Origin of the sequence: Burkholderia sp. 28_3 (assembly GCF_003253915.1) — a bacterium.
GTDB lineage: Bacteria > Pseudomonadota > Gammaproteobacteria > Burkholderiales > Burkholderiaceae > Burkholderia > Burkholderia cenocepacia.
Genome location: NZ_QKZF01000032.1, coordinates 1 through 45116 on the forward strand (window position 1 = coordinate 1; position 45116 = coordinate 45116).

Annotated in this window: 40 protein-coding genes and 1 pseudogene; 30 read left to right on the forward strand and 11 right to left on the reverse strand. The window is 61.0% G+C overall.

The annotated features are described in order from the left end of the window. Window positions 1-102 precede the first annotated feature (102 nt). From DFS13_RS36020 to DFS13_RS36090, 15 genes are all read left to right on the forward strand, one after another. Window positions 103-546 carry an aminotransferase class III-fold pyridoxal phosphate-dependent enzyme gene (locus tag DFS13_RS36020; RefSeq protein WP_258400026.1) on the forward strand — a complete coding sequence of 148 codons (444 nt, stop codon included), beginning with the start codon at window positions 103-105 and terminating at the stop codon, window positions 544-546. A 595-nt stretch (window positions 547-1141) separates the two neighbouring features. Continuing rightward, entirely contained in the window at window positions 1142-2284 is a 1143-nt protein-coding gene (locus tag DFS13_RS36025) for a transporter substrate-binding domain-containing protein (RefSeq protein ID WP_012431158.1), read from the forward strand. Next, on the forward strand, window positions 2281-2883 hold the full coding sequence (locus tag DFS13_RS36030; protein WP_012431159.1) for an ANTAR domain-containing response regulator: 603 nt from the start codon (window positions 2281-2283) through the stop codon (window positions 2881-2883). The genes DFS13_RS36025 and DFS13_RS36030 overlap by 4 nt, the downstream gene beginning before the upstream one ends. Window positions 2884-3074: 191 nt before the next feature. Next, complete coding sequence (locus DFS13_RS36035; RefSeq protein WP_012431160.1) at window positions 3075-3905, forward strand: nitrilase family protein; 831 nt, start codon at window positions 3075-3077, stop codon at window positions 3903-3905. A 68-nt stretch (window positions 3906-3973) separates the two neighbouring features. After that, window positions 3974-5137: a substrate-binding protein gene (locus tag DFS13_RS36040; RefSeq protein WP_012431161.1), complete on the forward strand. Its 1164-nt coding sequence runs from the start codon at window positions 3974-3976 to the stop codon at window positions 5135-5137. Between the two features lie 83 nt (window positions 5138-5220). After that, window positions 5221-6054 carry a branched-chain amino acid ABC transporter permease gene (locus DFS13_RS36045; RefSeq protein ID WP_175932827.1) on the forward strand — a complete coding sequence of 278 codons (834 nt, stop codon included), beginning with the start codon at window positions 5221-5223 and terminating at the stop codon, window positions 6052-6054. Beyond that, entirely contained in the window at window positions 6047-7861 is a 1815-nt protein-coding gene (locus tag DFS13_RS36050) for an ATP-binding cassette domain-containing protein (protein WP_012431163.1), read from the forward strand. Before DFS13_RS36045 ends, DFS13_RS36050 begins: the two co-directional genes overlap by 8 nt. Then, window positions 7858-8559: an ABC transporter ATP-binding protein gene (locus DFS13_RS36055; protein ID WP_012431164.1), complete on the forward strand. Its 702-nt coding sequence runs from the start codon at window positions 7858-7860 to the stop codon at window positions 8557-8559. Before DFS13_RS36050 ends, DFS13_RS36055 begins: the two co-directional genes overlap by 4 nt. A gap of 37 nt (window positions 8560-8596) precedes the next feature. Continuing rightward, complete coding sequence (locus DFS13_RS36060; RefSeq protein WP_012431165.1) at window positions 8597-9283, forward strand: urease subunit beta; 687 nt, start codon at window positions 8597-8599, stop codon at window positions 9281-9283. Between the two features lie 2 nt (window positions 9284-9285). Then, window positions 9286-11001, forward strand: coding sequence for an urease subunit alpha (gene ureC / locus DFS13_RS36065; protein ID WP_012431166.1), 1716 nt, complete (start codon window positions 9286-9288; stop codon window positions 10999-11001). A 9-nt stretch (window positions 11002-11010) separates the two neighbouring features. After that, window positions 11011-11625 (forward strand): urease accessory protein UreG, encoded by a 615-nt coding sequence (gene ureG / locus DFS13_RS36070; RefSeq protein ID WP_012431167.1) that lies wholly within the window; start codon window positions 11011-11013, stop codon window positions 11623-11625. Between the two features lie 17 nt (window positions 11626-11642). After that, a complete protein-coding gene (locus tag DFS13_RS36075; protein ID WP_223274410.1) occupies window positions 11643-12437 on the forward strand; it encodes an urease accessory protein UreD in 795 nt (264 codons plus the stop codon). Between the two features lie 8 nt (window positions 12438-12445). Beyond that, window positions 12446-12967: an urease accessory protein UreE gene (locus DFS13_RS36080; RefSeq protein WP_012431169.1), complete on the forward strand. Its 522-nt coding sequence runs from the start codon at window positions 12446-12448 to the stop codon at window positions 12965-12967. After that, window positions 12945-13679: an urease accessory protein UreF gene (locus DFS13_RS36085; RefSeq protein ID WP_223274406.1), complete on the forward strand. Its 735-nt coding sequence runs from the start codon at window positions 12945-12947 to the stop codon at window positions 13677-13679. Before DFS13_RS36080 ends, DFS13_RS36085 begins: the two co-directional genes overlap by 23 nt. Before the next feature lie 20 nt (window positions 13680-13699). Further along, complete coding sequence (locus DFS13_RS36090; RefSeq protein WP_012431171.1) at window positions 13700-15265, forward strand: ABC transporter substrate-binding protein; 1566 nt, start codon at window positions 13700-13702, stop codon at window positions 15263-15265. 516 nt (window positions 15266-15781) lie between these two features. On the opposite strand, the gene DFS13_RS36095 is transcribed toward DFS13_RS36090, so the two are convergent. Next, window positions 15782-16813 carry a LacI family DNA-binding transcriptional regulator gene (locus DFS13_RS36095; protein ID WP_012431172.1) on the reverse strand — a complete coding sequence of 344 codons (1032 nt, stop codon included), beginning with the start codon at window positions 16811-16813 and terminating at the stop codon, window positions 15782-15784. Window positions 16814-17536: 723 nt separating this feature from the next. On the opposite strand from DFS13_RS36095, the gene DFS13_RS36100 reads away from it, so the two are divergent. Continuing rightward, window positions 17537-18214 (forward strand): DUF1028 domain-containing protein, encoded by a 678-nt coding sequence (locus DFS13_RS36100; protein WP_012431173.1) that lies wholly within the window; start codon window positions 17537-17539, stop codon window positions 18212-18214. Window positions 18215-18359: 145 nt separating this feature from the next. Beyond that, window positions 18360-19502: a branched-chain amino acid ABC transporter substrate-binding protein gene (locus DFS13_RS36105; protein ID WP_039350192.1), complete on the forward strand. Its 1143-nt coding sequence runs from the start codon at window positions 18360-18362 to the stop codon at window positions 19500-19502. Window positions 19503-19939: 437 nt separating this feature from the next. Here the strand turns inward: DFS13_RS36105 and DFS13_RS36110 are convergent, their stop codons facing one another. Continuing rightward, a complete protein-coding gene (locus DFS13_RS36110; protein WP_012431175.1) occupies window positions 19940-20905 on the reverse strand; it encodes a hypothetical protein in 966 nt (321 codons plus the stop codon). A 971-nt stretch (window positions 20906-21876) separates the two neighbouring features. On the opposite strand from DFS13_RS36110, the gene DFS13_RS36115 reads away from it, so the two are divergent. Next, window positions 21877-22425, forward strand: coding sequence for a DUF5943 domain-containing protein (locus tag DFS13_RS36115; protein ID WP_012431176.1), 549 nt, complete (start codon window positions 21877-21879; stop codon window positions 22423-22425). A gap of 48 nt (window positions 22426-22473) precedes the next feature. Beyond that, window positions 22474-23472: a dipeptidase gene (locus DFS13_RS36120; RefSeq protein ID WP_012431177.1), complete on the forward strand. Its 999-nt coding sequence runs from the start codon at window positions 22474-22476 to the stop codon at window positions 23470-23472. A gap of 16 nt (window positions 23473-23488) precedes the next feature. Here the strand turns inward: DFS13_RS36120 and DFS13_RS36125 are convergent, their stop codons facing one another. Next, on the reverse strand, window positions 23489-24148 hold the full coding sequence (locus tag DFS13_RS36125) for a TetR/AcrR family transcriptional regulator (RefSeq protein ID WP_012431178.1): 660 nt from the start codon (window positions 24146-24148) through the stop codon (window positions 23489-23491). 133 nt (window positions 24149-24281) lie between these two features. On the opposite strand from DFS13_RS36125, the gene DFS13_RS36130 reads away from it, so the two are divergent. Both DFS13_RS36130 and DFS13_RS36135 read left to right on the forward strand, forming a co-directional pair. Then, a complete protein-coding gene (locus DFS13_RS36130; RefSeq protein WP_012431179.1) occupies window positions 24282-25568 on the forward strand; it encodes an MFS transporter in 1287 nt (428 codons plus the stop codon). Window positions 25569-25841: 273 nt separating this feature from the next. After that, complete coding sequence (locus tag DFS13_RS36135; RefSeq protein ID WP_012431180.1) at window positions 25842-26528, forward strand: hypothetical protein; 687 nt, start codon at window positions 25842-25844, stop codon at window positions 26526-26528. A 1017-nt stretch (window positions 26529-27545) separates the two neighbouring features. On the opposite strand, the gene DFS13_RS40990 is transcribed toward DFS13_RS36135, so the two are convergent. Beyond that, window positions 27546-27671, reverse strand: coding sequence for a hypothetical protein (locus DFS13_RS40990; protein WP_257008823.1), 126 nt, complete (start codon window positions 27669-27671; stop codon window positions 27546-27548). A gap of 475 nt (window positions 27672-28146) precedes the next feature. Between DFS13_RS40990 and DFS13_RS36140 the strand changes: the two genes are divergently transcribed. From DFS13_RS36140 to DFS13_RS36160, 5 genes are all read left to right on the forward strand, one after another. After that, window positions 28147-29304: a porin gene (locus DFS13_RS36140; RefSeq protein WP_039350196.1), complete on the forward strand. Its 1158-nt coding sequence runs from the start codon at window positions 28147-28149 to the stop codon at window positions 29302-29304. A 248-nt stretch (window positions 29305-29552) separates the two neighbouring features. Beyond that, window positions 29553-30977, forward strand: a complete 1425-nt coding sequence (locus tag DFS13_RS36145; protein WP_012431182.1) for an NAD(P)/FAD-dependent oxidoreductase — start codon at window positions 29553-29555, stop codon at window positions 30975-30977. 110 nt (window positions 30978-31087) lie between these two features. Beyond that, window positions 31088-32122 carry an ABC transporter substrate-binding protein gene (locus tag DFS13_RS36150; RefSeq protein WP_021158350.1) on the forward strand — a complete coding sequence of 345 codons (1035 nt, stop codon included), beginning with the start codon at window positions 31088-31090 and terminating at the stop codon, window positions 32120-32122. Window positions 32123-32151: 29 nt separating this feature from the next. Further along, entirely contained in the window at window positions 32152-32955 is an 804-nt protein-coding gene (locus tag DFS13_RS36155; RefSeq protein WP_106355324.1) for an ATP-binding cassette domain-containing protein, read from the forward strand. Next, window positions 32952-33872: an ABC transporter permease gene (locus DFS13_RS36160; RefSeq protein WP_012431185.1), complete on the forward strand. Its 921-nt coding sequence runs from the start codon at window positions 32952-32954 to the stop codon at window positions 33870-33872. Before DFS13_RS36155 ends, DFS13_RS36160 begins: the two co-directional genes overlap by 4 nt. Window positions 33873-34006: 134 nt before the next feature. Here the strand turns inward: DFS13_RS36160 and DFS13_RS36165 are convergent, their stop codons facing one another. Both DFS13_RS36165 and DFS13_RS36170 read right to left on the reverse strand, forming a co-directional pair. Beyond that, window positions 34007-34600 (reverse strand): UbiX family flavin prenyltransferase, encoded by a 594-nt coding sequence (locus DFS13_RS36165; protein WP_012431186.1) that lies wholly within the window; start codon window positions 34598-34600, stop codon window positions 34007-34009. Continuing rightward, window positions 34597-35940, reverse strand: a complete 1344-nt coding sequence (locus DFS13_RS36170; protein WP_012431187.1) for a UbiD family decarboxylase — start codon at window positions 35938-35940, stop codon at window positions 34597-34599. The genes DFS13_RS36165 and DFS13_RS36170 overlap by 4 nt, the downstream gene beginning before the upstream one ends. Window positions 35941-36136: 196 nt before the next feature. On the opposite strand from DFS13_RS36170, the gene DFS13_RS36175 reads away from it, so the two are divergent. Both DFS13_RS36175 and DFS13_RS36180 read left to right on the forward strand, forming a co-directional pair. Continuing rightward, complete coding sequence (locus DFS13_RS36175) at window positions 36137-37291, forward strand: AraC family transcriptional regulator (RefSeq protein WP_012431188.1); 1155 nt, start codon at window positions 36137-36139, stop codon at window positions 37289-37291. Between the two features lie 172 nt (window positions 37292-37463). Beyond that, window positions 37464-38891, forward strand: a complete 1428-nt coding sequence (locus tag DFS13_RS36180; RefSeq protein WP_012431189.1) for an aldehyde dehydrogenase family protein — start codon at window positions 37464-37466, stop codon at window positions 38889-38891. Between the two features lie 510 nt (window positions 38892-39401). Here the strand turns inward: DFS13_RS36180 and DFS13_RS40485 are convergent. From DFS13_RS40485 to DFS13_RS36190, 3 genes are read right to left on the reverse strand one after another with little or no spacing between them, the layout of a single operon-like run. After that, window positions 39402-39689: a hypothetical protein gene (locus DFS13_RS40485; protein WP_012431190.1), complete on the reverse strand. Its 288-nt coding sequence runs from the start codon at window positions 39687-39689 to the stop codon at window positions 39402-39404. 17 nt (window positions 39690-39706) lie between these two features. Then, window positions 39707-40060, reverse strand: a complete 354-nt coding sequence (locus DFS13_RS40995) for a hypothetical protein (protein ID WP_041758163.1) — start codon at window positions 40058-40060, stop codon at window positions 39707-39709. Between the two features lie 27 nt (window positions 40061-40087). Then, on the reverse strand, window positions 40088-41182 hold the full coding sequence (locus DFS13_RS36190; protein ID WP_012431191.1) for a LacI family DNA-binding transcriptional regulator: 1095 nt from the start codon (window positions 41180-41182) through the stop codon (window positions 40088-40090). 152 nt (window positions 41183-41334) lie between these two features. Here DFS13_RS36190 and DFS13_RS36195 point away from each other — a divergent pair, with 152 nt between their 5' ends. Further along, window positions 41335-42624, forward strand: a complete 1290-nt coding sequence (locus DFS13_RS36195; RefSeq protein WP_012431192.1) for an ABC transporter substrate-binding protein — start codon at window positions 41335-41337, stop codon at window positions 42622-42624. Between the two features lie 101 nt (window positions 42625-42725). Here DFS13_RS36195 and DFS13_RS41000 read toward each other — a convergent pair. Continuing rightward, window positions 42726-42869: pseudogene (locus DFS13_RS41000) on the reverse strand (esterase); the annotation flags it as partial. A 596-nt stretch (window positions 42870-43465) separates the two neighbouring features. After that, complete coding sequence (locus DFS13_RS36205) at window positions 43466-44530, reverse strand: LysR family transcriptional regulator (protein ID WP_202945178.1); 1065 nt, start codon at window positions 44528-44530, stop codon at window positions 43466-43468. 149 nt (window positions 44531-44679) lie between these two features. Here DFS13_RS36205 and DFS13_RS36210 point away from each other — a divergent pair, with 149 nt between their 5' ends. Continuing rightward, window positions 44680-45039 (forward strand): heme-binding protein, encoded by a 360-nt coding sequence (locus DFS13_RS36210; RefSeq protein WP_212234609.1) that lies wholly within the window; start codon window positions 44680-44682, stop codon window positions 45037-45039. Window positions 45040-45116: the final 77 nt, after the last annotated feature.

A 45116-nucleotide genomic window follows, 5' to 3' on the forward strand; every position in this document is an offset into this window, starting at 1 on the left:
TTCATCGTCGTGGGTCCGTTCCGTGAGCTGTCTTCTAAACGTCCTCGGCTACGTCTGCGATGACCGCCGAGCCGAATAAATCAGCGTTTCCTTAGTGATGAGATTCCGTATTTCAACACTTTTGGTGGCAATCCGGTTTCCATGGCCGCGGCCCAGGCTGTGCTCAACGTCATTCGCGAGGAACGGCTTCAAGAGCACAGTCAACAGGTCGGCGCACGTCTGCTCGGCGAGTTTTCCCGTCTGGCCGAGCGCCACGAGTGCGTAGGGGACGTGAGGGGGGCGGGGTTGTTTATCGGTTTCGAACTGGTTACGGACCGGGAGAGTAAAACGCCGGACAAGGCTCGTGCGCTTGACGTCATCGAGAACCTGCGTGATCAACGCGTGCTTACCTCCGTGGCGGGCCCGCATGGAAATGTGCTCAAACTTCGGCCGCCGCTGGCCTTTCAGGCTCAGGATATCGACTGGGTTGTGAGCGCACTGGATCAGGCGCTCGTTGCTACGGAACGTAATGCATCATCCCGCGCGGTCAGGAGTCAGCTCAACTAACCCTGGCAGAGGCGGCTTCCTCGCAGTTGCCGGGTACGGCGATGCCGGAGCGGAGATTACTGCTTTGGCCCGATTGGGCAACGCCGGAAGGGTACCAAGCAAAGTTGCAGGCCGTAGGGGGCCGTCCGTGCCTCGATCACGGCTTGTATCCGGTGCGTGACTCAGGGCGCCGCATAATGGCTGCCGCGATTACGTGGCAGACCATCATCGAGCCCGTAAGCGACAGCGGATTTTTTGACGAATAGATCTGACGGTGGCATCGGCGCAGCGATAATTCTTGCCTGAGCTTCGCGGATTGCCTCCTGCCGGGGCAAGGTATCCTCGCGCAGTCGTTTCATCGAAGGCACAAGTGTCGTGAAGCCGATACTGCGAAGACAGCTCCTGCCGCCGTCCGACCTCAATGCTTCGGAGGACCACACGCACTATTGAGCAACGTCACGCTACTTCTGGCCGTCAGCAGTGCTGACGCGTGAGCCGGGGTCCAACCGACAGAGTTCCCAATTGCCGGGCCGCATGCTTTATTTTCGCCTATTTTTTTCCGCTACTCTTATCCGGAATCAGGTTATGAGAGAGTGTCGCGGCAGGCGGGCTGGTTATGAAAGACGAGTGGCGGATAGGCATCCTGTTTTCCCGTTCCGGCGTGGCCGAAGAGACCGAGTCGGAGTATTTTCGCGGCACTGTGCTTGCCATAGAGGAAATCAACGCGGCGGGTGGCGTGCTCGGTCGCCCTATCGTACCCGTGTGCTACGACCCAAGGTCCGATTCCGCCGAGTATCGGCGCTATGCCGACAAACTGCTGGTCGACGACGGCGTCAGCGTGATCTTCGGGTGTTTGTTATCGGCCAGTCGCAAAGCGATACTGGGAAGCCTGGAGCGCCGCAACGGGCTGCTCTGGTACCCGGCCAACTACGAAGGGTTCGAGTATTCGCCGAACGTCATCTACACCGGGGCTGCGCCGAATCAAAGCACGATGCAACTGGCGGGCTACATCATTTCGCATGTCGGGAAGGACATCACGCTCGTCGGGTCGGATTACGTCTTTCCGCGCGAGACCAACCGGCTATTGCGCTGTTTGATCGAAAGCGCCGGCGGCCGCATCGTCGACGAGACCTACGTGCCGATCGTTCCGGACGAGATCGTCCTGCGCCGCGTGGTCGACGGCATCAAGCGCGATCGGCCGGCGGCTGTCGTGTCGACCATCATCGGCTGCGGTACGCGCCCCTTCTATCGATTCTACCGGGACGCTGGCCTCGATCCGCGGGAGCTGCCGGTGGGAAGTCTTTCGCTGGCGGAAAACCAGGTCAGCAAAATCGGTCCGGAATATTGCTCGGGCCACATTACTTCCGCCACGTATTTTGCGAGCGTCGATACGTCCAGCAGTCGGCGATTTCAGGAAGGTTTTGCACGGCGCTTCGGCCGCGACTCGATGCCGAGCTACAACTCGGAAAGTGCCTACAACCAGATCTACCTGTTTTCGGCGGCCCTGGAGCGCGCGGGAGTGGATGATCCGCAAAAGCTCGCGGCGGCCGCCGCTGGTGTGGAATTCGATGCGCCGCAGGGACGTGTCATCGTCGATGCCGACAACAACCATACCTGGCTCAATTCTCGGATCGGCATTCTGAACGACAGGGGGCAGTTCGACCTCGTCTGGGAAGCGCTCCATCCAGTCAAACCCGATCCCTATCTGATCAGTCATTCATTCGACTACGGTGCGCAACACGCGAGGATGCCCGATTGAGCAACGAAGACATCATCCATCACCTGCGCAATATTCGCGTGCTGGTAGTTCATCCGCCCGACACGGACGGCAGGGACCTCACACATCAACTGAAGCGCATCGGATGTCAGGTCGAAGCGATCTGGCCGCCCGTGGCGGTGCTGCCGCCGGCCGAAGCGCTGTTCTTTTTGATCGGCGATCCGCCTGACATTTCCTGGCTGGCATCGGAGACCGAAGGGGCGCGCGTCGCGGTGCTCGATTCGGAAAATCCAACCCTGCTCAAGGCATTGCTCGACAGCAATACGCACGGCGTGCTGGTACGTCCGTTGCGCGCGGTCGGCATCCTGTCCGCGCTGGTGCTCGCGCTTTCCTTGCGCGCCTATGAGCAGCGCCTGATCGGCAAGGCGTCGAAGATCGAGGAAACGCTCAAGGCCCGACGCGAAATCGAGAAGGCCACTCGCATCATCATGAGCGTGCGCAACATGAGCGAGGCCGACGCTTATCAGTTCATTCGCAAGCAGGCGTCTGGCAAGCGGGTGTCTACCAGCGTGATCGCCAATTCGATCATCAGCGCGCAGGAAATGCTCGACGGACTCGATTTGCAGAAAGGTGAGTCCTGACGCATTCGTGCGCCGAAGTGTCGTTTGTCGGGTAATTTTTTTCAGGCTTGACGCTCAATTTTGTTCCGTGACTAATACGGGCAAGGCGTCTTCCACGTCCCGCGGCAGCGTTGCCGCTACCACGGCTACGAAAGCTCCCAGATTCCGTTACTCCACGGACTGGGAGCTTTTTGCTTTTTTCAAGGAAAAACGTGCAGATCGCTTGCGTGCAAATGGCGCCCCGGATCGGCGAAAAGGATCTCAACGTACGACGCGCCATCGACTTCGTGACACGAGCGGCGGACCTGGGCGCCGAGCTCGTTGTCTTGCCGGAACTGGCGAACACCGGTTACGTGTTCGACTCGCGCGCCGAAGCGGAAAGCCTGGCCGAGCCCGTGCCGGACGGCTCGACCACTGCGGCCTGGAGCGAGGTCGCGTCTGCGCTTGGCGTCTACATCGTCGCCGGCATCGCCGAAAAGGCGGATGGCGCGCTGTACAACAGCGCCGTGCTCCTCGGACCCGACGGCTATCTCGGCAGCTATCGAAAGACGCATCTGTGGGGCGACGAGAAGAAGCTGTTCGCCAGCGGCGATCGGCCCTCGCCGATCTACGACACGCCGCTGGGCCGGATCGCGATCGCGATCTGCTACGACCTCTGGTTTCCCGAACTGTTTCGCCTCTATGCGCTGGGCGGCGCGCAGATCGTATGCGTCCCGACCAACTGGGTACCGATGCCGAACCAGTCGGCCGATCGTCCGGCCATGGCGAATACGCTCGCGATGGCCGCCGCGCATACGAACGGCCTGGTAGTCGCCTGTGCGGATCGCGTCGGCGTCGAACGCGGACAGCCTTTCGAGGGGCAAAGCCTCGTCGTGGACCAGAGTGGCTGGCCCGTGGGCGACGTAGCGAGCCGCTCGCTCGAGGAAATCGTTAGCGCCTCCATCACGCTCGACGCACGCACGAGCGTCGGCACGCACAACGACGTGCTGGCGGATCGGCGCGCGGATATCTACGGCCGCATCCCGGCATTCGACGGGCACTGAGCGCAGGCGTCGACAGGGTTCTTTGAAAGGCAACCGGTGAGCAAAAAACAAACTCCAGGAGAAATACTATGCATGACGTAAAGAAAACAGTCGGTTTCGTCGCCGGCATGGCGCTGTGCCTGAGCGTGCCCGTCGCATACGCAGCCAACGACATCGTGGTCGGCGTAGCAGTGGGGCTGAGTGGTGCGAACAGCGTGGTTGCGCCTTCGGTGGTGCAGGCGGCCGATCTGGCCGTGGATCAGATCAATGCCGCCGGCGGCGTGCTCGGTCGCAAGCTGCGGCTCGAGATCGTGGATGACAGCTCGAGCGCCGCCGGCGCGCAGAAAGCCTATGACGTGCTGGTATTCCAGAAAAAGGTCGACGCGATCGTCAGCATGGAGACCAGCGCGGCCCGCAACGCGGCGCTGCCCATCGTCACGCGCGGCAGGATACCGTTTATCTACACCTCGTTCTACGAGGGACGCTCGTGCAACAAGTACATGTATATCAATGCATGGGTGCCCGAGCAGCAGGTTGCGCCGATGGTCGATTACTTCACCAGGCAAAAGGATGCCAAGACCTTCTTTCTGATCGGCAGCGACTATGCTTTCGGGCGCGGCATGCTGGCGTTCACGCGCAAGTACATCGAGAAAACCGGCGGCAAGGTCGTCGGTGAGGAATACAACCCGATCGACGCGACCGACTGGACCGCCATCGTCAGCAAGATTCGCGCGGTCCACCCCGACGCGTTGATGATCTCGACGGCTGGCGGCGTGCCGAACGTCACCCTGACCAAGCAGTTGCGCACCGGCGGCATCAAGGCTCTGTACGGCAATCTCAGCATCGACGAGGGCACGGCCAGGAGCATGGGCGCGGATGCGGTCGGCACCTATGTGGCCGGCTCGTATTACACCAGCCTGCAGACACCCGCCAATCAGAAATTCATGGCCGCAATGAAGGCCAGGTTCGGCGACAAGCTGGAAACGCCGAACGACCTCTCGGTGCCGGAATACGATGCGGTGCTCGCATACGCCGAGGCCGTCGCCAAGGCCGGTTCGACCGCGACCGACAAGGTGATTCCGGCGCTCGCGTCGGTCACGGTGGATGGGCCGCGCGGCGCCATCACCATGGACAAGGAGCGTCACGCGGCACTTTCCATGTACCTGGGGCAGGTAATGCCCGACGGCAGTGTCAAGGTCATCTCCGAGTTCAAGAACGAGGATCCGGGCGAGCAGTGCCCGAACCTCAAATGATGCCTGGATCGATCAGCGCACACGCCAAGCCCCGGCCGCAAGGCGGTCGCGGGGCGTCTTTCTCGTAAAAGGTCGCGTATATGATTGCGCTCGTTCTCGATGTCCTGACAACGGCATCGATTCTGTTCGTTGTAGCCAGCGGATTGCTGCTCGTGTTCGGCGTAATGAAGATCATCAATTTCGCGCACGGCGCGGTCATCACGCTGGGCGGCTACGCCGCGCTGGCATGTACCGGGTTGGGCATGAACCCCTGGCTGGGCTTGCCGCTGGGCGCGCTGGTCGGTGGCGTCGCGGGCGTCGTGGTCGAGTCTCTGGCCGTGCGACCGCTCTACGCACGGCCGCTGGATGCGATCCTCGCCACCTGGGGGCTCGGCATCGTCATCAGCCAGGTCGTGACCTTGTGCTTCGGCCGCGGTGTGCACTTTGCCCGTTCGCCCTTGACGGGGACGGTGAACGTGCTGGGAACGGAGTACTCGCTCTATCGGCTCAGCCTCGTACTGGTCGCTCTGGCACTCGGCGGCCTGCTGACGTTGCTGCTGCAGGGCACGCGCCTCGGTCTCGAGACACGCTCCGTGATCATGAACGAGGATCTGGCCCGCGGGCTCGGCATCAATAGCGGCCTGGTGCGGTTCGTGACCTTTTCGCTCGGCTCGGCGCTGGCCGGTATAGCGGGGATGGTGATCGCACCGCTGTCGAGCATCGATCCGAACATGGGTGTGCCCTGGCAGGTCAACGCGTTCATGCTGGTGATGGTGTCCGGCTATTCGCTGCTGACGCTGGCCGTTTCCTGTCTGGTCCTTGGAGCCGCGCAGGTGCTGATCAGCGTCTATATCGATCCCATACTCGGCGGATTGACCATCACGGTGCTGGCTGCCGTGATTCTGCGCATCCGTCCGGAAGGATTTGCCCGTGTCTGAGACTCTCGCGCAGGTTCGCCGCACCTTGCGGCCGGTGGCGATCATCGTGCTGGTGGGCGCGTTGCTCGTTGGATTCGGGCCCGTCGTGCTCGATTCCTATTCGGTCAACGTTCTGACCCGCTCCCTGCTGTATGCGGCGGTCGCCCTGACGGTCGATCTGCTGTGGGGGTATATGGGGATTCTGACCTTCGGGCAGTCCGCATTTTTCGCCATCGGCGCCTATACCTCGGGATTGATATTTACCCACATCGGTTTCAGCCCGTGGCTGGCGCTCGCGGCGCTTGTTCTGGGCGTGCTGGCGGCCATGGCGGTCGCCGCGCTGGTCGGCTGGCTGGCGTTCTGGCACGGTGCGACGAATCTCTATGCCTCGGTCATTACGCTGGTGCTTTGCATCGTCTGTACCCAGGTGATTTTTTCGGGTGGAAATTTCACCGGATCGAGCAGCGGCCTGACCGGTTTCGACAGCTTCGATCTGTCCATGCAGGCATGGTTCTGGATCGCCGGTGGCTTTCTGATCGTAGTGACGGCTGGCGCGTGGCTGCTGGTTCACAGCGACGCAGGACGGATCCTGATCGCCATTCGCGAAAACGAACAGCGTTGCGAATACCTCGGGCTGAACACTGCGCTGCTCAAGACCACCGCATTTCTTGGCTGCTCCGCCGTCGGTGCCGTTGCGGGCTATCTGTACGCCAATTATTCGATGCTGGTCTCGCCGGAACTGGCCGGTTTCGTATTCGGCACCGAGCTCGTGATCTGGACCGCGTTGGGCGGCAGGGCAACGCTGCTCGGTCCGATTTTCGGCACGATGCTGGTCGACTACGAAAGCGCGCAGCTCAGCGGTGATTTTCCTTATGTATGGAAACTTCTCATCGGCAGCATTTTCGTCATTGTCATCATCGCTTTTCCGCGCGGGCTGCTGCCCATCGTGCCAGCGGCGCTGCGCCGCTTGTTCGGGCGCGTGCGCCCCACGCAGGCGGCGCGTCGTGCGTTCGTGCCCGAGCTGGCGCTCGCCAGCGGGACGGCGCATCGGCAGGATGCCGGGGACGGCGTGCCGCCTGCGCTCCAGGTCGTCGACGTGCACAAGAATTTCGGTAGCCTCGCGGTATTGAGCGGCATAGACTTCGCCGCTCGTGCCGGAGAAATCGTCAGTCTGGTCGGGCCTAACGGCGCCGGCAAGACCACGCTCATGCGCTGCATCGCGGACGGCATGGAGCGCAGCTCAGGCGATGTCGTGGTCAACGGCCGCAGCATCGGCAAGTCGCCGCCAGCGCGCTGCGTCGCCATGGGCGTCGGGCGCAAATTCCAGATGGCCAACGTGTTCGACACCCTGACGGTGGCCGAATGCCTCGGCATCGCCCGGTTCGTCCATGATCGCCCCTCGCTGTGGCGGCGTAGAACGGCGCTGCAATTGCCCGAGGCCGCGTTTCACGTGGTCCAGGCCACCGGGTTGGCCGAGCGGCTGGGCGAGGAAGCTCGCCTGCTGTCCCACGGCCTGAAGCAGGCACTCGAGCTGGCCATGGTATTGGCGCTCGAACCACGCGTGGTCCTGCTGGACGAACCGACGGCGGGGCTCACCAAGACCGAACGCACGCAGATTGGCCGCATACTCGTGGACATCGTGCGCGAACAGGGTATCTGCGTCCTGCTGGTTGAACACGATCTGAACTTCGTTCGGGAAATCAGTTCGCGCGTCATCGTCCTGCATCAGGGAAAAATCCTGCTCGACGGATCGGTCGACGAAGTCGTCTCGTCCGAATTGGTGAGCAGCGTCTATACCGGCGGCGAGAATCTGGAGCATGCGGCATGAATCCCTTACTCCACGCAGTGAACCTGACCAGCGGCTACGGCGAATCGATGGTGGTCCGCAATCTGGCGCTTGACGTCGCCCCGGGAGAGATTGTGGCGGTGCTGGGCAAGAACGGCATGGGCAAGACCACGCTGCTGCGCACCGTGATGGGATTTCTGGGGAAAAAAACCGGTTCGGTGGCGCTTGACGGCAAGGACATCACCGTCATGCCGCCCCATCGGATCGCGCGCCTCGGCATCGGCTACGTCGCACAGGAAAAAGCCTTGTTCCAGGACCTGACGGTGCGGGAGAACCTCCGGTTGGCGACGCGCAATCGGCCACTGGCGGAGGTGATCGAAACGGCCGCGGCGGCATTTCCGTTTCTGGCGCAGCGACTCGGTCAGCGTGCCGGCACGCTCAGTGGCGGCGAGCAGAAGATGCTGCTGATGGCGCGCGCCCTGGCGACCCGCGCCAGGCTTGTGCTGGTCGACGAGATCACGGAGGGGTTGCAGCCGGCCATGGTGCAACGCATAGGCGAAGTCATCCGTCTGCAGCGCGAGCGATACGGCACCAGCTTTCTGCTGATCGAACAGCATCTCGGCTTCGCGCTGAAACTCGCTGATCGATATGTGGTCGTGCAAGGCGGCGAGATCGTGCTGTGCGGCAACAGGGGCGAGGCCGACACGAACGGCCGGATTGCCCAGTATCTCGGCGTCTAGGATTCGACGTCTCCATCGGTGTGAACGGAGTCAATGCATGCGCCTGTTTCCGCGTGAAGTCGATCGTCTGTTGCTGCATCAGGCAGCGCAACTGGCCAGATCGCGCCGCAGCAGAGGATTATTGCTGACCGAACCGGAGGCCCGCGCCCTGATCGCGGATACGGTGTGCGAGGGCGCACGCGTAGGCGGGACGGTGGCCGATATGGTGGCGCTCGCCTCCACGCTGTTGACTGACGATGACGTGATGCCCGGGGTTACCGAGCGTGTGGAGGTAGTCATGGTCGAAGCGTTTTTCCCCGACGGGCAGAAATTGGTCTGCGTGCATGATCCCATCGGCCCGGGTAGCCAGGGGGAGCCGCAGGCACCGCCGCCGCGCTGGCGCCTGGAGCGGACACCCGTCGTCGTCAATCGGCATCGCCCTACCTTGCGCCTGCGCGTCGCAAGCTCGGCAGACCGGCCGATCCAGGTCGGCTCGCACTACCATTTTTTCGAAGTTAATCCGGCGCTCGCGTTTGACCGGCACGCCGCATACGGCTACCGCCTCGACATCCCGGCGGCCACGACGCTGCGTTTCGAGCCCGGTGATACACGTGACGTCGACCTGGTGGCCATCGGAGGCGCGCGAGCGGTGTACGGCCTGGCGGGACTCGTCAACGGCGCATTGGACGATCCCGCCGTGCGGCAAGTGGCGATGTCGAGGCTCGCGGCATTTTTGGAGGAGTAGGCATGGCCTGCAGCATCGAACGCTCACGATACGTGCAGCTTTACGGTCCGACCACGGGCGATTGCGTCCGCCTGGGCGACACCGGCCTGTGGGCGCGGGTCGAACGCGACTTCTGCGCGGGCGGCGACGAACTCGTGTTCGGCGCCGGCAAGACGCTGCGCGCCGGTACCGGCTGCGACGGCGAACGGACCGCGGCCGACGGGGTGCTGGATCTCGTCGTCACCAATGCACTCGTCATCGATGCGGTCGCCGGGATCGTCAAGGGCGATATCGGCATCAAGGACGGTCGTATCGTCGGCATCGGCAAGGCAGGCGATCCGAACATCATGGACGGAGTGACGCCCGGCCTGCGCGTGGGCGTGAACACTGACATCCGCGCGGCCGAGGGCCTGATCGTGACGGCGGGTGGCATCGACTGTCACGTGCACTTCATCGATCCCGGCCAGGTGGACGAGGCGCTGTGCGGCGGCATCACCACGTTGATGGGTGGCGGCCTCGGCCCTACCACCGTGCCGATCGCCTCGACCGGCACGCGCAATCTCGGCCTGATGCTGCAGGCCGCCGAAGCGTTCCCGCTCAACTTCGGGTTCATTGCAAAAGCAGCGTCGCATGCCATCGAACCGCTCGTCGAACAGTTGTCGTGCGGTGCCGCCGGCCTCAAGATCCACGAAGACTGGGGCGCCACGCCGGCCGCGATCGACGCTGCGCTCAAAGCCGCCGAGATCGGTGGTGGCCAGATCCAGTTGCATACGGACACGCTGAACGAATCGGGCTTCGTCGAGCACACGCTGAAAGCCATCGGCGATCGTTGCATCCACGCCTATCACGTCGAGGGCGCGGGCGGTGGCCACGCGCCCGACATCATCCGCATCTGCGGCAGGGCCAACGTGCTGCCTTCGTCCACCAATCCCACCAATCCGTTCACGATCAATACGTTCGACGAGCACTTCGACATGGCGATGACGAGCCATCATCTGAACCCGCGCTTGCCGGAAGACGTGGCCTTCGCCGAGAGCCGGATCCGGCGCGAAACGATCGGTGCGGAAGACGTGTTGCATGACCTCGGCGCGATCAGTGCGATCGGCTCGGACAGTCAGGGCATGGGGCGCATCGGAGAGACCGTCGCGCGCTGCTGGCAACTGGCCGAGCATATGCGCGTGCTGCGCGGCAGCCTGGCGGAGGACCGCGGGTCCGGCGCCGACAATTTTCGCATCCTGCGCTATATCGCCAAGTACACGATCAACCCGGCGCGCATGTTCGGCATCGACGGCGAAGTGGGCTCGGTCGAGGCTGGCAAGCTGGCGGATCTGGTGTTCTGGCGTCCCGACAGTTTCGGGGCAAAGCCGGAGCTGGTGATGAAGGCTGGCTTTCCGGTGTGGGCGCCGCTCGGCGAAGCCAATGCTTCGCTGATGACCTGTGAGCCATTGCGCTACCGACCCATGTGGGGCTGCTTCGGCCGCGCGCCGCAGGCGCTTGGCGTTCGCTTCGTGGCGCCACCGTCGATCGCCGCCGATGTGGGGCGCCGCCTGGACCTGAAGGCCAAGCTGGTGCCGGTCGCGGACACACGCGGGCTGACCAAGCGGGACATGATCCGCAACGACATGGTCGCACCGATCAACGTCGATCCGGAAACCTTCCGCGTCAGCGTCGACGGACAGATCATTGATAGCGCGCCCACCGAGCGCGTGGCACTCGGCATGTCGTACATGCTCAAGTAGGAGAACACCATGACTGCAGTACGTTTGGGGATCGGTGGTCCGGTAGGTAGCGGCAAGACGCGCCTGGTCGAGCGCCTGTTGCCGGTTTTCGCCGAGGAGGGCATTTCGGTGGCCGTCATCACCAACGACCTGGTCACGCGCGAAGACGCCGAACGCGTGAAGCGCTCGGGATTGATCGATCCCGAGCGGGTGCTGGGCGTCGAAAGCGGGGCTTGCCCGCATACGGCGATTCGAGAAGATCCGTCGGTGAACCTTGAGGCGGTCGAGTGGCTGGAGCGTCGTTTCCAGCCCGCCGTAATCGTCATCGAAAGCGGCGGAGACAATCTTGCCGCGACGTTTTCGAGCGAACTGGTGGACTGGTGGGCCTTTGTGATCGACGTAGCCGGCGGCGACGATATTCCGCGCAAGCGGGGCCTGGGCGTGCTGCGCGCCGATCTGCTCGTCGTCAACAAGGTCGATCTCGCACCGTATGTCGACGCCGAACTGGACCGCATCCGCGCCGACGTAGCCAGAGCCCGTCCCGACCGGCCCTCGTTGTTTACCGATTTGCGGCGCGGCGGCGGCGTGCGTGCCGTGTTCGACGAAATCGCCCGGGCCGCGTTGTTCGGATGTATCCGCGGATGACGGATGGCTGTTTGTCGATGCGCTTCGTCCGCGACAGGACAGGGCACACCCGGCTCGCAGAGCGGCGGCAGTGCTATCCGCTGACCACGACGGCGGTGCTGCCGTTGGATCACGGACCCGGCGCGCTGATTTACGTGCAGAACGCGGCCGGTTCGGTGTTCGGCGGCGATCACCTGAACCTGGAGATGCATCTGGAAGAGGGCGCCGCGCTATGCATGTCCACGCCTTCTGCGACACGGCTGCAGGGCGATGCCTTGTCGGTGCAGCACATGCAGGTGTCGGTCGGCCGCGATGCGTTCTTCGAGTCGATTCCGGACATGCTGATTTCTCACCCGGGCGCGGTTCATCGGCAGCAGACGCAGATCGATCTGGCCGACGGCGCTGGCGCGATCGTCGCGGAATCGCTTGCCCCCGGTCGGGTCGCGCGCGGCGAACGCCACGTCTACGGATCGATTTCCCTGCGGTTGCAGGCCAGTTTCGGCGGCACGGTCGTATTGCGCGACGGGTCCACGTTTCGACCGGAGGAAGCGGATCCGGCTCTTGAGGGAAGCCTTGGCAGGGAGGGCTACATGGGCAGTCTGTTTGCCCTGGCACAAACGGGGCGAGCGGAAGACCTGGCGGAGTGCATCGATGCCGCATTGGCGAAGCTACCGGGTGTTTACGGCGGCGCGTCCGTGCTGGCGTCCCGGCATGGCGCGGTGGCGCGGTTTCTGGCCGGCGAAGCGACGCTTTTGCGCCAGGCCACGCACTTGGCCTGGGACGCCGCGAGGCGATGCATGCGCGGGCTACCCGCGCCGATACTCAGAAAATAAGGATGCTTATGTTGCTCGTGAACCAGATACTCGGCCGCGCCGATGCGCCGCGATTCTCGCACCGGCAGCACGTCGCCGTCAGCATTTCCGCCCACGATGCAGGGCGGCGCCGGATGCGTCTGCATGCCGAGGACGGCACCGAGCTCGGTATTGACCTGCCGCGGCAGAACTGGCTTTTCCACGGTGCCGTGCTGTATGACGACGGCGCGCGCATCGTCGTCGTAGCGCGCCCTGCCGAGCCGGTCATGGTGATCGCGCTGCTCGATTTGACGCCGGAAGCGGCGTTTCGTATCGGGCATGCGTTGGGCAACCGTCACAGCCCGTCGGAACTGCGCGGCAACGAAATCGTCGTGCCGGTGACCGATACCCCGGAACTCGCGTCGCGGCCGGTGCTTGCGCTCGGACTACCCGATCTGGCGATCCGATTCGAGCACAGGCGGTTCGCCGCCGATGGGCCACCGATCTGTACGGGGGCGACACACGAGCATCCGCAGCACCACGTCGGCCATGCACATCGGCACCATGGCTGATACCGAGGCGGTCGATCCGGTGCGTGCGGGCGCGCTGCTGGCGTTGATGCAACTCGCCGACGCCGCGCTACCGATCGGGCGCCACGCGCATGCAATGGGACTTGAGGCGCTGCTGCGCGCCGGGCGCGTTACGGGCGCACCGGCACTGCGCCAGATGGTCGTCGCGGCGCTCATGCATGGCGCCGCACGTGGCGACGGCGCCGCAACCGCCATGGCGCACGACGCGGTGCGCGCCGGCGATCTGCAGGCGCTCGCGGCGACCGACGCACGGCTTGATCTGCTGAAACTGACGCAGCCGGCACAAGCCGCCTCGCGCCGTTGCGGCAGCCGGCTCGCCGCACTCGCGCCGTCGCTCGGCACCGACGCGGTACTGCTGCAATATGCCGCCGAGGTCTCCGCCCGGCGCACGCCCGGCCATCTGGCAGTCGTCTCGGGAGCACTATCGGCCGCGGTGGGCATCGGCCGGGACGAGGCCGTGCTGATCGAGATGCGCGGAGTGGCGACCATGATCCTGTCGGCTGCGGTGCGGCTCGACATCGTGCCGGCAGCGGCGGCGCAAGGGTTGTTGAGCGGGCTCGCGCCGGACGTCATCGCCGCGACAGAGATTGCGCTGAACACGCGGCCCGACGACATGGAATGCAGCGCGGCTGCAGGACTTGAGATCGCGGCGATGCACCACGCCCGCGGCGACGGCCGCCTGTTTGCCACTTGACGACGATTCGAGGAGACCAAATGAAGCATGACCGGATACTGCGGGTGGCGCTGGACTGGGCCGTGGACGGCATCGACCCGCCGCGCTCGTTCGGCGGGTGGAATACCGGGCGCGTAGTACAGCAGACTCATGAAAGCCTGGTCGAGGACGACTTCGATACGGAGCCCAGCCCGCCCGATGCGCCCACGCGCGTCGTGCCGCGTCTGGCCGAGCATGTCGAAGTGTCGCGTGAGGCGCGTCGTTTCGTGTTTCGCTTGCGCGACGGCGTGCGCTTTCACGACGGCGCGCCGCTCGATGCCGACGCCGTGGTGCTCAATTACGAGCGGATGGTGCGTCCCGACTCGCCGTATTATTCGCCCGTGGTGGCCGACTTCAATCGTGCCGGGGCTGCGGCGATCGAATGCGTGCGCGCACTCGACGCGAGGACGGTTGAGTTTCTGCTGTGCGAGCCGTTCCCGGAATTCCTGCGCTATATGACGCAGGAGGACGCGCCAGGGGCTCAGTCGCTGATCAGCCCGGCGGCGCTGCGCCGGTGGGGCGCCGACGGCTGCACCGATCGAGCACCCGGTACCGGGGCGTTCCGCTTCGAGCGCCGTTTCGAGACGGCAGGCGGATCCGCGGTGGCGCTGTCGCGCAACGACGCGTATTGGGGTGGGGCGCCTGCGCTTGCGGGCGTCCACTTCCTGCCGTTTCCCGACCTCGGCGACCGTGTCCGCGCGCTCGTCGAGGGCCGCGTGGATTTCGCCTACAGCCTGGAGGGCGCGGATCTCGAGGATCTGGCCGCGCGCGGGTTCAGCGTGCCGGCGTTTGCGCCGCCCTATCTGTGGTATCTGGTATTCAATCTGCGCGATCCGCATCTGTCCGACGTGCGGGTGCGGCGCGCCATCGCCTGCGCGATCGATCGCACGGCCCTGTGCGGAACGCTTTTTCCGGGCGCCGCGCTGCCTGCCAGCAGTGCGATTCCGCCGGGGGCGCCGGCGCATGTGGCGGACTTGCCGGATCGCTATGCGTACGATCCGCAGCGTGCCCGCGCGCTGCTGGCCGAAGCAGGCGTCGTGGATACGCTGTCCTTACGGGTGGTCGCGGCGCGCGCCGGCTCGGCGCAACTCGATCCTGGATCGATCTACGCATGCGTGGCCCGGGATCTGGCCAGGATCGGCATTCGTCTGGAGGTGACGCTCCATGAAGATTGGGTGGCCTACTGCAATCAGTGGCGTGAAGGTGCGCCCGACGGCATTGCTTTCAGCGAAATGAGCTGGGGGATGTCCTGCGACCTGTGGCTGGAGCAGGTGCTACATGGTGCGAACCTGTCGCCGTGCGGCTTTAATGCAGGCTACAACCGCGATGGCGTGCTCGATGCGCTGCTTGACCGCGCACGCACGACCGTCTCGACGGACGAACGGATCGCACTGTATCGGGCCGCCGATGCGCGCGTAATGGACACATTGCCGATCTTGCCGTTGTTTACTTCGCGACGCGGCATGGTCGCCTGGGCTCCTGCGGTGGAGGGAATGAAGCTGGTCAATCAATGCTGGCAGGATTTTCGGCGCGTCGCGCTGAAGTCGGGTAGACCGGGTACGGACTAAGGCAAGGCGATCCGACGTAGGCGTTGTGCCTGATAGCCCGATGCCCGAACCATTTCATCGTGCACGGTGATTACTGACATGCGCACCACATACTGCCTTATGCGTTAGCGCCTTCGACGTGATCAATCACACGCCCTGATGCTCACAGTATTGGCAGGCCCGCATGGAAATGCGCCCCAAAGCCACCGCGGGCCATTCAGGCGCGATATCGAACGGGTCGTGAGCGCGGTGGATCGGGCGCTGGTTGCTGCAGCGCCTGATAAATTGTCCCGCTACGTCACGGTTCAACTCAAGTAACCCGGATACAGGCCGTCTTCTCGCAATTGTCGCGTACGGCGATGCCAGGCGACCTTAAAGCGGCGCTTACCCTTCTGGCCGGTTGGTAGCGCCGGACAGGGACGAAACCAGGTAGCAGGCCGCCCGGTGCGCCTGAACGACGACCTGCGCTCCGGTGAGGCGCTCGGCTCAGGCTTCGAAGGTGGCTGTCGCGAAGCGTTCCGGTTGCGCTTGCGCGAATCAGAAGGAAGCCCCGCTGATCAGTCTGTAGCCTACATCGCGAATTACGGGTGCCGGTGCGGCGCCGACCAGCCTTCCAACGAGCATTTCTGCTGCCGCCACACCCATTTCATAACCTGGAGTTGCCACGGTCGTGAGCTTGGGCGTTATTTCCGAGGCAATCTGATAGTTCCCATATCCAGCGATGCCGATTCGACCAGGTACCCTCCAGCCTCGGCGCATGCATTCAAAGATCATCCCCGCGGCAAGTATGTCGGTGCCACAAAAGACACCATCCAGCTCGGGTTCCTCTCTGAGGAGGGCATTCAGGGTGATCCGGCCGCCGGCAAATCCTTCGGACTGTTCGGTATATGCGTGCACATCGTGACGCAGGTTCGCACGCCTGAGTGCGTCCTCGAAGCCACGTTGCCGCTCGAGGAATCGCTCTGTCGAAGCGGGGGTGAACCCGGCGAAGCCAATCCTGCGGTAGCCCGCTTCGATCATGAGATTTGTCATGTCGAAGGCCGCATCGTATAGGGAAAAGCCGACACCCATGTCAATGAACGGCCCCTTGAGACTCCATGTCTCGACCGTCGGCAGGCGCGCGTTCCTGAGCAGGTCGACAGTGTCACGGGAATGTTGCACGTCAGTCAGCACTACACCGTCGATGCGCCTCTCGATAAAGGTGCGAATGGAGTCAAGCTCTCGGTCGGCCGTCGGCGTGACCGCCAACATCAGCTGATGGTCGAGTTGATGCAGTCGATCTTCCAGACCTTGAATCATTCCGATGAAGTTGGAATTCTCCAGAGAAGGTACAAGTACACCGACCACCTGACTGCGTCCTGACGCGAGATTGCCTGCAATCCGGTTACGCGTGTAGCCCAGTTTTGCTGCGGCTTCAAGGACCCTGGCGAGCGTTTGCGGATGTACCTTGTCGGGCACCCGATAGCAGTTGGACACGGTCATGGGCGCGACACCGGCCAACGTTGCGACGTCCTGCATTGTCGCCTTTTTTTTGGCACCGCTGCGTGATGAATTGATTTTGTGGTCCACGCTCCAACCTCCTGACGAGCGGCGATACGGAAGAAGCTATCGCCGCGGGATTGCTGCGATGATTGCCTGACAAGGTTGGCCGCATGTGCCGCGTGAGCCCGGCACGATTCTCATAAACTGCGGCACCGGAGTTACTGCGCGGATGCACAGAACATGCGCTACCCTCATTCGCCGCGACATATCGGTAGCAACCGAAACATTCAGGCATGAGCCCACCGTGCCTTCCAAAGTTGCAGTGATCGAACCCACGGGAAGAAGGCTAGCGAAGCGATGGACGCCGGTCCACCGTGATGCTGCCACCTAAACCAGGCCCCGCATTTTAGCGCAACAATTGCAAGGGCCACACGCGGCGAAATGGGGTTCGATTTAAACAGGGTGCAACGCTTTAAGGGCGTAACTCCGCGGACTCCCCCGCCATTCCGGCTCACGGATAAAAAAGTGTAGCGCTACAATTTTTTCTGCTATACGCTCCGTTTCAGAGTCAAGGTTGCGCATCGGCACCAGATTGTAGCGCTACAATCGCCGATGTGAATTATCAGGAGAATGCCTTCCTGACCAGGAGCCTCGCGGTCAGGGGCGTGGTAACGACACGCCGGGCGCAACACGGCGGTCGTGAAAGCGTGCGTTTGAGCTGCGGCGGATGCCCCGAGGTTCGTGGGTGAGGCGGCGGGGATATTACACAGACGTACGGCAGTTACTTTCCCATTAATTAAGGAATACGAAATGACATTCTCAATCGCTGCAAAGGACAAGAAAACCGGCATGTTCGGCATCGCGATCGCAACCTCGGCGATTGCTGTCGGGAATCGTTGCCCCTGGGTAAAGGCAGGCGTCGGCGCCGTGACGACGCAGCATCGCACCGACACCCGTCAGGGCCCTGTCGGCCTCGAGCTCCTCAGCCAGGGACTGAGTGCGCCGGAAGTTGTCCGGGTGCTGTCACAGGCAAACGACGATCCTGGCGAACGCCAGTTCGCGGCTGTGGACAAGGAAGGGCGAGTTGCATTTTTCTGCGGACCCGCGATTCCCAACATCGCCACGGGTACCGTCGGCGACGCCTGCGTAGCCACCGGAAACTTCCTGGCCAATCACAACATCACCGATAGCATGATTGCCGAGTATGAGCGCGCCCCCGAACTGGAGTTCGGCGATCGGCTCATGAAAGCGCTCGACGCTGGTGTGAAGGCCGGCGGTGAAACCAAGCCGGTCATGTCGGCGGCGCTTCTGATTGCTGATCAGCAGAGTTGGCCGCTCGTCGATCTGCGCATCGACTTCCAGGAAAACCCCGAAGTCGCTCTGCGTGCCCTTTGGGACTTTTACAAGCCGCACCAGCAACGGTTCATCGATCAGGTCCTGCGTCCCTCGAGTCTGCAGTTGCTTACCGATTCCCCGATGAACGTTTGAGACCACTTGAGCGCCAGAAAAGGTGGACGGAACCCATCGTCCGGTTCCGTCAGGCCTGTGGTCTGAAAGCACTTTCTTTACCTTATCTACCGCCAGAGGAGTAGTCGCAATGCAAACGAAGCAAAGACTGACATCGACACAAAGGATGTTTAGCGCTACCGCCGCCGCATATTTCTTTTTGGCAGCCTCGGCTGCAGCCTTTCAGAGTGCTGCCATGGCGGCAGATGAGGTGACGGTCACGGTCGGCGTAGCGGCGCCACTGAGCGGAAATAACGCGGCCTACGGCAAGGATTTGTTAAACGGCGTGCAACTGGCCGTGGACAGTGCCAACGGAAAGAAGCTGACGATCGGTGGCAAATCCGCTCACTTCGTCGTCCTGGCGCAGGACGACCAGGCTGATCCCAAGACCGCTGTCGAAGTCGCGCAGCTGCTCGCGGACAAGAAGGTCGCGGTGGTGATTGGCCACGAAAATTCAGGAACGACGCTTCCGGCTTCCCGCATCTATGCCAACGCCGGAATTCCGATGATTACCCCATCCGCGACGAATCCGACCATTACCTCGCAGGGTTTCAGCAATGTTTTTAGCACCATCGCGACAGATGCCCAGAACGCCGGCAATGCTGGTAAATATGCGGTTGAAGTGACCAAGGCAAAGCGCATCGCAGTCTTGGACGACCGCACGGCGTTCGGTCAGGGTGAGGCAGATGAATTCGTGAAGGCTGTGAAGGCTGCCAATGGGAATGTCGTCGATCGCGAATTCACGACTGACAAGGCGGTTGAATTCAGCGCTCAACTCACACATATCAAGAGCACCAATGCCGATCTCGTATTTGTGGCGACGCTGAATCCGCAGGCGGCGATGATCGTCAAACGCATGAAGCAATTGGGAATCGCTGCCCAGTTTGTCGGCGGAGGTGGGGTCATGGAACCGACATTCCTTTCTCTGGCAGGGGGTTCCGCAGAGGGGGCCATGGCATGGGAGTATGGCGAACCGATCGCATCGCTTCCCGGTGGCGCGGCGTTCCAGTCGAACTACGAGAAGACTTTCCATACGCCGATGCTGACGTATGCTCCATTTGCCTACGACGCCACATGGGCAGCAATTCACGCCATGCAGGCGGCAAACTCGCCAGACCCGACTCAATACCTGGCAAAACTGCATTCGCAAGCGGTCGACGGCATTACCGGTCCGATTGCGTTTAGCGACACCGGCGCGTTGAAGGATCCGTCGAGTACGCTCTACGAAGTAAAGAACGGAAAGTGGACGCCAATCACCACCAAACATTGATCGGTGGGTGAATGTCGACCGGGCTGCCGTTTCCGGCAGCGACGTTCTGGGCTGAGCAAACGCGGCCTGCGACGGGCGCCAGCGGAATCCCTCGTCTACTGGCGCTTGTCGCGTGACGCCTGCTCAAGCACGACGCTTTGTCCGGTCGGGATCAGCCGATCGTGGCGACGCACAAAGTCACACTGAAGTGAAACGCAGCAGAGCCGGTGAGGCATGGGTCAGAAGGGGGCGCTTGTCGCTGCCAGAATGCGGACCGTATCCCTGATACTCATTCGGCAGATGGAGCGAGTGCAATCCCGATCACGTTTCACGCGTATCTATTCAGAACTACGCCGAAAATCATGTGCATCACACGCGACGGCGTCCTTGAGTTTTGCCGGGAAGATGCCTTCCTGTTCCTTTATTTTCAATGCGTCACGTTGCGCTTTGCCGACTAGTTAGGTCAAGTTTGCGAGGGCGTCCATACCAGCCGTAACTCTCAGTGAACAGGCAGCGCCTGCCGCAATCAATACGGCGTCGATGATATCTCGATCGGTCCATCCCTGGCCACGTAACCTCGCGAAGTCGTCGGCAACACTTCGCGCCTTCGATGTGCCCACGGCAACGGCAAATTGAAGCAGGGCATCGTCGCGTTCGGTGCGACTTTGTTGAGTGCCGTTGACGTCATCCGGATATTTTCTGGAGCCGAGGACCGCCTGCCTGATATCAAGTCTTAACTGGGTCGAGATGCCAGAGTTCTGACGCAGCAATTGTGCGGTCACTGCGTTCAACCATGCCATCGTAGCGTCAAGGGGACTGGTGATGCCCGGCCAGTCACTGGGCAGGCCGTCCAGTCTCTGGGTTGGATGGCTACCTGTGGCATTGATCAATGATTCAACGTCTTTGCGAACTTGTAGATAGCCAAATTGCGCAAGACTTTTTCCTGCGATAACGTGCATCGCGTCCGGCGATATGGCGCCAAGTCCGTCAATGACCCGGTTCATAAATGCGGTGAAGGCCGTCACCCGAACGACGTCTTCGCGAGCCGAAGCGGGATGGTTCGATAGCACAGGAGCAGTCAAGGACATGGAGTCGCGCTCAAGTGCGTGAAGAGACGATGCAAAAGCAAGCCGCTCACGCGTTTCGGCGGGAAGATCTGCAGCGCCGATACGATCCCTCGGAACGCTGAATACGGACTCCGGTATGCCCAGTCCGATTGCACAGTGTCGATGAGAGAATGCGCAAAAATGGCAGCCGTCGAGTCCCGACGTGTAGGAATAAATCAGTTCGCGCTCCCCCGGGGACAGAGAGGACGGCCCTCTCATCAGGTGCTGAAAGCAGTCAATGATCGGCAGGGCGAGATCGGGAATTTTCAGGAAAATCTGACGGAGATTTAATTGATCGCCCAACTTCATGTCGTTCATTCCTTCTCCATGGATATGTTGATCGAGATGAGTGCGCAAGGCCAAAACTCATACGACAGCAGAGGGCATTGTTGAACGACAGTCGGTCGCGGCTTCAGCCGTTCATCTGCCGTGAAGCATGGACGCGATCGCAGTGCCCTGCCGGAGCCTTGTCGATGAGAGGCAACAGATGTCGCGAACTCATCACTTTATAGCCGTCCGGTTTTCAGTCGGGTTGCAGGAATAGGGACCACGATCTAGGCAAAGCGACTTTTGCGGTAGCTATTTGCACGAGACAGGCGATTTCATCTGCTGCCGCAGGAGGGTGAGTACTGACCAGCGTACTGTTGCCGGGGGGGCGGGTTGGGCGATGGAAGTGGACGGGTGTCCCTGAAATTTGCGGGATCCTTTGTGGTCGCATATTGATATCGATGCCGCGGTGCGGTTCCGATTCCTGTTTGGGGCGGAAATGGCCTTTTCATGCTCCCGTATCTTCATGGGAGCGCCGGGATTCGTTGATTACACGGCGTATCGGTCGATTTGTCAGGCCGCTTACCGGTTGCATGCCTCGAGCAACAACGCGTTGCGCCGGTCGGGCACCCATGTTCCGTCGTCGTGCGGCTTGCTCCTTTGCCGCTAGCGAAGGGAACAACCTCAAAACGCAGGGGCAGTTCCGCACGGTCAGCCAGTCCCTCCATGCGGACGACGAGGTTTGAATCAGATTTCTCCCGATCTTCTGTCCGGCGCTGCCCCGGCTGGCGTGACCCTGCGTAGTTCAGGCCGCTCTGCCGAGCCAACCCGGTGCAACGCTGCGTGCGCGAGAGCGAGCCGGTCCGTGTCGGCTGGCGCACCGCGGTGCCAGTGCCTGGCAAGCTACAGAGAATGTTGCCGGGCAATGGCCGATCACCTGGCCCGTACATAGGGATCTTCCCAGTACCGTCGCGGAATTTAGCAATTTACATTACACGCATATTGTAAATGAGGGGTCGCGAATGACTAAACTTCCCGTGCCGGTGGATATAGATAACGAATCGGGAGCCTGGATGTCGGAGGGGCAACCGATGATTCTGATCCCCAGGCGTTTCTGGGTGTTTGTTCAGAAACAGGCCGAGGAGCAGTTTGGCCTCGTCGCGACGGCCGAGCTCTTCAACCACGCAACCCGGAAGGGCACGCGCGTCTGGTGCGAGCAGGAAGAGCTTCGGTCAGGGGCATGTCGGGAAGAAGTGCTGAAACGATATTTCGACAGGGTTTCGGCCCGGGGTATGGGGCGATTCGCCATCAAGTCCATCGACGTCGATACGGGCCACCTTGCCGTTGAACTTCACAATTCGATCTACGTTGCCGAGTACGGCAACGTAGGAAGGTGTGTTTGCTATCCGTTTGCCTCCGCAGTGGCGGGTGCGGTGGAGTATCTGGCGGGCGGGTCTACCCTTTCGGGTGCGCAGATATCGGGCCAGGAAGTATGCTGCGAAGCGAATGGACATAGCCATTGTTTATTCGAAGCAGGGCCAGGAAAAAATTTGGAACATTCAATCGGCTAACTGCCGCTCGTGTCCAGCTTGTCTCCATTTTTAACTTAGGAGTACGATGTGTCTAACTTGGATAAGGGGTCTAAAATTGTTCGGGAAAGTATCGTTTGCGACATGACTTTCCCATTTTTTGCTCCAGGAGACCCCGTCAGGCGACTTGCGCTCCCGGGACTTCTCCGCAATGCAGGCCTTACCTACGTATCCTTCACGGTAGTGGATGACGAACCTGATGTTGCGAAGGCGTTCACGGCTCTCGCTGAATGCAGGCGATTCTTCCAGAATCAGGCCGACGTGTGCGTGCTGGTCGAAACTGCGGAAGATATTGTCCTCGCCAAACGCGCGGGAAAATTGGGAGTCGGCTTTCATTTCCAAGGTACGTTGCCAATAGGTCGCAACCTGGATCTTATCGAAGCCTATTACAAACTGGGCATTCGTCACATGCTGCTGGCATATAACCAGAAAAACTTCGTTGCGGACGGCTGTCACGAGATGGGTCAAGGTGGCCTGAGCCGTTTTGGTCGAATGGTTATCGACGAAATGAATCGGGTTGGCATGTTCGTCGACGTCGCGCATACGGGTTACCAGGCAAGCATGGAAGCGATCGAACATTCGAATCGTCCCGTGATATGCAGTCACGGAAATATCTGGGAATTGCACAATCATCCGCGTTGCTATCGCGACGATCAGATCAGGGCGATCGCACGGAGCGGTGGCGTCTTCGGCCTTACCGGGATGAGCATTTTCACGGGCGATGATGAGGCAAGTGCTGCCGGCTTCGCAAGGCAGATTGATTATGTTGTCCAGCTTGCGGGAATCGAGTCCGTTGGTTTCGGTCTGGACTATGTGTTCGACCTGCCTGCGATTACGGCGTTGGCAGCGAAGAACGCCACGCATTGGCCGAAGGATGGAGGTTATACACGGCAGGATATCAAACAGCTCGAGCCTACGTCATTGAATGACGTCGCTGATGAACTGCTGACGATGGGCTACTCTGATTCGGACCTACGTCTGGTGTTCGGAGGAAACTGGTTGCGACTGATGCGGACCGTATGGAAATAAATGTGTTTTGCCCGGGCTATGCGCCCTCGTCAGTATGACCGGTGGCAACTCGGCTAATTGACTCCGCAAGGGCGTTCAGCTGGTCGAGATTTTTGTCGGATGCGTCACCGAACCAGGCGAGGAAGGCTATACCACGCAGACTTGAGAAAACCAACCTCGCGAAGCCGGTTGGGTCAGGGATGCAGGCCTCCAGTTCGGGGAAGGAGAGCAGGAAGCGAGTGGTCATTTCCTTGTCCCACTCGAGCCGCACTTCATTTAGCCTCACGCGCAACGCTTCCGACGCATGCACCCCGAAGTGAAGATGCCACGAAGCGAGGTAACGCTCCGTTCCGTAGATTGACTGCCAGGCCCGCTCGACAAAAGCGTAAGCCCGTTGTCTGACAGGCAGAGTAACGCTGGGCCAAATGTCACCGTCTGGCTTCGACTCTTCGAAGATGAGGTCAATGATTCGGGTGATGAGAATATCCTTTGACCCGTAGTGATGCTGAAGTGCACCGGCTGATACTCCCGCCTCCCGTGCAATCTCCGTCATTGTGGCCTTCTGGAGACCATGTGCCTGGATGACGCGAAGTGCAGCATCCAGGATTTTCCGTTGCGTCTCCTCGCTGCGCGAGGCGTGAGAGCGACGAACGTGCGCAAGTGACGGTCGACTATTTTGCTGCTCGCGGGTAGACATTTACAGTGATACCTGAAGAGGACGGTGCCTGAGTGATTTTATCAGGCATCGCGATGCTACAACGCCTTCTTACCAACAGCCCTTGATGGACGAGGGCGAACAAGGCAGTTGAATACTCTGAATGAGGACAGTCATGGCAGTTGTCGAGGCTAATCGCATATCACCGAAGAACAGTACAACCCGCGCGGTCCTGGCAACTGTCATCGGTAACGCACTTGAATGGTACGACTTCATCATCTACGGCTTCTTCGCGCTGGCGATCTCATCGCACTTCTTCGGAGGCAGTCCTGATGAGACGTTGCTTGCGACCTACGCGACGTTTGCCCTGTCGTTTATCGTTCGCCCGATCGGTGGAATCTTGCTTGGGATGCTCGGTGACCGCGTGGGCCGGCGCTTCACCATGCTGTTGATCATGGCGTCGATGACCATGTCCATGCTCTTGATGGTAGCGACACCGACGTATAAAGCAATAGGCTTTGTAGCTACGCTAGTCGTCATCGTCGCGCGACTGCTTCAATCAGTTTCTGCGGGAGGGGAATTCTCGAGCGCCGCGACATATCTCCTGGAATCTGTCCCGGCTGAGAGACGGGGTTTTTTCAGCGGCCTGTACAGTGCTGGCACCCAGATCGCGACAATCCTTGCAGCACTGTCGGGGCTGTTTATCTCCTACGTCCTGTCGGACGCATCGCGAGACTCCTGGGGGTGGCGTATTCCTTTCGCAGTCGGATTATTGATCGCCCCGGTTGGGCTCTATATCCGACGCCATCTTCCGGAGACGGAGGCCTTCTCGAAATCACAAGCCTCCCGGGTCAAAGGCGGCTTCAAGACGCTGTTTGAGCGGCCGGGGACATTGGTGTTGGCGCTCCTTCTCGCGGGGGCGATCAACTCGGGTGCATATATCCTGCTGGCCTACGCACCGACTTATGTTGTGAAGGTACTGGATCTACCGATGTATGTCTCCTTTTCAGCCCTTCTCGTGAGTGGTGGCATAGGGGCAATTGCGACACCGCTGTTTGGTGCACTTGCTGACCGGGTCGGGGCATACCGGCAATTGCTCGTTGCACTCTTCATCATGGTTGTTACGGTCGCTCCTCTCTATTCCTGGATGAACACCGAACCGACAATGACGAAGCTCTTACTATGTTCCGGCTTCTTCTCCATCATCTATGCTGCGAGTGTTGCAGTCGTTCCGAACGTGATGGCCTACCTGTTTCCCGCCGAATTACGGGCCGCCGGAATGGCACTTACATACAATGTAAGTGCCGCAATCTTCGGCGGGGCCTCCCTGTATTTTGTGACTCTCCTTATCGGAGTTTTCCGTACACCGCTTGTTCCGGCCTTCTATGTGCTAACGGTTTTCGCTTCAACATTCCTTGCAGTGCTTATTGGCCACAGTCGCATTGGCCGGTTCCGCGCGTAAGCCGAGGCGGTACTAAGAACCCTTAAAAAAATGAAGGAAGGGGCTGTTTGGGTCTACCCACCTGGACAGGAAGAAATCTGCGCAAAATACCCGCTCCCGCCTGTTGACTCGTACCAGCCCGTAAGTTTTCATCGTCGCGCCTGATCCGCTGCCCGTTGCCCAAACACCGGATTGACAAAGCGTTCGGCAGGGACTTCAAACCAATGATTTGATGAACTTTCGATTCGCCCGTTATCATTCTTCGTTCGAACGCACTCGGAATAAAAGAAGAACATGGGCAAGAACAAATACATCCGCTTCAAATGGCAGGTGGCACGAATCTGGTCCGTGCATCGCTGCAAGGTGCAGTTCAGTATCGCGCTCAGTTTTGTGATCGGAACGGCTCTTTGGGGCTTCGTCATCGGCGCCCCTTATCAGGGCGCAGCATTTGCGTGGGTTGCGCCCGCAATGACCCTGGGCAGTGTCCTCATATTCGGGAGCTTCGGCGCGTTCGTTGTCTCCGCATGGAGTGTTTTTCATTTTGGCCAACACGCGATGAGCATACAGTGTCGGGTCCATGGAGGAGGACGGCTTTCGATCCACTGGAGCCCGGGGCCGACCTGGTCATGCTCCGGGAGATCGCGGCCGCCGCGGATTCCGTATCGAGCGCTCTTTGAAGAGACCTCGACGTGGATCGCAGTGGCGCGTGACTACGGATTTTGCGAGATCGAACTTAACTCGCCGCTTTGCCTCAAGCAGCCCAAGAACGGCCCGATCATATTGCGCCCGGAATGGACACAGATTATGAATGCAATGGCTGTGCGCGTCGACGCAGTAGGTTTGCAATTCGTCGCTGTCGCGCCGATGGGGGCGTTCAACAGCTGGTTTTATGGATTTTGGTGGCCGGGCGTGCAGCGCCCCGAGTTCCCGGGGAAGCCAGGGCACCTGGCGACGGGCGGGTACACCCTCCTCGTCAATTGACAAGGGCGACGGGCTGACCAGGAAGAGGCAAGCGGTTAGGCGGGGACCTAGTCCTCCGTCGTCCCAAGAGGGCGGCGGGCTGGCCGCCGGTGGTGCGAGTAAATCGAAGTCCAACTGCTTGAGTGGAGTGAGGTCGCGTGCGCGTCTGGCTGCGGTCGCATCGACATGGTGTCGCCGCTTTTCGTCGGCCGTGAAGCGCCAGGAGGATGGCCTCGTCGTCGTGCGTCGGTCAAAGGGGGCATGCAGAAAGCGGACGGGTCGGGAGTCGCTCGTGTCGAAGTACGGCGGCTGTGTGAGGCCATGAGTCTCCTGAAGAGTATCCTCACCATCGCTGATGGCGGCACAGTCCTCGTGCCATCATGGGGGTTACCAGATTGCATGGTCGGGACTCCGGATTCATACCAAGGCGATCGCGTGTAGCGGGCTGATCGTGTTTGGCCCCAGCACTCGGCGGTCGAGCGGTCGCGCATTTCGCAGGCCTGCATTTTGGCAGATCGATCGGCGAATCCGGCAGGTCGCCTTCCCCCGAAATGGATTCGGATGCGATCTTAACGGCTACAGCGGATCAATCAGATAACTATGGGCGTCTGTACTATCCCTTCTCGTTGCGAAACAGCCGGCGTTCATCGATGATGAGGTTCGCCCGCGCGGACCTGCCCACTCTTGAGCCTGCACCTTGTCGCGCTCCTTCCCCTTGATGCGCTCAACAAAGCCGCTTGATGCTGTGAGGACCGGCCCGGACTCGCCGGGACAGCAGTCGCGCGCGACGAGCAACATGATCGCGACGACGGGCGTTCAGTGCGGTGACCTGACAGATACAGATTGGGCGCAAGGTTGATCGGGAGAAACCTCTGTAGCGGTCACACGCCGCGCCCGTAAGGTCGGGCGTGTGCAACCGTTCGCCAGGAGGAAAATCCTGGCGACATCCCAGGCAAGCTGCGTAGAACGGGCATGTGAATGTAACTGCGGCGACCCCGTAGGCTCCATTCGTCGTTCCCGGGTATCTGGTCTCGGCATTCAGCCTGTTCCGTACATAGCCGGCTCGCCTGCCACCATCCGCCTGCAACTATCCTTCATCGACCCTTCACCTTTCCCAGGTTCGGGGATGCGGATGATCGGCTCACCGATGTGGCGCTTCTTCATCGAATTCTCCTTGCCACTACGATAAGACGCACCTGCGTCATTACAGAATTCCTTCACAGATCTGGCGAAATCGCTATGGGGCTGCCGTGGCAGATAAGGGGGAGCCGTTTCGGCTTGGATATGTATAGACCACCTGACGTCTGTCAGAAACCGGTCAGCGAAGCGAGTGGAGGGGCGCGAGGAGAGGCGAGTATCGAGGCGGCAATTCGGCAGAGCACGCGCACAGGTCGTCACGGTAGGGCGGTCATAGGGAAGCGATCCTAAATTAAAGGAAAACGGTTCTATGGTTTTTGGATCGGTTGTCACGCGTGACGGCCGTTTCTAATCTGTTCTCCGACACCCACCTTGTTGCTGGCTGCCGCCCCTCCTGGACCTTCGCGGCATATGGCAACAGACGAAATAGAACGCATCAGCCTCCAAACTCTGCTTTGCCGACAACCTGAAGTACACGAACGAGCCAATAAGGGGAAGAGTCATGCGCAGTATAAGGGTAATCCTGAGTACGTTGATCACAACGGCGGCCGCACTTGTATGCCAGTCTGGCGCTCACGCACAAAGTAGCGTCGATCTGTACGGTGTACTGATGAGTGGTTTCATCTGGACCAACAACGTCGCTGGTGGCAAGAGTGTCAGCCCTGCCGAGGGGCCTAGTCGCTGGGGACTGAAGGGTAACGAGGACCTGGGTGGCGGGACGAAAGCGGTCTTTACCCTGGAAAGCGGTTTTGCGATGAGTAGCGGCCAGTCGTTTCAGGGCGGCCGCCTGTTCGGCCGCCAGGCTTTCGTTGGTCTGTCGAATGATGCGTTGGGAACGTTCACCCTTGGCCGTCAATACGATTTTGCCAACGACTGGCTCGCGCAGAGCAGCGCGGTCTATCGGTGGAACGGGTATTTCGCTCACCCGGGAGACAACGACAATTTCAATTGGCAATTCCGCGTAAACAACGCGGTGAAGTACCAAAGTCCCGTGGTAGGTGGACTGCAGATCGGCGCAATGTATAGCTTCGGTGGCGTAGCTGGCAGCTTCGGAAACGAGAGCGCGATGAGCTTCGGCGCGAAATACGAAAACGGACCCGCAAAGATCCAGGCCGCTTATTTCCATATGAACCATCCTGCGCTCGCGGCATCCGAGGGCAACTGGAATACGATGCTGTTCCCACAGATATCGGCTGCCTCACCAAATGAGGCAAACGCGCTGAACCCGCAGAGCATGGATATCTACGGCATTGGTGGAACGTACCAGATCGGGAAGACCACACTCGGGTTGCTATGGAGTCACAGCGACTACGACAAACTGGGTGATCAGGGTGATGGACTCGCTGACGCGGATGCGCGCTTCGACAACATCGAGGCGAACATCGCATACAACCTGACGCCGCAGGTCCAGTTTGTTGGCGCGTATGCGTACACAATTGGCAAGGTCCATCCGACGGACTTCGCGCCACAGTATCACCAGGTTGACGTCGGCGTAAATTACTTCGTGTCACACCGAACGATCCTTTACCTCGCCGGAATCTATCAACGTGCAGCGGGAGACGCGACATACGCGAATATCGAATGCGCGGGATCCTCGTGTGCAGCGAGCAGCTCCAGGAACCAGGTTTCGGCCCTGGCCGGTATTTTCCATATGTTCTAGAAAGAAGCTCCCTGAACCTGGTGCATTAGTGGCCTCGTGTGTCACCGGGTATATTCGCCAGCGTTTTTTAAGTAGCGACCGTACAAACGGGTTTTATTGAGCGATGAACGAGGTCGATACTTGTACTCCCGGACGCGAGTGGTACAGGTGAAAGCCCGGTGCCTGCATGTGATGCATGCGTTCGATGGACTGCCCGCATCAGATCGGAATGACTTTTGGGAATTGAGATGACCGCAAGCGGATTTTCGATGGACACATCTCTGGATGATCGACCGGCGATGGCGGCGGCAGCGCGCCAGGACGGCAATGGCCCCCGCGTGATTGTGATCGGTTCGGGAATTGCGGGGCTCACAGCTGCCTATCGGCTTGGGCAGGCGGGCATGCATGTAACGGTACTGGAGGCCGCGGAAACGGTTGGCGGTCGCATGGGAGACCGGCGCGAAGGCGATATCGTTTTCAACAGCGGCGCGCGCCTCGTCTACCCGTTCGGCGGTGCGTTCAATCGTCTGGTCGCCGACCTCGCACTTGGCGATGCGCTCGTTCCACTACGCCGTCTGAGCGCGCGCTGTGTGACAACGAAAGGGGACCATCTGATCGAGTTGATGCCGACTGTACGCTCGCTGGCGACGCCGGGGTTGCATCTAGGGGAGCGGGTCGCGATGGTGCGGCATGCGTTACGGATGCGTTCGCAGCGCGACCGCGTTGATCCGGACTGGGCGATCAGTGCGCTTGATGTCGACCCGGAGGCCGACCGGCTGAACCTCGCCGATTACATTCGCAGGGAGATCGGTCCAAATGCGATGTCATACCTGGTTGAACCGGTGTTTCGCGCGACGCGCAGCTTCAATCCTGATGCGTTATCAACCCTGTTCTACCGCACCACCGTGCCGCATCTGATCGGCGAGGATACGGTCCACACCCTTAAAGGTGGTATGGGACAGGTATGCCGGACACTTGCCGGGTTGCTGGACGTGCGGACCGGAACGCGGGTGACTTCCGTCGAGCACCAGCGCGATGGCGATGAGCTTCGTCTCAGGGTCACGCTTGCGAACGGCGACGCCTTGACTGCCGATCACGTGGTCTGCGCGGTCCAGGGCTCACTCGCGCGGGAATTGATCCGCACGCCACAGGCTATAGAGCGCCAGATGCTGGCCAATGTGCACTACAACGCCCTTGGTGTTGTCCACTATGGATTCGCAAAGTCCCTCCCAGCGCAGATGCAATTCGCTTCGCGCGATGTCGGAAGCCGTATCGCAACGTTTCAACAGACGCCGGCTGCGCCCGATCAAGGGCGCCCACTCACGCAGGTGTATTGCCAGCTGGCGCCAGAGGCAGTGGACGAAGCAATCAGGCGCGGCTGCACCGGCGAACTTGACGTGTTGCTGCGCGAAGAGTTACGTGCCCGCATTCCCGACTTCGACCGGCAGGTGGTCGCGGTCGTCAATCAGTGGATACCCCGGATGCTGCCTTTGTTCGCCCCGGGGTACGGGGGGCGCCTGCGCGCCTTCTGGCGTTGGCAGGAGGCGCCTGCGCAGGCCTCCGGGCGGCCTGTCGTGTATTGCGGGGACTGGACATCGCAGGCGCTGCTCACCGGCGCGTGTGCGAGCGGTGAGCGGGCTGCCAGAATTGTGCTGGCCCGGTCACAGGTAGTGTCCGGTCGCGCGCAAAGTTAGGCAAAGCGAACCAGGTTTTAGCGAAACGGCAAAAGCTGGCTGGCGAATAAATTCGTGTTGCCTGTCGGTGCTACAAATCGCCTATCCAATATCGTTACGGGATACACGCAATGAAGAAATCGACCGTTTCCGTTCTTCCGAAGTTTTTGTTGCGCCGCACATTGAGGAACATTCTCATGGTCGGCGTGGCGGCTGTCGCCGGATTGTTTACCGTGATGGCGCCGGTGAGTGCTCAGGGCAGCCAGCCCGTGACGATTGGTATTGCGAACCTGGGGCCGCATCCATCGCTCACAAGGACGATGGTCGGTTTCAAGGCCGAAATGGCGCGTGAAGGTTATGTCGAGGGAAAAAACGTTAACTACGTGTACAGCGACGCAAACTTTACGCAGGCGCTGATGCCCCAGATGTTTTCGCAGATTCTCTCAAAGGATCCGGCGCTGATCCTGACGCTGACAACTTCGGTTTCCGAGGTCGCACTCTCAGCGGTGGCCGATCATCATATCCCGCTCGTTTTCGCGGAGGTTACGGATCCAGTCGCGGCTGGCCTTACGCCAGGCTGGACTCACGGCAGCGATCGCTTTGCTGGTGCATCCGACCTGCAGGACTTCGACGCAGTGTTGGTCTTCGCGAAGAAGCTGCTGCCCGGCGTCAAATCATTCGGCGTACTTTATAACCCCGGAGAAGCTGATGATGTCGCCACGACGCGCGCCCTGCAGGAGGCAGCCAAGCGGGCAGGTCTTGAGTTTCGACCAGTCAGCGTTGACAGTGTCAACGACATCACGCAGCGCGCCCAGCTGCTGAACGGCATCGGCTTTATCTACATTACCGGATCGAATCTCGTGCAGTCAGCGATTCCGGCAGTGGCAGCAGCGATGCAGCGGATGAAAGTACCCGTCATCAGTTCGGAGACGGAATTGATCAAGAAGGACATGGCGGACGCGTCATACGCCGTTTCGTTCGAATCGGTCGGCGCAAACGCGGCACGCGTCGCGGTGCGTGCGCTGAAGGGGGAACCGACATCGACGCTGCCGGTGATGAAGCCTGCAAAATCGGACTATGTCACGTCGATCAGCCGTGGCCAGTTCGCCAAGCTTGGCCTGACCATTCCAAAATCGTTCGAGGGCTGCGGATGCCTGATCAATTGAAGGGGCGACGCTCCGCCCGGGTGACAATGATGCGTGAAAAGGACACCTCGCTCCTGTCTGTCGAGCGGGTCAGCAAGACGTTCCATGCCGGCACGGTCGACGAGCGGGTTGCGTTGACGGATGTGTCGCTCAAGCTACTGCCCGGAGATTTCGCGGTGGTAGTCGGGGGCAACGGCGCTGGCAAATCGACCTTCCTGAATATGCTCGCAGGCGAAGTTATCTCCGATACGGGTGTGATTTCGATCGACGGCCGTGTCATTACCACGTTGCCGACGCACCGGCGGGCGAAGTACATCTCGCGGGTGTTTCAGGACCCGTCGATTGGTACCGCAGCCGCGTTGAGCCTGGAGGAGAATCTCGCTGTCGCGAACCAGCGTGGACTGGCGCGTGGTTTCGGCCGTGGGCTCACGCATGCGCAAGCGGAGGCGTTCCGGGAGCGGATTGCGTCGTTCGGACTTGGCCTTGAGAAGCGCATGAAGGCGCAGGCGTCACTGCTGTCCGGTGGCCAGCGGCAGGCGCTCTCGCTGCTGATGGCGGTCCTGCAACGGCCAATGCTGCTTCTGCTGGACGAGCACACCGCCGCCCTCGACCCGCGTACGGCGGAGATCGTGATGCGGGTGACGGAGCAGGTCGTGCGCGAAGCGCAGCTGACAACGCTGATGGTCACGCACAACATGCATCACGCGATTGACTACGGCAATCGCCTGATCATGATGCGCGACGGTCGGATCGTCGGCGATCTGACCGGGGAGGCAAAGCGCGCGATGACGATGGAACGCCTGATGGCGACCTTCAACGATGAGCCGCCGATGGCGCAAACGGTGAACGCATGAATCTGATCAATGGATTTATCGGACTTTTCCCGGTCGGGATGATGCAGGGCTTGACCTACGCGCTGATCGCGCTCGCGATCATGATCCCGTTCCGGATTATCAACTTTGCGGACATGACGGCGGAGGGCTCGTTCCCGTTCGGCGCCTGCGTGTGCGCGAAGCTGCTGATGATGGGCTTCAATCCCGTGATTGGTCTGCTCGGCGGCACGCTCGCGGGATTCGCGGCCGGGCTGCTCACCGCCTATATTCACGAGAAGGCGAAGATCAATACGTTGCTGTGCGGCATTCTCGTACTCTCCATGCTGTACTCGGTGAACATCCGCGTGATGGGGCAGCCGAATTCGGCGCTGTTCGCGTATGCGAGCGTATTCTCATGGCTGCCGGCCGCAGGTGGCGGCTACCTGTCTCGCATCCTCATGCTTGGCGCGACGGATACCGTAATCGGTGCGGGCGTACTCTGGTTCCTCGGCACGCAGCACGGCATGGCGATGCGCGCGATCGGCTCGAGTCCGTCCATGGCCAAGGCGCAGGGCATCAACGTGAAGGTCTATACGCTGGTCGGTCTCGGTCTCGCGAATCTGTTCGCGGCGCTTGGTGGCGCGCTGCTCGCCCAGAACCAGGGCTTTGCCGACGTGAATATGGGCTTCGGCGTACTGGTCAACGGCCTCGCAGCGCTGCTGCTCGGCGAGGCGATCGTCGGCAACCGCTCGATGCTGCGTCAGGTGCTTGCGCCTGTCCTGGGATCGATCGTCTACTTCCAGATGATCTCGGTCGTACTCGTGATCGGCTTCCAGCCTTCGGACCTGAAGCTCGTTACATCGCTATTCGTTCTCGGCACGCTGCTGACGATGGCGCAGCGCAAGAAGCGCGGTGCAAACCGCCGGAAGGCTGCCACAGCGAAGATGCAGGCGGGCTGACGATACACGCAGTCTGGTTGTGCCTGACCGGGAAAGCCCGACGTTGCGCAGAAGCCGCAACGCCGGGCTTTTTGGCGTTGGCTGGCAACGCGATGGGGTGCCGGCCTGCCGTCCCGGGCGGACGGCAAGAGCGGCTAATACGCTGCGCCCAACCCCTGCCAGCGCCGCATGGCCGCCGGAGGCTCGACGTGCAACTGGTCGAGTACGCGCATGACCGTATAGTCGACCATCGCGTCAAGACTATCGGGCTTCGCGTAGAACGCGGGCAACGGCGGCATCACCGTCGCGCCCATTTCGGCCGCGAGTGTCATGTTGCGCAGATGCGCGAGCGTGAGCGGAGTTTCGCGCGCGAGCAGCACGAGCCTGCGGTTCTCTTTTAACGTGACGCTCGCGGCGCGGGAAATGAGGTTGTCGTCGAAGCCGTGCGCCACGGCCGCGAGCGTTTTCATGGAGCATGGTGCGATTACCATGCCGTCGTGCTGGAACGAGCCGCTGGCGATGCTCGCGCCCACTTCGTTCTGGTCGTAATAGACGCTCGCCGCATCGCGCAGCGCGTTGCGTTCAAGTCCGGTTTCGTCGAGTAGCGTCATCCAGCCCGCGCGCGACACGATGAGATGCGTCGTCACTGTGCAGTGGCGCAGCATCTCAAGCAGCCGCACGCCGTACACGGCGCCCGTCGCGCCCGTAATCGCGACCACGACGCGCTTTTTTTGCACGATGCCGGTCATGTCGCCGCCCGCGCGGAGAAATGCGGCAGGTAGTCGTCGAGCACGATCTGCCCGGCTCCGGGAATGGTCTTGCGTTCGAACTCCGCTTCGCGGCCCCACGGACGTGTGGCGTCGATCGCGAGACGGCCCCAATGGTCCTTGTGCGCATCGCGATAGAAGCCCGGCACGTCATGGATTACCATCGTGCGCGTATCGGCGCGTCCGCGCGTGAGAAACGCCCAGATCACGTCTTCCATGTTGTAGATGTCAACGTCCTTGTCCACGACAATGACGAGCTTGTTGTAGTCGAGGTGCGAGCCGAGCGCGGCCAGCAGCGCGTGCTGCGCGTGGCCTTCGTATTGCTTGTCGAGCTTGATGACTGTATTCATGACGGTGGGGCGGCAGCTCACGTCGAGTACACCACGCACCTGGCTCGAAATGGCCTTGTAGATACGCGCGGCGGTGGCGGCCTCGAGCGGGCGAAGATCCTCGTGCGATCCGCAGATCAGGCCTTGAAAGACTGCGCCCTCGCGCCAGCCGACGTGGGTGATTTCGAACACATGGTTGTCGCCCACTTCGACGTAGTAGCCCATGAATTCGCCGAATGGACCTTCGGGCCGGCGCATATTGGGCAAAATGCGCCCTTCGATCACAATCTCTGCTGAGACTGGCACGTCCAGATCGATCGTGCGCGCCGGGCGCATCGCGATCGGGCCGCCGCGCATGGCCGCCGCAAGCGCAAGCTCGTTGCCGTCGGGCGGCAGCGACACGCATGCGCTCATGAATATTTCCGGGTCGGCGCCGATCAGGATGGCTGCTTCGAGTGGTTCGTTACGCGCTTCGGCCTGCTGCTGGAAGCGCGCGAGATCGTGTGTACTGCCGAGCCGGATGCGCAGTTCGTCGTCTGAAATGACCATCGAGCGATGGAACGAGAGATTCGCACGCCCGCTGGCGGGGTCCTTCGCGAGAAACACGCCGGCTGTAATGTACGGCGCGCCATCCCGCGCGTGATAAGTGGGGATCGGCAGGTCGGAGAGCTTGCCCGTGACCCAGTCGGTAGGCGCCGCGACGCGCTCGGTCGGCGTCTCGAGCGTCGCAGCGAGAGAGATTTCGCGATCGAGCCGTGCGCAGAACGTTTCGTCGGCCTCACAACGGATGATCTCACGCAGTCGCTCGTGGTCTGTGTACAGATTCATCAACACGGGCAGAGAGCTGCCACGCACGTTTGTGAAGAGCACCGGCTTTGTCGTTTCGTCCTGCAGCCGCCGCGCGACCGCAGCAATCTCGTAGCGCGGATCGACCTCGCGCTTGACGGTCAGCAGTTCGCCACGCGAGCGCAGGCGGGAAAGATAGTGTCTCATCGTCTCACGATGTCCAATGAAAAAGGGCGGAATTTGGGTGCCGCGCCGTGCCAAGCCGGCGAGCGATGCTTGCGTTATACCCGTGCCGATGTGGCGAGACTTTGTCGATTGGGGCGGTGAATTAGGAAAAGCGGTTTTTTCATGTGAGTCCGCTGCCGGCTGCACGTTGCGTGCCGTCCGGGGGAGCGGATAATGCATGCTGGATGTTTGCCTCTTTCCGGAACCCAATATGCCGACTTCGCTATCCGGTCTGTTCCGCACCACGCTCGCCGGACCCGAGTCACGCCTCACGGAGGCATTTGACAATCTGCGTACCCGGCTCGACTGCGTCAGCGTGCCCGAGTTCGGACTATATGGGGCCTCGGTGCCGGTTCCGGGCGACGCGGAAGAGGGCGTGTGGCGTATGGCCAGCATTCGCGACGAGATCTTTCTGGTGATTTCCGACTGCAACTACGCGCACAGCCGCTCCGAGAGTGTTTTGCCGGAGTCGTTCGTGGAATTTCACTTTTCACTATCCGGCCCGGCAAGCGTCGATTTTTCTGATACCGGTACGCTGCAGGTGAATGCCCCCAACCTGCTCGTATGCCGGCAGGGTGCAGACGTGCGCTACACGGTCACCTGTGGGCCAGGCCCATGGCAATCGGTCGGACTCTACGTGACGCAGCGTTATTTCGACCGGTTGCTGGGTGCGGTTGGCAACGAGGCTGACCGCATTCGCGGCGAGCTCGCAGGGGTCGGATTTGACCAGATTTACAACCGGCAGATGCCGTTTAGCGTAGACGCCCTGAACATCGTCGAGCAACTGCTGGATTCCCGCTATCGCGGTGCGCGTCAGATGCTCTATCTGGAAGGCAAGTGTACGGAGATACTGTGCGCATGCATCGAGATGTGGCTCGCGCACGCGCGCGCCGACAACCCCGGCGAGACGCTATCAGCGCGCGACCTGCGGCTGATTGAGCAGGCGCGGGAGATGATCGTCGGCGACCTGCGTCTTGCGCCCACGATTCCCGAACTGGCGCGCGCGGTAGGGACCAATGCTTCGAAGCTCAAGCGTGGATTCAAGTTCCTCTATGGGATGACGATTTTCGAGTATGGTCATCGCTGCCGGATGGATCGTGCGCTTCGGCTTCTGGTAGGCGAACGGCAGCCGGTGGGACAGGTGGCATTGGCGGTCGGCTATCAGCATCAGACCAGCTTTACCGCGGCTTTCCGTGACTACTTTGGCTTCGCACCAAAGGACGCCCGCCGCCTGGCGAGTCCCGTCGTATCGGGGCCATCCCGCGTGGTTCAGCATGCCGACGAGCGATCTGCGATCGATGCTGCCAAGTCTGCGCCGTCGGATCAGACATGAAGCCATCACGCTTTTGCTATTTGCGTTACGCACTTTGATATAGGAAATCGGCTGTATTGCCGTAGCGCGCGTATTCCCTCCTTTTTCCCGTTGTTAGCATGAACCGACATCGCACAACGTCACGTGGCGGGCGCGTGGGCGGCCGACACATATGCAAAGGAAGGAAACTACGATGACCTCTATTGCAGTACGCAATCCTCGCACCGGCGAGTTCGACTACGAAATCAGGAGCATGGATGCCGCGGAGATTGGCGCGGCGGTCGCCGTCGCGCGCGCAGCGCAGCGCGCGTGGGAGGCCGGCGGGTTGCCGCACCGCATCGCGGCACTGCTGGAATGGGCCGCGCAGCTTGAGGCGCATGGCAACGACATCGTTACCGCACTGTCGATTGACACTGCGCGCCATCGCATCTCTGCCGAAGAACTGGGGGCTGTAATCCACTTTATCCATGGTTTCTGCGAGCATGCGCCGAACGTACTCGCGACGCCGTTTCGCAAGCTCGACGCGCATCCGGATATCGTGTTCAAGGTTACCTATCCCGCTTACCCCGTCGTTGGTGTGATCAGCCCGTGGAATTTTCCGCTGGTGCTGTCATTCATCGATGCGATTCCAGCGCTGGTGGCGGGCGCGTCCGTAGTGATCAAGCCGAGCGAAATCACGCCGCGCTTCATCGAGCCGCTGCGCCGCTCGATCGAAGCCGTGCCCGCGCTGCGCGGCGTGCTCACACTCGTGAGCGGCGGGGCGGAAACCGGGGCAGCACTTGTCGCACAGTCGGATGCGGTGGTGTTCACCGGCAGCGTTCCAACCGGGAAAAAGATCGCGAGCGTGGCGGCGCAGGCGTTTATCCCCGCTTTCCTCGAGCTCGGCGGCAAGGACGCTGCTGTGGTGCTCGCAGGAGCCGACGTGAAGCGCGCGGCCACCGCCATCCTGCGCAGTGCACTCTACAACTCCGGGCAGGTCTGCTACGCGATCGAGCGTGTCTATGCGGACGAATCGCTATACGACGCGCTCGTCGACGAACTCTGCACACAGGCCGGGAATTTGCGGCGTAGCCTGGTGATGGGCGACGGCGGCCACTATGGTCCGATGATCTTCGAGCGGCAGGCATCCATCATCGACGCGCAACTGCAGGATGCGCTCGACAAGGGGGCGTCGATCAAGCTCGGCGGCAAGAGCGAAACGGTGGATGGCGCCGTGTGGATCGATCCGACCATTGTCGCGAACGTCGATCACAGCATGAAGCTGATGACGGAAGAGACGTTCGGACCGATCGTACCCGTCATGCGCTTTTCCTGCGATGCGCAGGCCGAGCAGTTGATGAACGATTCGATCTACGGACTAAGCGGCGCGGTGTTCGGCCCCGACACGCATACCGCCGGAGATTTCGCGACGAAGATGGAGGCGGGCGGCGTCAGCATTAACGATACCGAGCTGCCGCGCGTGATGATGTTCGACGGCGAGAAGACCGCGTTCAAGCAATCGGGGATGGGTGGCTCACGGTATGGCGCGACGAGCATCATGCGCTACGTTCGCAAGCGTGCGCTACTTGCGAACGAAGGAGCGATTGCGGGTCTCGACAAGCTTGCGGAAACAGCTGGGTGAGGCGCTTCGTCACAGTTTTCCCAATCTTCGATGGCTACACGGTGCCCTGTTGTGAAGCGTAGCTGAGACATGGGGCAGGGGTGAGTTCGTTTGTTGCCGGAAGAATGCAGACCATATCCCGGAACCCGTCGACAGGTGAGGCGATCGCAGTCGCGATCGCGTACTACGCGCGTACAGATTCCGGGGTTCGTCCAAGCTCAGGTGTCGAGACGCACCGCATGGTGGCCACAATCGTGTCCTTGTTGACGTCCAGTCCTGCACGGTGGGGATGGAGGATGTCCGTGGAAACTCCTGCCGGACGATAGGTGGCAGGAGTCCTCGTTCTCGATTCGGGGAAGACCTCGCCCGTGGTCAAAATTCGGGGTGCACGCAGGACTGCGGGTCCAATCAGGCTACGGGCTCGGGGCACCAGGCAAGAACCGAACTCGATCACCGCCGCGTTTCCATACTACGCTTTGGCCACCTTAAACCGCTTTCATCCCCCGGGGGCCCGCCCGATGGCCAACTAGATCAGTCATGGCCCTGCGAGAACACATGAAACGGCAAAGCGTCATGCATCGTCGTATGAGTCTCAGCAGGCGCTGCGGAACCCTGTGTCACGCTCTTGGACACGTAACTCTGCTGGAGACCGTCTGCCGTTGAGACGTGTTTCAGTGTTAGAAGCGCACCGCCGAACACGAGCAAGCCAATAGCGCCTGCCGCAAGTTGGTTCTTTCCAGCCCAAGTCATGAAAGCGGGAGACCTTCGTGCGATTAAGACAAACGCAACGAGCAAACAAATCACAAAGATAATGGTCATTTCGCTCTTCCGAATTCTCACATAAGACCGTGTTCGCGAATCAGGGCAAGGGCATATACTTCGATACCCTCTGGGGTTCCGCCCTGTCTGAGCAAGCTGCGAACCGCCCCAGTTGCACCGTCCTCCTGGCGCAGCAGCGCGGCAACCGCGCAGAAATAGCCACCGCGAAAGCCCGTATCCGCTGCCGGCGTCGATATAGCAACGGCTTTGCGCGAGCACTCGACGCATCGAATCTCAACCGGCAACGCCATGAATTCAGCCAGCGGCACGAATTTCGCGTACGTGCCCGGGCGCGATGTATAACGGCAGCGCGACCGCCCCCCGCAGTCAGAGGCGAGATGCACGCGCTTCGTCTTCTTGACGGGCTTCAAAGGCAATCCATAGACACATCCGTTTTCCTAGGCACTTTCCCGCGGCGTGAGCGTGAACCGCAGATCGATGCAACTCCTCTCGGGAGGGTGTCCGTCCAGTATCTGCAACAACAGTCGCGCGGCCTCGAAGCCGATCTGGTAGCGTGGCGTCGTGACGGTCGTCAGCGACGGGGTCGACCATGCGGAAGGCGGCAGATCGTTGAATCCCGCGATCGCAATCCGGCCCGGTACAGAAATGCCGCGCCGCTGGCACTCGAAGAGTGCGCCGAGCGCGAGATCGTCGTTGCAGCAGAAAATTGCGTCGCATGCGGGAGCATGCGACAGCATCTGCGCGAGCAGCTTCGAGCCGAGCCCGACACTCGACGGTTCGTCAGTCAGTATCTCGACATCGGGGTCGAGACCCGCCTCGCGCAGCGCGCGGCGAAAGCCGGCACGACGCTGCATGGTGCGCGGGTCCAGCTGCGCCGCGACGAATCCCGGACACTGGTAGCCGCGTTCGAGCAGATACTTCGTGAGGGTGAAGCCCGCGCGCTGCTGCGAAAAACCCACCGACCATTCGCCGGGAGTGCGGCTCAGATCGTACATATGAACCACGGGCACACGTGCCGCAGCCAGGCGTTGGCGGATGGCTTCAGAGCCGTCGATGCCGGTGACGAGAAAGCCGTCGGGTGCGTGCGAGAGATAGGTCGAGACAAGTTCCGCCTGCTTCCCGGAAGAATAACCAGTATTGCCAATTAAAATCTGATAACCAGCCGGCCCCAGGCAATCCTGGATGCCGGCGAGCGTATCGACAAAAACCGTATTCGACAAGGATGGTACCAGCACGGCCACGACGTGTGAGCGCGACGTGGCGAGCGTGCGTGCCGCATGGTTGGGGACATAGCCGAGTTCAGTGACGGCCGCTTCCACACGGGCACGCGCTTCGGGCGACAACTGCGCCGGATCCTTCAGGGCACGCGATACTGTCATTGTGCTGACTTGTGCGAGATCCGCGACGTCGGCGATCGTCGCGCGTCCGCTTAGCCTGCGGCGCGTGGGTTCATGAGGTGTCGCGGTCGTGGCGTTGCCTGGGCTCGGATGGGTTCGGGGCTGTCTTGCCGCGCGAGTCGGTTTGTCTTTCATCACGCGAGTATCACCTCGCCTGTGCCGGATGGAAAGCCCAGGAAAGCGCGGGATTGGGGCAGGGTTCATCCCGATAGGGCGCCGTTGTCTGTTATCGCTAACATCCGCGTGGGGCAACATGAAAAACACGACAATGCAAGGAGACAAGCCAGATGCGAACCCAACGAGGCAACCTGCCCAAACCGGCCGGCCGGACCGCAAAGCTCACGGTCTACGCGCTCGGCGTCGCGGCGGTCCTTGCCTGCGGGGCGGCGCGCTCCGCGGAGGTCGAGGTGTTGCACTACTGGACGTCCGGTGGCGAAGCAAAATCGGCCCAGGTCCTCAAGCAGATGCTTGATGAAAAAGGCGATACCTGGAAGGATTTCGCCGTTGCCGGCGGTGGCGGAGGAAACGCGATGACCGCGCTCAAGACGCGCGTGATCGCAGGCAATCCGCCCGCTGCAGCCCAGATCAAGGGGCCCGCCATTCAGGAGTGGGGAGACGAAGGCGTGCTCGTGTCGATCAACGACGTGGCGAAGCGCGAAGGCTGGGACAAGCTGATTCCGCCGCAGATTTCGGGCATCATGAAGTACAAGGGACAATATGTAGCGGCGCCGGTCAACGTGCATCGTGTCAACAGGCTATGGATCAATGCGGACGCGCTGAAGAAGGTGAACGCGCAGCCGCCCGCCACGTGGGACGAGTTCTTCCGGACTGCCGAAGCACTGCAGAAAGCGGGCATCACGCCGGTCGCGATCGGTGGCCAGCAATGGCAGGACGCCGAAACCTTCGAGACCGTGGCGCTCGGTGTGGGCGGTGCGGCCTTTTACGAGAAGGCGTTCGTGCAACTCGATCAGTCGACCCTCAGGGGGCCGACCATGGTCAAGGCGCTCGAAACGTTCAAGAAAATCAAGGCCTATACCGACAAGGCTCAGACGGGGCGCGACTGGAATCTGGCGACCGGCATGGTGATCTCCGGTAAGGCGGCGATGCAGTTCATGGGGGACTGGGCCAAGGGCGAGTTCAGCGTAGCCGGGAAGGTGCCGGGCAAGGACTATCTGTGCGTACCAGCTCCCGGTTCGCAAAACGCCTATACGTTCAACGTCGACAGCTTCGCGTTCTTCAAGGTCAGGAGCGCGGATGTCGAGAAGGGGCAGAAGGATCTCGCGAGCCTGCTTCTTAGCCCGAAGTTCCAGGAGATATTCAACCTCAACAAGGGCTCGATTCCCGTGCGGCAAGGCATGGATCTGTCGAAGTTCGACACCTGTGCGCAGCGTTCCGCTGCCGATTTCACCAGCGCGCAGGCGAAGGGAACGCTGGTGCCGTCGTGGGCGCATGACATGGTCGATACGCCGGCGGTGGAAGGTGCCTTTTACGACGTGATCGGCAACTTCTGGAACGACGACAACGAAAGCGCGCAGCAAGCCGCGGACAAGCTCGCCGTTGCGGCAAAAACTCGCTGAAGTGGTGGCACTGAATGGCCTGGATGACGGCACATCGTTCCCGGGCTGTTCGACGGGCGGGCGTCCTCCAGGAAGCATTTCCGTGGCTGCGAGCATGCGCCGGCAAGCGTGCGCGAGCCCCTGAACAAACCGATATGCAATCCCGGGACCGTTCGGCTGATGATTTGCCTGGCAGGGGTTCCCAGATACGTGCGCGCGTCGAGCACCTGTTCGGGCGTCCTGATCTCGCCCGATTCGCCCGCGACGCCGTTGCGAAACCGACTCCTTGTCGACGCACACATGATCTGCGCGTGTTGCGCACCCCCAGCCCCTCGACGCCAACATCCAAGCCTGGTACAGGCTAAGTACATCCGAAGCAGTGCGCGCGCGGAATGCAGATGCGTGCGCCTTGAATCCGCGATGCAAGGCTACCGTTCGTGTAACCCGATGCGGCGAGCTCGCCGGAGATCGCTGCTTGGATGATGCGTCGACTGTATGCGAACTGGAAGTGCCCCTGCTGTTGAAGAAGGGGGTGTCGACCAGGTCGGGGTCGAGCGAACTTCAGATAAGCGCACGCACTATCGAAAATCACCTCCTGTCGATCTATCGAAAGGCCTGCGTAGCCATGGCGCTATTTCTTTCTCTTATCTAATCGATTAGACCGTGCAGGGCGCCTATGATGGCAGCGCAAAACAATGCCGCTTTCAGCTAGTGAAAAGCATGGCGGATGCCTGAGTCGTAAATTTGCCAGCCATGCGCCAAAGATCTGTGTCGCAGTGGCTTCAGGCAACTCGCCAAGTCAACCAGACCGGTCGTGAGGTCGGCTGGTTAGCGTGGAGTGCGCGAGCTCCAGAGCGCAGTTTCAAGTCCTTCGTGGGAGCCTCACTCCGCCATCCATGTCGGCAAACAGTGACACAAGGCCCTCAACGAACAGCGCAACCTTGCGGGACTTGTTGCGACTGACGGGATGGATGGCATAGAAGCTTGCAGGTTCGGGCTCGAAGGCGTCGAGCACCGTCACCAGTCGCCTCGCCGCGAGATGTTCCGAAACTTCCCACCAGGATTTCTGGACAAGCCCCAGACCAGCGACCGCCCAGGCAACCGGCAACGCGGAATTGGTCGATGCAAGTGAGCCCGTCACTCGTAGCTTCCTGGCTGCTGGACCCCGTCCAAAACGCCACTCCGCATGAAGATGGGATTGCGTGTTGAACACCAGGCAACGATGCGCTGCAAGTTCGTCAGGGTGGCGGGGCGTGCCGTGGTCATCCAGGTACGCCGGACTCGCAACGACCACGCGCCGGGTGTCGAACAGGTGATGCCCGATCAGGTTCGCGTCGATGGCGGGGCCGCCCCGGATCGCGATGTCGATGCCTTGCGCGACGATGTCAGCAAAGTGGTCATCCAGCGTCAGCTGGGTCGCCATATCGGGATAGCTCGCCGCAAACCGTCCGACGAACGGAGCAATCCAGCGGAGTCCTAGCGGGTTCGGTGCCGTGACGTGAAGTGTGCCTCGCACGGCAGTCGCGCTCTCGACAATTCGGCTTTCCAGCGTCCTCACGTCGTTGATGATGCGGCTGGCCTCCTGAAAGTAATCTTCGCCCGCCTCGGTCAACGATTGGCGGCGCGTGGTCCTTAGCAGCAGCGGCACCCCGAGACGCTTTTCCAGACCGGCCACACGATCGGCTACGACGGAGGATGCCAGGCTGAGGCTACGCGCTGCTGCAGAGAAACCGCCTTGCCGCACCACTTCGACGAAGATCTCCATTTCAGTGACAGCATGCATCGATTTAATGGACTTTCCGGAAGCTCTTTCCGGAATTACACCATTTATCGATATGCAAAGCGAGTGGAAGATTATTGCGATGCAGCATTGCGGCATGCCCTCTTCCTGCTTTCCATATCTTGTGAGTGCGCTGACATGAGTCATCTCAGAAAGCTCTATTCCACTGCCGCTTCGGCCGCGGTCCTGCTCGCGGCTGCGGGCCCTGCTGCACACGCGGCGGGCACCAACCTGGTCACGACGCAAAAGCTTCGCTGGCAAACAGCCGAGGTGCTCGCCAGCGAAGCAGTACGGGTGTGCGCCAGCCGTGGCTATTCGGTTACGGCGACCGTCTCGATCCTTCGGGCCACCAGCAAGCGGTCATCAAGGGCGATTCGGTGCCGCTGCAATCGCTTTCCGTGTCCTATCGCAAGGCCTATACGGCTTATGCCTATGGCCTGGCTTTCAACAAGGACTCCACCAGTGAGCTGATCGCGGCGAAGGTAGCCGGCCCGCTCGACGGCGGCGTGCTGGCAACGGAACCAGAAGTGATCTTCATCCCCGGCGGCGTGACCCTACGTACGGCTGATCGCACCGTGATTGGCGGTATCGGCGTGTCTGGTGCCCCGGGGGGCGACAAGGACGAAGCGTGCGCGCAGTGTCGCGGGGCGGCGTAAAGGAGCCGGGGATGGGCGGCGTAATGGCGCCAGCAGAACCGGGGGTAAAACGCGGATTCGAACGGTTTCAAGGTTGC

Coding starts and splice junctions, on each gene's coding strand:
- DFS13_RS36025 (WP_012431158.1), top strand. CDS start 1,142: ATGAAAGACGAGTGGCGGATAGGCATCCTGTTTTCCCGTTCCGGCGTG.
- DFS13_RS36040 (WP_012431161.1), top strand. CDS start 3,974: ATGCATGACGTAAAGAAAACAGTCGGTTTCGTCGCCGGCATGGCGCTG.
- DFS13_RS36055 (WP_012431164.1), top strand. CDS start 7,858: ATGAATCCCTTACTCCACGCAGTGAACCTGACCAGCGGCTACGGCGAA.
- DFS13_RS36060 (WP_012431165.1), top strand. CDS start 8,597: ATGCGCCTGTTTCCGCGTGAAGTCGATCGTCTGTTGCTGCATCAGGCA.
- ureC (WP_012431166.1), top strand. CDS start 9,286: ATGGCCTGCAGCATCGAACGCTCACGATACGTGCAGCTTTACGGTCCG.
- ureG (WP_012431167.1), top strand. CDS start 11,011: ATGACTGCAGTACGTTTGGGGATCGGTGGTCCGGTAGGTAGCGGCAAG.
- DFS13_RS36075 (WP_223274410.1), top strand. CDS start 11,643: ATGCGCTTCGTCCGCGACAGGACAGGGCACACCCGGCTCGCAGAGCGG.
- DFS13_RS36080 (WP_012431169.1), top strand. CDS start 12,446: ATGTTGCTCGTGAACCAGATACTCGGCCGCGCCGATGCGCCGCGATTC.
- DFS13_RS36085 (WP_223274406.1), top strand. CDS start 12,945: ATGCACATCGGCACCATGGCTGATACCGAGGCGGTCGATCCGGTGCGT.
- DFS13_RS36090 (WP_012431171.1), top strand. CDS start 13,700: ATGAAGCATGACCGGATACTGCGGGTGGCGCTGGACTGGGCCGTGGAC.
- DFS13_RS36100 (WP_012431173.1), top strand. CDS start 17,537: ATGACATTCTCAATCGCTGCAAAGGACAAGAAAACCGGCATGTTCGGC.
- DFS13_RS36105 (WP_039350192.1), top strand. CDS start 18,360: ATGTTTAGCGCTACCGCCGCCGCATATTTCTTTTTGGCAGCCTCGGCT.
- DFS13_RS36110 (WP_012431175.1), bottom strand. CDS start 20,905: ATGAACGACATGAAGTTGGGCGATCAATTAAATCTCCGTCAGATTTTC.
- DFS13_RS36115 (WP_012431176.1), top strand. CDS start 21,877: ATGACTAAACTTCCCGTGCCGGTGGATATAGATAACGAATCGGGAGCC.
- DFS13_RS36125 (WP_012431178.1), bottom strand. CDS start 24,148: ATGTCTACCCGCGAGCAGCAAAATAGTCGACCGTCACTTGCGCACGTT.
- DFS13_RS36130 (WP_012431179.1), top strand. CDS start 24,282: ATGGCAGTTGTCGAGGCTAATCGCATATCACCGAAGAACAGTACAACC.
- DFS13_RS36135 (WP_012431180.1), top strand. CDS start 25,842: ATGGGCAAGAACAAATACATCCGCTTCAAATGGCAGGTGGCACGAATC.
- DFS13_RS40990 (WP_257008823.1), bottom strand. CDS start 27,671: ATGAAGAAGCGCCACATCGGTGAGCCGATCATCCGCATCCCCGAACCT.
- DFS13_RS36140 (WP_039350196.1), top strand. CDS start 28,147: ATGCGCAGTATAAGGGTAATCCTGAGTACGTTGATCACAACGGCGGCC.
- DFS13_RS36145 (WP_012431182.1), top strand. CDS start 29,553: ATGGACACATCTCTGGATGATCGACCGGCGATGGCGGCGGCAGCGCGC.
- DFS13_RS36150 (WP_021158350.1), top strand. CDS start 31,088: ATGAAGAAATCGACCGTTTCCGTTCTTCCGAAGTTTTTGTTGCGCCGC.
- DFS13_RS36155 (WP_106355324.1), top strand. CDS start 32,152: ATGCGTGAAAAGGACACCTCGCTCCTGTCTGTCGAGCGGGTCAGCAAG.
- DFS13_RS36160 (WP_012431185.1), top strand. CDS start 32,952: ATGAATCTGATCAATGGATTTATCGGACTTTTCCCGGTCGGGATGATG.
- DFS13_RS36165 (WP_012431186.1), bottom strand. CDS start 34,600: ATGACCGGCATCGTGCAAAAAAAGCGCGTCGTGGTCGCGATTACGGGC.
- DFS13_RS36170 (WP_012431187.1), bottom strand. CDS start 35,940: ATGAGACACTATCTTTCCCGCCTGCGCTCGCGTGGCGAACTGCTGACC.
- DFS13_RS36175 (WP_012431188.1), top strand. CDS start 36,137: ATGCTGGATGTTTGCCTCTTTCCGGAACCCAATATGCCGACTTCGCTA.
- DFS13_RS36180 (WP_012431189.1), top strand. CDS start 37,464: ATGACCTCTATTGCAGTACGCAATCCTCGCACCGGCGAGTTCGACTAC.
- DFS13_RS40485 (WP_012431190.1), bottom strand. CDS start 39,689: ATGACCATTATCTTTGTGATTTGTTTGCTCGTTGCGTTTGTCTTAATC.
- DFS13_RS36190 (WP_012431191.1), bottom strand. CDS start 41,182: ATGAAAGACAAACCGACTCGCGCGGCAAGACAGCCCCGAACCCATCCG.
- DFS13_RS36195 (WP_012431192.1), top strand. CDS start 41,335: ATGCGAACCCAACGAGGCAACCTGCCCAAACCGGCCGGCCGGACCGCA.
- DFS13_RS36205 (WP_202945178.1), bottom strand. CDS start 44,530: ATGACTCATGTCAGCGCACTCACAAGATATGGAAAGCAGGAAGAGGGC.